This is a genomic window from Nonomuraea mangrovi (assembly GCF_042681425.1).
Lineage (GTDB): Bacteria > Actinomycetota > Actinomycetes > Streptosporangiales > Streptosporangiaceae > Nonomuraea > Nonomuraea mangrovi.
Window position 1 is genome coordinate 1 of sequence record NZ_JBHUFV010000041.1, and the last position, 56,964, is coordinate 56,964.

At 70.4% G+C, this 56,964-nt stretch carries 50 protein-coding genes (1 of these 50 only partly in view); 32 read left to right on the top strand and 18 right to left on the bottom strand.

Annotated features, from left to right (window positions below; genetic code table 11):
* Window positions 1–104: 104 nt before the first annotated feature.
* Complete coding sequence (locus ACFSKW_RS27215) at window positions 105–956, bottom strand: DUF72 domain-containing protein (protein ID WP_379575291.1); 852 nt, start codon at window positions 954–956, stop codon at window positions 105–107.
* Window positions 957–1,120: 164 nt separating this feature from the next.
* On the opposite strand from ACFSKW_RS27215, the gene ACFSKW_RS27220 reads away from it, so the two are divergent.
* A complete protein-coding gene (locus tag ACFSKW_RS27220; RefSeq protein ID WP_379575292.1) occupies window positions 1,121–2,203 on the top strand; it encodes a DUF6745 domain-containing protein in 1,083 nt (360 codons plus the stop codon).
* A 10-nt stretch (window positions 2,204–2,213) separates the two neighbouring features.
* Window positions 2,214–2,651 (top strand): hypothetical protein, encoded by a 438-nt coding sequence (locus tag ACFSKW_RS27225; protein ID WP_379575293.1) that lies wholly within the window; start codon window positions 2,214–2,216, stop codon window positions 2,649–2,651.
* Window positions 2,652–2,762: 111 nt separating this feature from the next.
* Here ACFSKW_RS27225 and ACFSKW_RS27230 read toward each other — a convergent pair whose 3' ends face one another.
* From ACFSKW_RS27230 to ACFSKW_RS27245, 4 genes are all read right to left on the bottom strand, one after another.
* Window positions 2,763–3,455 carry a gamma-glutamyl-gamma-aminobutyrate hydrolase family protein gene (locus tag ACFSKW_RS27230; protein WP_379575294.1) on the bottom strand — a complete coding sequence of 231 codons (693 nt, stop codon included), beginning with the start codon at window positions 3,453–3,455 and terminating at the stop codon, window positions 2,763–2,765.
* Between the two features lie 411 nt (window positions 3,456–3,866).
* Window positions 3,867–4,631, bottom strand: coding sequence for a 3-oxoacyl-ACP reductase (locus ACFSKW_RS27235; RefSeq protein ID WP_379575295.1), 765 nt, complete (start codon window positions 4,629–4,631; stop codon window positions 3,867–3,869).
* 41 nt (window positions 4,632–4,672) lie between these two features.
* Window positions 4,673–6,016: an aldehyde dehydrogenase family protein gene (locus ACFSKW_RS27240; protein WP_379575296.1), complete on the bottom strand. Its 1,344-nt coding sequence runs from the start codon at window positions 6,014–6,016 to the stop codon at window positions 4,673–4,675.
* Window positions 6,013–7,371 carry a glutamine synthetase family protein gene (locus tag ACFSKW_RS27245; protein WP_379575297.1) on the bottom strand — a complete coding sequence of 453 codons (1,359 nt, stop codon included), beginning with the start codon at window positions 7,369–7,371 and terminating at the stop codon, window positions 6,013–6,015. The genes ACFSKW_RS27240 and ACFSKW_RS27245 overlap by 4 nt, the downstream gene beginning before the upstream one ends.
* 74 nt (window positions 7,372–7,445) lie before the next feature.
* On the opposite strand from ACFSKW_RS27245, the gene ACFSKW_RS27250 reads away from it, so the two are divergent.
* Window positions 7,446–8,159, top strand: a complete 714-nt coding sequence (locus ACFSKW_RS27250; protein ID WP_379575298.1) for a FadR/GntR family transcriptional regulator — start codon at window positions 7,446–7,448, stop codon at window positions 8,157–8,159.
* Between the two features lie 41 nt (window positions 8,160–8,200).
* On the opposite strand, the gene ACFSKW_RS27255 is transcribed toward ACFSKW_RS27250, so the two are convergent.
* Complete coding sequence (locus ACFSKW_RS27255; protein ID WP_379575299.1) at window positions 8,201–10,012, bottom strand: DUF2264 domain-containing protein; 1,812 nt, start codon at window positions 10,010–10,012, stop codon at window positions 8,201–8,203.
* A 91-nt stretch (window positions 10,013–10,103) separates the two neighbouring features.
* Between ACFSKW_RS27255 and ACFSKW_RS27260 the strand changes: the two genes are divergently transcribed.
* The 14 genes from ACFSKW_RS27260 (at window position 10,104) to ACFSKW_RS27325 (ending at window position 26,435) form a co-directional block, all read left to right on the top strand.
* Window positions 10,104–11,141 carry a substrate-binding domain-containing protein gene (locus tag ACFSKW_RS27260; RefSeq protein ID WP_379575300.1) on the top strand — a complete coding sequence of 346 codons (1,038 nt, stop codon included), beginning with the start codon at window positions 10,104–10,106 and terminating at the stop codon, window positions 11,139–11,141.
* 96 nt (window positions 11,142–11,237) lie between these two features.
* Window positions 11,238–12,554, top strand: a complete 1,317-nt coding sequence (locus tag ACFSKW_RS27265) for an ABC transporter substrate-binding protein (protein WP_379575301.1) — start codon at window positions 11,238–11,240, stop codon at window positions 12,552–12,554.
* Window positions 12,555–12,639: 85 nt separating this feature from the next.
* Window positions 12,640–13,545: a carbohydrate ABC transporter permease gene (locus ACFSKW_RS27270; protein WP_379575302.1), complete on the top strand. Its 906-nt coding sequence runs from the start codon at window positions 12,640–12,642 to the stop codon at window positions 13,543–13,545.
* Window positions 13,542–14,375, top strand: a complete 834-nt coding sequence (locus ACFSKW_RS27275) for a carbohydrate ABC transporter permease (protein WP_379575303.1) — start codon at window positions 13,542–13,544, stop codon at window positions 14,373–14,375. The genes ACFSKW_RS27270 and ACFSKW_RS27275 overlap by 4 nt, the downstream gene beginning before the upstream one ends.
* Before the next feature lie 20 nt (window positions 14,376–14,395).
* Window positions 14,396–15,379 carry a hydroxyacid dehydrogenase gene (locus ACFSKW_RS27280; RefSeq protein ID WP_379575304.1) on the top strand — a complete coding sequence of 328 codons (984 nt, stop codon included), beginning with the start codon at window positions 14,396–14,398 and terminating at the stop codon, window positions 15,377–15,379.
* Between the two features lie 38 nt (window positions 15,380–15,417).
* Window positions 15,418–17,514, top strand: coding sequence for a right-handed parallel beta-helix repeat-containing protein (locus ACFSKW_RS27285; RefSeq protein ID WP_379575305.1), 2,097 nt, complete (start codon window positions 15,418–15,420; stop codon window positions 17,512–17,514).
* A 4-nt stretch (window positions 17,515–17,518) separates the two neighbouring features.
* Window positions 17,519–18,274 (top strand): hypothetical protein, encoded by a 756-nt coding sequence (locus tag ACFSKW_RS27290; protein ID WP_379575306.1) that lies wholly within the window; start codon window positions 17,519–17,521, stop codon window positions 18,272–18,274.
* 16 nt (window positions 18,275–18,290) lie between these two features.
* Window positions 18,291–19,028, top strand: coding sequence for a hypothetical protein (locus ACFSKW_RS27295; RefSeq protein WP_379575307.1), 738 nt, complete (start codon window positions 18,291–18,293; stop codon window positions 19,026–19,028).
* A gap of 15 nt (window positions 19,029–19,043) precedes the next feature.
* Window positions 19,044–19,736, top strand: coding sequence for a nucleotidyl transferase AbiEii/AbiGii toxin family protein (locus tag ACFSKW_RS27300; protein ID WP_379575308.1), 693 nt, complete (start codon window positions 19,044–19,046; stop codon window positions 19,734–19,736).
* 188 nt (window positions 19,737–19,924) lie between these two features.
* A complete protein-coding gene (locus ACFSKW_RS27305) occupies window positions 19,925–21,691 on the top strand; it encodes an ABC transporter ATP-binding protein (RefSeq protein ID WP_379575309.1) in 1,767 nt (588 codons plus the stop codon).
* A 649-nt stretch (window positions 21,692–22,340) separates the two neighbouring features.
* Complete coding sequence (locus ACFSKW_RS27310; RefSeq protein WP_379575310.1) at window positions 22,341–23,336, top strand: winged helix-turn-helix domain-containing protein; 996 nt, start codon at window positions 22,341–22,343, stop codon at window positions 23,334–23,336.
* A 46-nt stretch (window positions 23,337–23,382) separates the two neighbouring features.
* Window positions 23,383–23,670 carry a hypothetical protein gene (locus ACFSKW_RS27315; RefSeq protein ID WP_379575311.1) on the top strand — a complete coding sequence of 96 codons (288 nt, stop codon included), beginning with the start codon at window positions 23,383–23,385 and terminating at the stop codon, window positions 23,668–23,670.
* Between the two features lie 64 nt (window positions 23,671–23,734).
* Entirely contained in the window at window positions 23,735–25,384 is a 1,650-nt protein-coding gene (hutU, locus tag ACFSKW_RS27320) for a urocanate hydratase (RefSeq protein ID WP_379575312.1), read from the top strand.
* 232 nt (window positions 25,385–25,616) lie between these two features.
* Window positions 25,617–26,435 (top strand): MurR/RpiR family transcriptional regulator, encoded by an 819-nt coding sequence (locus ACFSKW_RS27325; protein WP_379575313.1) that lies wholly within the window; start codon window positions 25,617–25,619, stop codon window positions 26,433–26,435.
* Here the strand turns inward: ACFSKW_RS27325 and ACFSKW_RS27330 are convergent.
* Genes ACFSKW_RS27330 through ACFSKW_RS27340 form a run of 3 tightly spaced genes read right to left on the bottom strand, consistent with a single transcriptional unit; the run spans window position 26,415 to window position 28,644 of the window.
* On the bottom strand, window positions 26,415–27,164 hold the full coding sequence (locus ACFSKW_RS27330; RefSeq protein WP_379575314.1) for an ABC transporter permease: 750 nt from the start codon (window positions 27,162–27,164) through the stop codon (window positions 26,415–26,417). The two genes, ACFSKW_RS27325 and ACFSKW_RS27330, sit on opposite strands and share 21 nt — an antisense overlap.
* Window positions 27,161–28,114 (bottom strand): ATP-binding cassette domain-containing protein, encoded by a 954-nt coding sequence (locus tag ACFSKW_RS27335; RefSeq protein ID WP_379575315.1) that lies wholly within the window; start codon window positions 28,112–28,114, stop codon window positions 27,161–27,163. Before ACFSKW_RS27335 ends, ACFSKW_RS27330 begins: the two co-directional genes overlap by 4 nt.
* Window positions 28,114–28,644 carry a PadR family transcriptional regulator gene (locus ACFSKW_RS27340; RefSeq protein WP_379575316.1) on the bottom strand — a complete coding sequence of 177 codons (531 nt, stop codon included), beginning with the start codon at window positions 28,642–28,644 and terminating at the stop codon, window positions 28,114–28,116. Before ACFSKW_RS27340 ends, ACFSKW_RS27335 begins: the two co-directional genes overlap by 1 nt.
* Window positions 28,645–28,682: 38 nt before the next feature.
* Here ACFSKW_RS27340 and ACFSKW_RS27345 point away from each other — a divergent pair, with 38 nt between their 5' ends.
* From ACFSKW_RS27345 to ACFSKW_RS27370, 6 genes are all read left to right on the top strand, one after another.
* Window positions 28,683–29,021, top strand: coding sequence for a hypothetical protein (locus ACFSKW_RS27345; protein ID WP_379575317.1), 339 nt, complete (start codon window positions 28,683–28,685; stop codon window positions 29,019–29,021).
* On the top strand, window positions 29,018–29,695 hold the full coding sequence (locus tag ACFSKW_RS27350) for an SDR family oxidoreductase (RefSeq protein ID WP_379575318.1): 678 nt from the start codon (window positions 29,018–29,020) through the stop codon (window positions 29,693–29,695). The genes ACFSKW_RS27345 and ACFSKW_RS27350 overlap by 4 nt, the downstream gene beginning before the upstream one ends.
* 131 nt (window positions 29,696–29,826) lie before the next feature.
* Window positions 29,827–31,017 (top strand): allantoate amidohydrolase, encoded by a 1,191-nt coding sequence (locus ACFSKW_RS27355; RefSeq protein WP_379575319.1) that lies wholly within the window; start codon window positions 29,827–29,829, stop codon window positions 31,015–31,017.
* Entirely contained in the window at window positions 31,014–32,339 is a 1,326-nt protein-coding gene (locus ACFSKW_RS27360; protein ID WP_379575320.1) for a formimidoylglutamate deiminase, read from the top strand. The genes ACFSKW_RS27355 and ACFSKW_RS27360 overlap by 4 nt, the downstream gene beginning before the upstream one ends.
* Window positions 32,336–33,472, top strand: coding sequence for an imidazolonepropionase (hutI, locus tag ACFSKW_RS27365; RefSeq protein WP_379575321.1), 1,137 nt, complete (start codon window positions 32,336–32,338; stop codon window positions 33,470–33,472). The genes ACFSKW_RS27360 and hutI overlap by 4 nt, the downstream gene beginning before the upstream one ends.
* 227 nt (window positions 33,473–33,699) lie before the next feature.
* On the top strand, window positions 33,700–34,635 hold the full coding sequence (locus ACFSKW_RS27370) for a sigma-70 family RNA polymerase sigma factor (protein ID WP_379575322.1): 936 nt from the start codon (window positions 33,700–33,702) through the stop codon (window positions 34,633–34,635).
* Window positions 34,636–34,775: 140 nt separating this feature from the next.
* Here ACFSKW_RS27370 and ACFSKW_RS27375 read toward each other — a convergent pair whose 3' ends face one another.
* Window positions 34,776–35,441 carry a class I SAM-dependent methyltransferase gene (locus ACFSKW_RS27375; RefSeq protein WP_379575323.1) on the bottom strand — a complete coding sequence of 222 codons (666 nt, stop codon included), beginning with the start codon at window positions 35,439–35,441 and terminating at the stop codon, window positions 34,776–34,778.
* Window positions 35,442–35,515: 74 nt separating this feature from the next.
* Window positions 35,516–36,454, bottom strand: coding sequence for an ABC transporter substrate-binding protein (locus ACFSKW_RS27380; protein ID WP_379575324.1), 939 nt, complete (start codon window positions 36,452–36,454; stop codon window positions 35,516–35,518).
* A 218-nt stretch (window positions 36,455–36,672) separates the two neighbouring features.
* On the opposite strand from ACFSKW_RS27380, the gene ACFSKW_RS27385 reads away from it, so the two are divergent.
* The 7 genes from ACFSKW_RS27385 to ACFSKW_RS27415 all read left to right on the top strand — a co-directional run bounded on the left by ACFSKW_RS27385 (window position 36,673) and on the right by ACFSKW_RS27415 (window position 45,259).
* Window positions 36,673–38,016: an ammonium transporter gene (locus ACFSKW_RS27385; protein ID WP_379575325.1), complete on the top strand. Its 1,344-nt coding sequence runs from the start codon at window positions 36,673–36,675 to the stop codon at window positions 38,014–38,016.
* On the top strand, window positions 38,013–38,351 hold the full coding sequence (locus ACFSKW_RS27390) for a P-II family nitrogen regulator (protein ID WP_183648817.1): 339 nt from the start codon (window positions 38,013–38,015) through the stop codon (window positions 38,349–38,351). The genes ACFSKW_RS27385 and ACFSKW_RS27390 overlap by 4 nt, the downstream gene beginning before the upstream one ends.
* 46 nt (window positions 38,352–38,397) lie before the next feature.
* Entirely contained in the window at window positions 38,398–40,626 is a 2,229-nt protein-coding gene (locus ACFSKW_RS27395) for a [protein-PII] uridylyltransferase (RefSeq protein ID WP_379575326.1), read from the top strand.
* Between the two features lie 202 nt (window positions 40,627–40,828).
* A complete protein-coding gene (locus ACFSKW_RS27400) occupies window positions 40,829–43,828 on the top strand; it encodes a nitrate- and nitrite sensing domain-containing protein (RefSeq protein WP_379575327.1) in 3,000 nt (999 codons plus the stop codon).
* A 70-nt stretch (window positions 43,829–43,898) separates the two neighbouring features.
* Window positions 43,899–44,321 carry a roadblock/LC7 domain-containing protein gene (locus ACFSKW_RS27405; RefSeq protein ID WP_183648813.1) on the top strand — a complete coding sequence of 141 codons (423 nt, stop codon included), beginning with the start codon at window positions 43,899–43,901 and terminating at the stop codon, window positions 44,319–44,321.
* A 7-nt stretch (window positions 44,322–44,328) separates the two neighbouring features.
* Window positions 44,329–44,691 carry a DUF742 domain-containing protein gene (locus ACFSKW_RS27410; protein ID WP_431900289.1) on the top strand — a complete coding sequence of 121 codons (363 nt, stop codon included), beginning with the start codon at window positions 44,329–44,331 and terminating at the stop codon, window positions 44,689–44,691.
* Window positions 44,672–45,259, top strand: a complete 588-nt coding sequence (locus ACFSKW_RS27415) for a GTP-binding protein (protein ID WP_379575329.1) — start codon at window positions 44,672–44,674, stop codon at window positions 45,257–45,259. The genes ACFSKW_RS27410 and ACFSKW_RS27415 overlap by 20 nt, the downstream gene beginning before the upstream one ends.
* Window positions 45,260–45,486: 227 nt before the next feature.
* Here the strand turns inward: ACFSKW_RS27415 and ACFSKW_RS27420 are convergent, their stop codons facing one another.
* Window positions 45,487–46,680, bottom strand: a complete 1,194-nt coding sequence (locus ACFSKW_RS27420; RefSeq protein ID WP_379575330.1) for a nitroreductase/quinone reductase family protein — start codon at window positions 46,678–46,680, stop codon at window positions 45,487–45,489.
* Window positions 46,681–46,761: 81 nt separating this feature from the next.
* Between ACFSKW_RS27420 and ACFSKW_RS27425 the strand changes: the two genes are divergently transcribed.
* Window positions 46,762–47,211, top strand: coding sequence for a MarR family transcriptional regulator (locus tag ACFSKW_RS27425; protein ID WP_379575331.1), 450 nt, complete (start codon window positions 46,762–46,764; stop codon window positions 47,209–47,211).
* Window positions 47,212–47,508: 297 nt separating this feature from the next.
* Here ACFSKW_RS27425 and ACFSKW_RS27430 read toward each other — a convergent pair whose 3' ends face one another.
* The 6 genes from ACFSKW_RS27430 to ACFSKW_RS27455 form a co-directional block, all read right to left on the bottom strand.
* Window positions 47,509–48,270 carry a TetR/AcrR family transcriptional regulator gene (locus ACFSKW_RS27430; RefSeq protein ID WP_379575332.1) on the bottom strand — a complete coding sequence of 254 codons (762 nt, stop codon included), beginning with the start codon at window positions 48,268–48,270 and terminating at the stop codon, window positions 47,509–47,511.
* Window position 48,271: 1 nt separating this feature from the next.
* Window positions 48,272–48,886 (bottom strand): DUF998 domain-containing protein, encoded by a 615-nt coding sequence (locus ACFSKW_RS27435; protein ID WP_379575333.1) that lies wholly within the window; start codon window positions 48,884–48,886, stop codon window positions 48,272–48,274.
* A gap of 185 nt (window positions 48,887–49,071) precedes the next feature.
* Window positions 49,072–50,004, bottom strand: coding sequence for an ABC transporter substrate-binding protein (locus ACFSKW_RS27440; protein ID WP_379575334.1), 933 nt, complete (start codon window positions 50,002–50,004; stop codon window positions 49,072–49,074).
* 49 nt (window positions 50,005–50,053) lie between these two features.
* A complete protein-coding gene (locus ACFSKW_RS27445) occupies window positions 50,054–51,034 on the bottom strand; it encodes an ABC transporter substrate-binding protein (protein ID WP_379575335.1) in 981 nt (326 codons plus the stop codon).
* A gap of 7 nt (window positions 51,035–51,041) precedes the next feature.
* Window positions 51,042–52,946, bottom strand: coding sequence for an ABC transporter permease (locus tag ACFSKW_RS27450; protein ID WP_379575336.1), 1,905 nt, complete (start codon window positions 52,944–52,946; stop codon window positions 51,042–51,044).
* On the bottom strand, window positions 52,943–54,013 hold the full coding sequence (locus ACFSKW_RS27455; RefSeq protein WP_379575439.1) for a quaternary amine ABC transporter ATP-binding protein: 1,071 nt from the start codon (window positions 54,011–54,013) through the stop codon (window positions 52,943–52,945). Before ACFSKW_RS27455 ends, ACFSKW_RS27450 begins: the two co-directional genes overlap by 4 nt.
* Window positions 54,014–54,488: 475 nt before the next feature.
* Here ACFSKW_RS27455 and ACFSKW_RS27460 point away from each other — a divergent pair, with 475 nt between their 5' ends.
* On the top strand, window positions 54,489–56,964 hold the 5' portion of the coding sequence (locus ACFSKW_RS27460) for a sensor histidine kinase (RefSeq protein WP_379575337.1). It continues 461 nt past the right edge of the window; only the first 2,476 of its 2,937 coding nucleotides appear in the window; it begins with the start codon at window positions 54,489–54,491; its stop codon lies beyond the right edge, outside the window.

Sequence of the window (56,964 nt, forward strand, 5' to 3'; positions counted from 1 at the left end):
TTGGACAAGTACAAGGAGACGTCGCGGGGTGGTCTGGCGGTCAACGTCATCGAATGCTGACCGCGCGGACGTCGCGTCGTCCACGCCACCTCCGGGCCCGGTCGTCAGAAGAGCGTGAGCGGGTCGGCCGGCAGCGGCTCGGGTAGCGGCTCGAGTTCGGGCAGGCGGGTCCGCACGTCGTCGTGGAAGCGGCGGGCAAGCGTCAGCGCGTCGGCGTTGTCGGGAGTGTGGATGAACACGGTCGGTGAACGGCCCTCGCGCAGCCATTCGATGACCGTGCCGATCCACGGCTGCCAGCCCTCCACCGTGCGGGCCGTGGCGTCCCTGCCGAGGTAGCGGACGATCGGGCGGTCGGTGAGCGCGCGCGACCGGCGTGGCACGCGCGGCTTCTTCGTCCACGCGTCTCGTTCGGCGTCGCTGGTCGGCGGGCTCTGGAAGAGGGCGGTGGTGTCGAAGGGGATCCACTCGGCGCCGGTGGCCGCGAGCACGCGCTCGAGGAGCCGTTCGGATCGCGCGTCGTCGAAGAAGGCGCGGTGGCGGACTTCGACGGCGTACCTGTACGAGCGGGGCAGCCGGTGCAGAAAGCCCGCCAGAGTGCCGAGGTCGCTCGGAGCGAACGATCCCGGCAGTTGCACCCAGAGGGCGTGGGCTCTCGGTCCGAGCGGTTCGATCGCCTCCAGGAACGCGCGGAGTTCCTCGTCGATGCCGGTGAGGCGGCGCTCGTGCGTGATCGACTTGGGCAGCTTGACCACGAATCGGAAGTCGGGATCGGTCTGCCGTGCCCACGTCTCCACCGTGCTCCTGGCCGGTGTCGCGTAGAACGTCGTGTTGCCCTCCACCGCGTTGCACCAGTGCGCGTAGGCCCGCAGGCGCTCCCCGGGCGGGAGCGGGTGCGGCAGGAGCCGGCCCTGCCATGGCGCGTGCGCCCACATCGCGCATCCCACATGAAGCCGCATGAACTCGACGTTATCGAAGGTCCGCACGGGAAACGACCGCCCGGTAACCGTGCGCGGTGTTCGTGAGCGGCTCCCACCGCAGGGTGGGGCGGTGGACATGCGCTGCGTCGATCTGTCACTATTCCGGACATGATCGTTGGAAAGGACGACGCCACCTCCATCCGGTGAGCGTTCTGGTGCAGCGGGAAGCTGCCGCCATCCGTGAAGAATGGCTGGGCTGGGCGTTGTCGACGCTGCCCGCCGACCGTCCGGCCGCAGAGGCCGCCATCTCGGGGCTGTACCGCCTGATCGACCTTGCCCCGCCGCGTTTCCACTGGGTCTCCTCGCCGGTCGCGGCGCTGGTGACCGTCCCTCCCGGCATACGCCCGCGGCCTTCCGAGGCCGTCGAGCGCATGCCCGAATGGCCGCTGCCGGCACGCTTCGCCGCTCTGATGAGAGCGCTGTGCCGCGAACTCGACGGCCGGCTCCGATGGGTCCATCAGCCGATGGACCAGCTGATCCGCCTCAGGGTCCGCGGCTCGCTGTCGCGATCGGCCGACGGCACGGTCCGCAGGCCGCTCCGCCTGGCGGACGGCTCCGGGTCCCGCGCGAACAACCTCTGGTACGGCACGCAGTGCCCCTCCTGGGTCGCCCACTATGACGCCCTCCGCCGGGCGGCAGGCGTGGTCTTCACCCCCGAACAGACCCGGCATTTCGATCTGTGGGCGGCGGTGGCCCGGTCGTGCGGCTCGTGGTGGCCTCGTGAAGGCGTGTGCGTCGTGTCCGAGCGGCCGGTCAGCGTGCGCACGGAGGTGTGGGGCGTCGACGGCGAGGTGCGGCTGCACTGTCCGGACGGCCCCGCGATCCGGTACGCGGACGGATGGGACACGCACGCCTGGCACGGGACGACCGTGCCCTCCTGGGTGATCAAGGATCCGAGCGTCCAGCGGATCGCGGATGAGCCCAACGTCGAGGTCAGGCGGTGCGCCATCGAGCACATCGGCTGGGCCTCCTACATCGGCAGGGCCGGGCTGCGGCTGGTCGCCACCGCACCGGATCCCGGCAATCCTGGCGCGGACCTGCGGCTCTACGACCTGCGCGGGGAGACCAGGGTGCTCCTCGCGGTCAACGGGTCGGTCGAGCGCGACGGCCGCCGCCGTCAGTACGGGCTGACCGTGCCGGGATTCCTCGACGATCCGGTCGCCGCCGCGGCCTGGACCTACGGGCTGTCCGCCGAGCAGTACTCCCTTCTCGTCCGCCGAACCTGAGGTGATTCCCATGACCGTGACTCTCGCTTCGCTCTCCCAGCAGACCGGACTCGCCGTGCTCGACCACCTCGAGCGGTCGGTGAGCATCCCCGTCGTCGACGGGCTCCAGGCCCAGGGCGACCTCATCGTCATCCCGCTGTCCGTGATCGCGTCGTCCGTGAGGACATGGCCGAACGCCGAGTGGACGGACGTGCCCCCCGAGGGGGTCGAACTGCTTCGCGGCGGGGCAGGGGGCAACCCGCACACGCTCGTCGCCGACCCGGACACCTGCCGGTGGACGACCGACGTGTCGGACTCCGACGGGCTGGCGATCGGTGTCTTCGTGACCTCGGCCGTCGCCTACCTGCTGCATCCCGAGCACGGTGCCACGGGCTGTACGCCGGGTGCCTACGTCGTCAGGCGGCAGCGCGAGCGGGACGGCCGTAGGGCACGCCTGGTCGCGGACTGACGCCTGCGGCCTCTCCCATCAGGGTGTCGCCCGCGAGGGCGGCACCCTCCGCGCTCTCCGGGTCACTCGTCGGCCGTGAGCTCCTCGACCACGGAGCGGCGGGGTTCGTGCCTACTCGGCGGCCTCGACGAGCGCGCGGAAGAGCGAGCCGTCCTCCCCGGCCTCGGGATGCCACTGGACGCCCAGGACGAAGCGGTGGCCAGGCAGTTCGGCCGCCTCGATGGCGCCGTCGGCGGCGTGCGCGGTGGCGTGCAGCCCCGTGCCCAGGCGGCGGATCGACTGGTGATGGTAGTGGGGAACCGTCACGGTCTCCTCACCCACGATCCCGGCCAGGCGGCTGCCGGGAGTCACCGAGACCGGCATGTGCCCGAACTCGCCCGGTGCCGGGGCGTGCCCCGAATGCCCCACCACGTCGGGAAGATGCTGGTGCAGGCTGCCGCCGAGCGTGATGTTCAGCACCTGGAGCCCCCGGCAGATCCCCAGGAAGGGAAGCCCCGCCTTCAAGGCCGTGTCCGCCAGCGAGAACTCCGCCGAATCCCTGAACGTCCTGACGAATCCGGTGCGCTCGTGCGGCGTCTCGGCGTACCGCGTCGGGTCGATGTCACCACCGCCCGCCAGGATCACCCCGTCCAGCCTGCTCACGATCGACGCGGGATCACCGGCGGGAGGCAGGATCACCGGCTGCCCGCCCGCCCGCACCACCTGCTCCACGTACATGTACGGCAACAGCGCCGTCGTCATCTCCCACACCGTGAACTGCGCGGGCTCCACGTAGCAGGTAATGCCGATCAAGGGTCTGGTCATCAAAGCTCCTGCAGGCTCCTTCGTGCGGGAAGGGCCATCGTCCGGGGGTTCAGCTACCGTGCGGAGAGTGGCGCGAACAGTGAAGCGAGCCTACAAATATCGCTTCTCTCCCACTTCCTCAGGTAGACATCCTGTCGCGAACCTCCGGATGTGTGCGACTCGACCAGGACAGGGCACTCGATCTTCGTAGTACTTCCTCCTCCGCGCACGGCAGACGCATCTCCTACGCGGCGCGAGGAGCCGCGTTCCTTCGTCGGCCACGCTCGACCGGGATCTGTTCGTCCCGCGGAGCCCTGCGGGCGAGCATGCCGCTCGGCGTCCGGTCGTGGACGTGCTCCTGCGGCACGGTCCGCGACCGGGGCGTCAACGGGCGAAGGAAGGAGGCGCAGCCCCTCCTTCCTGGAGGGCAGGTCAGAGCGGGGTGACGTACGCTCCCGAGATGCCGCCGTCGACCAGGAACTCGGAGCCGGTGATGAACGACGCGTCGTCGGAGGCGAGGAAGGCGACCGCGGCGGCGATCTCTCCGGCCTCGGCGAAGCGGCCGAGGGGGATGTGGACCAGGCGGCGCTGGGCGCGCTCGGGATCCTTGGCGAACAGCTCCTGCAGCAGCGGGGTGTTCACCGGTCCTGGGCAGAGGGCGTTGACCCTGATGCCCTCGCGGGCGAACTGCACGCCGAGCTCCCTCGACATCGCCAGCACGCCGCCCTTGGAGGCGGTGTAGGAGATCTGGGAGGTCGCCGAGCCCATCACCGCGACGAACGAGGCGGTGTTGATGATCGAGCCCTTGCCCTGCCGCTGCATGTACGGGATGGCGTGCTTGCAGCAGAGGTAGACGCTCGTCAGGTTGACCTCCTGCACGCGCCGCCACGCCTCGATGCCTGTCTCCAGGATGGAGTCGTCGTCGGGCGGGGAGATGCCCGCGTTGTTGAAGGCGATGTCGACGCTGCCGTAGGTGTCGAACGCGGTCCGGTACATGGCGACCACGTCGTCCTCGTTGGTGACGTCGGCCCGCACGAACAGGCCGCCCACCTCGTCGGCGGCCTTCGCGCCCGTGGGCTCGTCGAGGTCGACGCAGACGACCTTGGCGCCCTCCTCGGCGAACCTTCGCGCGGTGGCCAGGCCGATTCCGCTGCCCGCGCCGGTGATGACGGCGACGCGGTCCTGCAAGCGCTGCATGTGTCCCTCTCTCGGTTGCTCTGTTTCGGTCCGTGGCCCGGTCAGTCGGTGGCGATGAAGACGTTCTTGGTCTCGGTGAAGGCGGCCAGGGCGTCGGGCCCGAGTTCCCTGCCGAGCCCCGACTCCTTGAAGCCGCCGAACGGCGTCCAGTACCGCACGCTGGAGTGCGAGTTCACGCTGAGGTTGCCGGCCTCCACCGCTCTGGCGACCCGCAGGGCCCTGCCGACGTCGCGGGTCCAGATCGAGCCGCTCAGGCCGTACCGGGTGTCGTTGGCGATCCGCACCGCCTCGGCCTCGTCCGCGAACGGCACGACCGACACCACGGGGCCGAAGATCTCCTCGGTGAACGCGCGGTCCGTCACGGACGGGGTGAGGACGGTCGGCGGGAACCAGAACCCCGGCCCGTCGGGGCAGGAGGCCTGCAGGTACGGCTCGCCGGAGACGAAGCCGCGCACCCGCTCCAGGTGCTCGGCGCTGATGAGCGGCCCCATCTCGGTGCTCTCGTCGAGCGGGTCGCCGACCTTGACGTTCATGACGGCCTGAGAGAGCCGTTCCATGAAGTCGTCGTAGACGGAGGCCTCGACGAGGATCCTGGACCTGGCGCAGCAGTCCTGGCCCGAGTTGTCGAAGACCGCGTAGGGGGCGCTGGCCGCGGCCTTGCCGAGGTCGGAGTCGGCGAAGACGATGTTGGCGGACTTGCCGCCCAGCTCCAGCGTGAGCCGCTTGACCTGGGTGGCGCACGTGGCGGCGATCTGCTTGCCGACCTCGGTCGAGCCGGTGAACACGATCTTGGCGACGTCCTGGTGCTCGACGAGGCGGGAACCGGCGACCGAGCCCGCGCCCGGCACCACTTGGAGCACGCCTTCGGGCAGGCCCGCCTCGAGGGCGAGCTCGGCCAGCCTGAGCGCGGTCAGCGGCGTGCACTCGGCGGGCTTGACGATCACCGTGTTGCCCGCGGCCAGCGCGGGGGCGACGCCCCACGTCATGATGACCATCGGGAAGTTCCACGGCACGATCACGCCGACCACGCCGAGCGGTTCGTGGAAGGTGACGTCCAGGCCGCCCGCCACGGGGATCTGCTGGCCGTGGTGGCGTTCGGGCGCCCCGGCGTAGAAGTGCAGCACGTCGCGGACGTTGCCCGCCTCCCAGCGAGCGTTGCCGACGGTGTGGCCGGCGCTGGCGATCTCCAGCTGGGCCAGCTCCTCGGCGTGCGCGTCGACCTGCTCGGCGAACCGCCTCAGCAGGCGGGCACGGTCGCCTGGGGAGACCTGCCGCCAGGTGTGGAAGGCGGACCTCGCCCGCTCCACCGCCCTGTCGATCTCCGCCGCGTCGGCCGGCTCGACCTCGGCGACGACGGCCTCGGTCGCCGGATTGATGATCTTCACAGTCTCTCGAATCCCCTGAACAGTTCCCAGTCGGTCACCGCCGCGTCGAAGGCGGCGAGTTCGACGCGGGCGTTGTTGGCGTAGTGGGCCACGACGTCCTCGCCGAAGCACTCGCGGGCCAGCTTCGACCCTTCCCACAGCGCGAGCGCGTCACGCAGTGTGTGCGGCACGGTTTCGGCGCCGCTGGCGTAGGCGTTGCCTGTGAACGGCTCCTCCAGCGGCAGTTCGTTGTCGATGCCGTGCAATCCCGCCGCGATGAGCGCGGCCACCGCGAGGTAGGGGTTCACGTCGCCGCCCGGCACCCGGTTCTCGACGCGCAGGGAGGGTCCGTGCCCCACGAGACGGAGCGAACACGTGCGGTTATCCACACCCCACTTTATTGCGGTCGGTGCAAAACTGCCCGGTACGTACCGCTTGTAGGAGTTGATGTTCGGCGCGTAGAGAAGGGTGAGTTCCCGCAGGCAGGCGAGCTGTCCCGCGATGAACCTGGCTCCCGTTTCCGACAGCCCGTACGGCTGGCTCCCGGCCATAACCGGTGAGTTGTCCACAGACCTCAGCGAGATGTGGATATGGCAGGAATTGCCCTCGCGCTGGTTCGGCTTGGCCATGAAGGTGATCGACTTGCCCTCCTGGGCGGCGATCTCCTTGGCGCCGTTCTTGTAGATCGAATGGTTGTCGCAGGTGCGCAACGCCTCGTCGTAGCGGAAGGCGATCTCGTGCTGGCCGAGGTTGCACTCGCCCTTGGCCGACTCGACGTACATGCCCGCGCCCTCCATGTCGCGCCTGATGCGGCGCAGGAGGGGTTCGATGCGGGCCGTACCGAGGAGCGAGTAGTCGACGTTGTAGAGGTTGGACGGCGTCAGGTCCCGGTAGGCGCGCCGCCACGCCTCCTCATAGCTGTCGTCGTAGACCACGAACTCCAGTTCGGTGCCCACGTAGGCGGCCAGGCCGCGCTCTTGGAGCCTGGCGAGCTGCCTGCGCAGGATCTGCCGGGGCGAGGCGACGACGTCGGAGCCGTCCTCCCAGGTGAGGTCGGCCATGAGCATGACCGTGCCCTCCTGCCATGGGACGCGCCGCAAGGTCGTCAGATCGGGCTTCATCACGAAATCGCCGTAACCGCGGTCCCACGACGACATCTCGTAGCCATTGACGGTATTCATGTCGACATCGACGGCTAGGAGGTAGTTGCACCCCTCGGAGCCGTGGTGTAGCACCTCGTCAAGGAAGAATCGTGCGGACAGGCGCTTGCCCTGCATCCTGCCCTGCATGTCGACCAGGGCCAGCAGGACGGTGTCGACCCGTCCCGCGGCCACCTCTTCGCGCAACTCATCCGGTGAAAGGAACCCAACCGCCACAGTCACCCTCCCTGTTATTGGGCTAGTGTTAGACCATTGATAAGCCGCAGTCAAGACCTCTGCCGAGGGGGGCCATGAACCCGTTGACGGTGTTGCGCCCGGTCAGGGCGGGCAATGCCTTCGAGGAGACCGTGGAACGCCTACTCCAGGCGATCAAACTGGGCATGGTCGCCCAGGGTGAAAAACTCCCTCCCGAACGGGAGCTCGCCGTACAGCTGGGGATCAGCAGGGTGACCCTGCGCGAGGCCATCCGCGCGCTCCAGGACGCGGGCTACCTCGACGTCCGGCGGGGCAGGTACGGCGGCGCCTTCGTCATCTACGCCCCGCCCAGGCCCGGCAGCACCGACCTGCGTCAGGCGGTCGCCGAGATGGGCACCGACTCGATCGCCGACGCGCTCACGTTCAGGATGGCCGTGGAGTGCGGGGCCGCCCAGGTGCTGGCCAGCACGCCGCTGTCGGAGCGGCAGCGCTCGGTGCTGCTCGGCCGCCTCACGGACCTGAACGCGGCGGGCCCCGAGGAGTACCGCAGGCTCGACACGGCCTTCCACCTGTCGATCGCCGAGCTGACCGGCTCCGGCCTCCTCGCGGCCACGTGCGCGGACGCGCGGCTGCGGGTGACCGACCTGCTGAACGCGATCCCGATGCTGCAGGTCAACATCGACCACGCGGCGACCCAGCACGAGGCCATCGTCGCCGCCATCCTCGACGGAGATCCCGAAGCGGCCCGCCGCGCCGTCGCCGAGCACCTGGAGGGCACCGCCGCCCTCCTGCGCGCCTTCCTCGCCTGAACCGTCGCGGGCGGTGTCCCGCTTCCGGCGCCCGGGCCGACCTAGACCAGGGTGAGGCCGCCTTCGGTGCCGATCTCGTGAACGGTGCCGTCGGGCCAGGTGAGGGTGGCTCGGGTGCCGTCCAGGCGGAACACCGGCGGCGCTTCGGCGACGGGCGCAGCGGAGAGCGTGACGAGGCAGGCGAACAGGGCCCCGCTCTCGAGGACGACGCCGTCCAGCGCGGGGACGAGCGCGTCGGGGCCGAGGACGGTGCCGCCGGACGCCTTCAGCTCCGTGGCGCCGGTGAAGCCGTGCAGGGGCAGCAGACCGCTGGTCAGCTCGCCCGTGACGGCCCAGCCCGTCTGGCGGACGGCGGTGCCCGAGGGCGCGGTGACGCGGTGGAGACGGACCTCGTGCGGGCCGTGGACCATGCTGACGGACTCGATCAGCGTCGTGGGCGTCGGGCGGCAGGAGGAGGCGGCCCAGCCCCGCCCCGCGCCCATCGGGGTGATGGGACCGCGCGGGGTGACCTCGCCGTCGATCACCAGGCCGACGTGGTTGTCGGCGGGCACGTCCTGGCCGGCCGCTGCAGATCCGCCGGGCGCGTTCCTACGGGTATCGGCGGCCGATCCGGCGGACCCGGGCGTGGTCGGGCCCGTGCGGGTGGAGTAGGCCATGCGCTGGTAGAGCGGATCGTCGGGCCCGCCTCCAGGCGGCTGGTGGTCGCTGCCGTGGTTGACCAGCCTGACCAGACCGTCGGCCGCCGTCGAGTGGATCAGCAGCCCGGGGCCGGGCAGGCCGATCGCCTGGTCGGCGCGCTCTGCGGGCCCGGGCTCCTCCACCGAGGTCCACGCCGGATGGTCGGGCGGCAGCAGGAGCCCGAGGAACCCCTTCGAGGCCCAGTACGGCGAGGCCGACCCCGAGTACGGCTGCAGCGAGGGCTCGTGCGGGCCGTACCAGCCGAGAGTCAGCAGCCCTTCGCGGGACAGCGCCCTGCCGTCCGACAGGAAGTGGCTCGCCGCGCCGCTGGCCAGCCGGCGGGCGGTGCCGGGGGAGTAGGGGGAGACGCCGAGCAGTTCGCCCGCCCACACCGGCGCGGCGGCCGCGAAGCGGTAGATGACCGATCTGCCGTGGTAGACGGGGGAGCCGTTGGCGTCGAAGGCGGCGCCGTAGTTGGTCAGGAACGCGCGCAGCCGCGAGGCGTACGGCTCGGCAGGGCCGCCGAGGTAGGCGTGAAGGGCCGGGTAGAGGTGCATGGCCCAGCCGTTGTAGTGGTCGAAGTTGCGCCCGACGCCGTCGCGGTACCAGCCGTCGCCCTCGTACCAGCCCTCGATCCTGGCGAGGCCGCGCTCGGTGGCGCCGAGGTCGTCGAGGCCGAGGTCGCGGAAGAGCCCCGCGACGGTGACGGGGAACAGGTGCCAGTTGTTGTCGGCGGTCTCGCGGGTCAGCGCGTCGCCCAGCCAGGCGAGGGTCCGTTCCTGGACGGAGGCGGGCAGCCCGTCCCACAGCCGGTCACGGGTCAGCCGCAGCCCGATGGCGATGGAGGCGGCCTCGACGATCGGCTGGCTCCTGTCGACGATCGGCTGCCACGACCCGAGCGGTCCCGTGGCCAGCCCCTCCGCGTACGGCTCCAGCAGCGCGGGGTCGCCGCCGCCCGCGACGCGGAAGGCGGCCAGCAGGAACGTCCTGGCGTATCCCTCGAGCCCGTCGCACCGGGACCAGCTGGCCCGCCCTGGCAAGTCGATCAACGAGCGATCATGGGAGCGGTACGGTTCGACGGCGGCGAGCAGGCCGTCGGCCGCGGCCTCCCAGTGGGCACGCGTCCATCCGGTGTAGGGGCTGAGCGATCGGTCGTCATCGGGAAGGGTCAGCACACGGTCTCCAGGTGATGATCGAACGAAAGAAACGTTCACGAACGAAAGTTACCTCGCTAGGATCGGACGCGTCGAGTGTTAGGAGTCTCCCTTGTTCGTCGAGCAACGCCATGAGTTCATCCTTCGCGAGGTGCGCGAGCGCGGCTCCGTACGGCTGGCCGACCTGGTCGAGCGGCTGGACGTGTCGATGGTCACGCTGCGCAGGGACGTCGAGCACCTGGCGGGCCAGGGGCTGGTCAACAGGGTCCACGGCGGCATCACCCTGCCCCAGGAGGTGGCCAGGCCGGTGAGCGAGCGGTCGCTCGCCATCGGGATGCTGGTCCCCTCGGCCACGTACTACTACCCGAGCGTGATCAAGGCCGCTCGCGACAGGGCCCGTGACCTGGGCGCGCGGCTGGTGCTCGGGGTCTCCCGCTACGACGACGAGGAGGACCGCAAGCAGGTCAACCAGCTGATCGGCGGAGGGGCGGAGGGGCTGCTGCTCACGCTCAGCAGGCAACCTGACGACTCGCACGTGGAGTGGCTCGCGGGGCTCGGCGTGCCCGCCGTCCTGGTGGAGAGGGTGGCGGAGCTGGGCGGTCCCGCGTCCTTCCTCGACGCGGCCGCCTCCCACCACGCCCATGGCGCCTTCCTCGGCACCAGGCACCTGGCCGAGCTGGGGCATCGCAGGGTGGCGATGGTGAGCCGCAGCAGCCCCACCGCGCCGAGGGTGCGCCTGGGGTTCCTGGCCGCGGTACGCGATCTGGGCCTGGACACGCCCGGCGAGCTCGGCATCGAGCAGGAGGGGCCGTCGGACGAGCAGGTCGCCCAGGTGGTGGCGGCCATCAGGTCAGGTGGGGTGACGGGCCTGCTGGTCCACAACGACGAGGACGCGCTGCTGCTGGTGCAGCACCTGCGGCTCGCCGGTGTGCGGATCCCGCACGACGTGTCGATCGTGGCCTACGACGACGAGGTCGCCGCGCTCAGCGATCCGCCGCTGACCGCCGTCGCCCCGCCCAAGGCGGCGGTCGGCCGCAACGCCGTCGACCTGCTGGTACGCCGGATCGAGCAGGGCTCCGTCATGCCTGGCCAGCACGTCGCGCTGCTGCCCGAACTGCGGGTGCGTGAATCGACGGCTCCGCGCGCCTGAGTGTTTCGCGTTCATTTCGTTACTGATCGATATCTAGACAAAGCTTCATTTGTGAGCGAATGATGCTCTAGCGATCGGAAACGATTAGGAGCAATCATGGAACGCAAGCGCGCCGCCGCCGGCATCGCCGGCCTGCTGGCCGGTATGACCCTCCTCGCGGCCTGTGGCGGCGGCAGCGGCGAATCCGCACCCGCGTCCGGCGAAGCGGGCAAGCCCGCCCAGGTCACCTTCTGGGGCTGGGCCAAGGGCACGCAGCAGGTCGTCGACGCCTTCAACAAGTCGCACAAGGACATCCAGATCACGTTCGAGGAGATCCCCTCCGGCAACGCCGGAGGCTACGCCAAGTTCTCCAACGCCGTGAAGGCGGGCAACGCGCCCGACGTGATGTCCATCGAGTACCCCCAGCTCCCCGACTTCGTGAACCAGGGCGCGCTCCAGGACCTCACCGCCGACGTCGCCGACGTGAAGGCCAAGTACCCCGCCAGCGTCTTCAGCCTCGTCGAGCTCGGCGGCAAGACCTGGTCGGTGCCGATGGACGCGGCTCCGCAGGTGTTCTTCTACCGCAAGGACCTGTTCGAGAAGAACAAGATCGAGGTCCCGAAGACCTGGGACGACTTCAAGGCCGCGGCCGAGAAGGTGAAGAAGGCCGACGACAAGGCGCGCATCGCCACGTTCTTCCCCGACGACCCCAGCGTCCTGGCCGCCCTCTCGTGGCAGGCGGGCGGAAAGTGGTTCGGCGCCGAGGGCGACGCGTGGAAGGTCTCCATCGACGACGAGGCCACCAGGAAGGTCGCCGACTACTGGCAGGGCATGGTCAAGGACGACCTCGTCAAGGTGCAGCCCTCCTTCAGCCAGGAGTGGAACGCCGCCTTCGAGGACGACACGCTGTGGGGCTACGTCGGCGCCAACTGGGGCGCGGGCGTCATGAAGGGCAACCACGCCGGCCAGTCGGGCAAGTGGGCCATCGCGCCCATCCCGCACTGGGGCACGCCCGCCAGCGGCATGCTCGGCGGCACCACCTTCGGCGTCGCCAAGAACAGCAAGAACACCAAGGCCGCCGTCGAGGTCATCAAGTGGCTGACCGGATCCCCCGAGGCCTGGACGGCCCGCCTGTCCTCCGGCACTTCCAGCGGCTTCCCCGCGATCGCCGACCTGGTCCCTGTGGCGGCCAAGAGCTTCGACGCCTCCTACTACGGCGGACAGGACATCTACGCGCTGTTCACCGAGGCGTACGGCACCATCCAGCCCGGCTGGACGTGGGGGCCGAGCATGGTGCAGACGCTGACCTCCTTCAAGGACGCGCTCGGCAAGGTGAGCACCGGCGGGACGACGATCCCCGACGTGCTGGCGACCGTCCAGGCCGCGACCGTCGGCGAGATCAAGGGCCGCGGGCTCAACGTCGCCCAGCAGTAGCCCGTACGGCGCGACCCCTCGCGCGTGGCGAGGGGTCCCCGGCGGGCGGGGGCCTGCCGTACCAGACAGCGAAGAAGAGGTGGAGATGACGACCGGCACACCAGAGACGCAGGCGCGGGGCCCGGGCGAGGCCTGGCGCAGGCGGGGGGCGATCCTACTCTTCGTCGGCCCGTTCTTCGCGCTGTTCGCCGCGGTCATCGTGGCCCCGCTGGCGTACGCGGTCTACCTGAGCCTGTTCAGCGAGAAGTCGTCCGGCCTGGGCTTCGGCGGGGCCGAGACGGTCTTCGTCGGGCTCGGCAACTACCTCGACACGCTCAAGGACCGGGCCTTCACCGACGGCTTCCTGGTGATCCTCGGATACTGCGTGCTCTACATCCCGCTGATGATCGGCGGCGCGCTCGCCCTCGCGCTGCTGCTCGACTCGGGCCTGGCGAGGGCGAGGAAGTTCTTCCAGCTCGCCCTGTTCATGCCGCACGTCGTGCCGGGCGTGATCGCGGGCCTGATCTGGCTCTACCTCTACCTTCCCGGCATCAGCCCCATCGTGGACCTGCTCGGCGGGGCCGGCTTCCTCGCCGGCGACAAGGTCCTCGGCTCGGTGGTCAACATCGCGCTGTGGGAATGGGTCGGCTACAACATGATCATCTATTTCGCCGCGCTCCAGGCCATCCCCGCCGAGGTGCTGGAGGCGGCCAGGATGGACGGCGCGGGCGCGGTCAGGACCGCCCTGTCGGTCAAGGTGCCGCTGATCCGCGGCGCGGTCATCACCACGGTGCTGTTCACGATCATCGGCTCGCTGCAGCTGTTCACCGAGCCCATGGTGCTCGACAACGTCAGCGACGGCATCGTCAGCACCTGGACCCCGAACATGTACGCCTACAACGAGGCTTTCGGCAACAACGACTACGGCCAGGCGGGGGCCGCCTCGATCATCCTCGCGCTGCTGGCCGCCGTGCTCTCCTACGTCGTCACCAGGTGGGGTAACCGTCGATGAAGTGGATGTCGCGCGCGACGGTCAACGCCCTCCTGATCGTCGCCACCCTCTACACGCTGCTGCCGCTGACGTGGCTCCTGTTCGCCTCGACCAAGTCCCTGTCGGACCTGTACTCGACGCCCGGCTTCGCCTTCGGCGACTTCAACCTGATCGCCAACATCCGGGCGGTCGGCGCCGAGAACGGCGGCATCTTCTTCCGCTGGTACCTCAACAGTGTCCTGTACGCGGGCATCGGCGCGGCGGTGAGCTCCTTCATCACCGTCATGTGCGGCTACGCCTTCGACAAGTACGAGTGGCTCGGCAAGGAGAAGCTGTTCGGCCTGGTGCTGCTCGGCGTGCTGGTGCCGACCACGGCCACGGCGCTGCCGCTGTACCTGCTGGCCTCCAGGGCCGGTGTGGTCAACACGTTCTGGGCGGTCTTCATCCCGGTGCTCGTCCACCCGTTCGGCGTCTATCTGGCGCGGGTGCTGTCGTCCGGCTACGTGCCCGGCGAGGTGCTGGAGGCGGCCAGGTCGGACGGCGCGGGCGAGATCAGGACCTTCGCGCGGGTCGCGCTGCCCATGCTGATGCCCGCCTACGTGACGATCTTCCTGTTCCAGTTCACCGCCATCTGGAACAACTTCTTCCTGCCCCTGGTGATGCTCAACGACCAGAACCTCTATCCGCTCAGCCTGGGCCTGTTCAGCTGGGAGAAGCAGGGCAACGCCTTCCCCGAGTTCCACAGCCTGGTGATCACCGGATCGCTGCTGTCGGTGGTGCCGCTGCTGCTGGTGTTCATGTCGCTGCAGCGTTTCTGGAAGGCCGGCATGACGGCGGGCAGCGTCAAGTGAACGACTTCTCGGGAGAGCACGTGACAAGGCCGAAGACCCTCGTCGCCATGAGCGCCGACGTCGCCGAACGCCTCATCGACGGCCAGGTCAGGAGCCGTCTCGCCATGATCGCCGATGTCGACGCCGACCTGGTCGTCCATGACTTCGCGCAGGTCGACCTGTCGCGGGTGGAGGTCCTCTACACCTCGTGGGGCTGCCCGCCGATCACCGCCGAGGTGCTGGCGAGGGCGCCCAGGCTGCGCGCCGTCGTGCACGCCGCGGGCTCGGTCAAGCACCACGTGACCGACGCGGTCTGGCAGCGCGGCATCGCCGTCTCCTCCGCCGCGGCGGCCAACGCCGAACCGGTCGCGGAGTTCACGCTCGCCGCCATCCTGTTCGCCAACAAGCGGGTCATCGACATCGCCCGCCGCTACCGGGGCAGCAGGAGCCACGACGACTGGGACGTCCGCTTCCCCGGGTTCGGCAACTACCGCAAGACCGTCGGCGTCATCGGCGCCTCCAGGATCGGCCGCAGGGTGATCGAGCTGCTGCGCCCGTTCGACCTGGAGGTGCTGGTCAGCGACCCCTACCTGACCGAGGACCTGGGCGTCGCGCACGTCGGGCTCGACGAGTTGGTCGGCCGCTCCGACGTGGTCAGCGTGCACGCGCCGGACCTGCCGGAGACCCGCCACATGATCGACAGGGCTCGCCTGGCGCGGATGCGCGACGGGGCGACCCTGATCAACACCGCGAGGGCGGCGCTCGTCGACCAGGACGCGCTCACCGCCGAGCTCGTCTCCGGACGGCTGTTCGCCGTCCTCGACCACACCGAACCCGAGTTCCTGCCCGCCTCCTCGCCCCTCTACGGCCTGGACAACGTCCTGGTCACTCCGCACATCGCCGGTTCGCTCGGCGGGGAGCTGGCCCGCATGGCCGACCTCGCGCTCGACGAGCTGGCCAGGTACGCCCGCGGCCTGCCGTTCGAGCACGCCGTGGAGCCCGCGAGCCTGTCCCGCTCCGCCTGACCGCTCACGCTGCACCGAACCCCCCAGAAAGGACCCGCATGCGCCTGTCCCTCAGATGGGCCGCGGCGACGGCACTGGCCGTCGCCGCGACCGGCCTCGCCGCCACCCCGGCGGCGGCCGCGCCGGCCCGCAACGTCTTCGTCGACTGCCAGGCCCCCGACGGCGGCTCGGGCGGGGACGCCGCCTCCGCGATCAACAACCTGGCCGCGATCAACGCGATGGAGCTCGGCCCCAAGACCACGATCAAATTCAGGGCCGGAACCGTATGCGTGGGCCGCCTGGAGCCGAAGGGCTCGGGAAGCGCCGCCCACCCGATCCTGTTCACCTCCTACGGCGAGGGCCCCAAGCCGATCATCCAGGGCGACGGCGGGGAGTGGGCCGTCCACCTGGTCGACAACAGCCACGTCACCATCGAGAAGCTGCACGTCACCAACCCCGCGCCCGTCACCGCCAAGCGGACCGGCATCCAGTACAACTCGACGACCCCCGAGCCCAAGGCCGGGCTCGTCCTGCGCGACCTGGAGATCTCCGACGTCGCGGGCTGGGGAAACAAGACGGGCGCCAACTCCGGCTGGTTCGCCTACTCCGCGGGCATCAGCGTCCAGGCGCTGCCCGAGGGTCAGGTCGGCTACCTCGACGGCATCACCGTCACCGGCAACTACATCCACGACACCGGTGGCGGCGGCATCAAGATCAGTCGCAAGGGCACGGACTACCACAAGAACGTCTACCTCGCCCGCAACACCATCCGCGCGGTCGGCGGCGACGGCATCGTCGTGCACGCCTCGGACCGGCCGCTGATCGAGCACAACCTGTTCGACGAGGGCGGCGCCGGCAAGTACCCCTACGTCGACGGCAACTTCGCCGGCATGTGGCCGATCAACTCGGTCGACCCCGTCTTCCAGTACAACGAGGTCACCAGGCAGCGCCCGACGATCTTCGACTCCACGGCTTGGGACTGCGACGGCGGCATCAAGGGCTCCTGCGTCTACCAGTACAACTACTCCCACGACAACGCGGGCGGGTTCTACCTGGGCTGCCAGAGCTGCACCGAGTTCCCCAACTACCGGGCGACCGCCATCCTGCGTTTCAACATCGCCCAGGACGACTGCAGGATCGCGGGCAACGCGGCGGGGGACAACGCCAGCCCGCTGTGGATCTACAACAACACCTTCTTCTGCGCCTCGCAGAAGGTGGACTGGGCGGTGCCGACCGGCAACTCCAGGATCGCCAACAACATCATCCACGCCCCCTCCGGCACCCTGCCGACGGCCGCGGGCATCACCTACGACGCCAACGTCTACCACGGAGGCGTGAGCGCGCCCGCCTCCGACGCCAGGGCGATCACCGCCGACCCGGGGCTCGCCGCTCCCGGCACCGCCACCGGCTACGGCGACGTGGACGGCTACAAGCTGCTCGCGGGCTCGCCCGCCCTCGGCTCGGGCTCCCTCGTCGAGGGAGTGGGCGGGCGCGACTACTTCGGCAACCCGATCGAGGGCGCCGTCTCGCGCGGCGCCTACAACGGTGCAGGCGTCCCGCCCGTGGTCCACGAGTCGATCGAGAGGGCCTACAACAACGTCGCCGTCAGCTCCGACCTCAACCCCAACACCGGCGGCTTCTCCACCAGCGGGCGCAGCTACTCGGGGCAGGGCCTGGAGAAGGCGGGGCTGGTCCCCGGCAGGACGGTCACCGTCCTCGGCGCGGACTTCGTCTGGCACCCCCGCCCGTACGGCTGGACCGACAACGTGAAGGCGGCGGGGCAGACGATCGCGCTCCACGGCCAGGGCGCCAGGCTCGTGCTCCTCGGGGCCGGGGCGTTCAAGGTGCGCGAGGGCGTCTTCAAGGTCGCCTACACCGACGGGACGGTGGAGGAGAAGACGGTGAGATTCGGCGACCAGTGGGACGCGACCGCGCCTGAGGGAGGCGTCGTCGTGGCCCGCGCGAGCTACCACAACAGGACCCAGACCAGCTACAAGAACCCGGCGACGGGACAGACCACCGAGTCGGGGGTGTCGGTGTTCGGCTACGCCGTGCCGCTCGACCCGGCCAGGACCGTCGCCACCGTGACGTTGCCCGCGGGCAGCCCGCTGGCCGACGCGGGCTTCCACGTCTTCGACATGAAGATCGCGAGCTGACGCCATGAGGAGCACCACGACAAGGGCCGCGCTCGTCCTGGCGGTCGCCGGAGTCGCCGCCCTGGTCGTGGTGCTCACCCGCGCCTGGTCCGCGGACGCCGCTCCGCCAGGCCCGCCCGCCTTCGCCGGGGTGTCCACTCCGCCGGGCCTGCCCGCCTCCGCCGGCGTTTCCGAGGTGCTCGGGATCCGGCCCGCGGACAGGGTCACGGTCGTCGAGGGCGAGCCGGTGGTGGGGGCCGAGGTGCTGAGGGCGGCCGACACCGTTCGCGCCGAGGTGATCTCCGAGTTCGCGCGGCACGGCCTGGCGCTCGGCCCCGGCTTCTGGGAACGGCCGCACGAGGGGGTCACGCCGCGTCGGGCGCTCAGGGAGAGGGCGGTGCGCGCCGCCGTGCTCGACAAGGTCAGGCGGGTATGGGCACGGGAGGCGGGCCTGCTCGGCGACGTCAGCGAGGAGGGCTTCCAACGCGAGCTGGCCGCCGAGAACCGGCGGCGTGCCCAGGCCGCCCGCGAGGGACGGCCGCTGCCCGGCGTGCCCTCCTACGACCAGTACACCTACGCGGGCGTGCGCGCGGCCGAGCTCGACTCCGCGCTCAGCAAGATCCACGCCGCCGGGCTCGACCTGTCGGACCGGCGGCTGCGCGAGCAGTACGGGCGGATGGCGGGCAAGGACGCGCCGCCGTTCGAGCGGGCCCGCGAAAACGTCCGCCGCGCCGTGGTCGTTCAGGAGTATCTCAAGGCGCTGCGGGCCCGCGCTGGGTAGCCTGATTTACAGGTACATGGGGGACTGGGTCAGGGAACGGATCGTCGACACAGGACGGCTGCCGCTGTTCTGTTTCTTCGTCGCGCTCATCGTCACCTTCGTCGCCACCCGCATCAACGTCAGGCTGATCCGGGCCAAGATCGGCTGGTTCCGCAACATCAGCGTCGGCGAGATGCACATCCACCACGTCGTGTTCGGCGTGGTGCTCATGCTGATCGGCGGGGTCAGCGGGCTCGTCACCGCGGCCTCCGCGGTGGCGGCCGCGGTCTTCGGCATCGGCGCGGCGCTCGTGCTCGACGAGTTCGCGCTCATCCTCCACCTGCACGACGTCTACTGGGAGGAGGAGGGGCGCGCCTCCGTCGACGCCGTCTTCGTCGCCATCGCGGTCACCGGGCTGCTGCTGATCGGGCTGCGCCCGCTGACCTGGGAATACGGCGGCGTCGCGCCCTGGTGGCTCCTGCTCGGCAACCTGGTGCTCGCGGTTATCACGCTGCTCAAGGGCAAGATCTGGACAGGGCTGGTGGGTCTGTTCGTGCCCCCGCTGCTGGTGGTCGGCGCGATACGGCTGGCCCGCCCCGCCTCGCCGTGGGCGCACTGGTTCTTCGCGGTCAAGTCGCCTCGCAAGATGGCCACGGCGATGCGCCGCGAGCAGCGCTGGCGCAGACCGGCGATCCAAGCCAAGATCGCGGTCCAGGAGTTCGTCTCGGGACGGCACGATCTTCCCTCGACCAGGAAGCGGCGTGGGCATAATTGAGGGCATGAGGTCCAGGTGAGACTTCCCGCCTTCCACGCGCGGCTGCTCGAGGCCACGCTGGACGCCCGCGAAGGCCACGGCCTGCTGCTGGCCGGCGGTCACGCGATGAACGCCCACGGGCTCACCGACCGGCCGAGCGACGACCTCGTACTGGTGACCGGCCACGGGGCCCCGGTGTCCGCGGTCGCCGAGGACCTGGCGGCCGAGCTGCGACGGCACGGTTTCTCCCTGACGGCCTTCGACGTGTCCGAGCGCGTGGCCCGGATGGTCGTGCGCGACGAGGTCAGTGGCGAGAGGTGCGCGGTCAGCCTGCTCAAGGAGGCGCTCAGGGACCGGCCGCTGACGCTGGAGCCGTACCGCCTGGTGGGGCAGGACGACGCCGTCGCGCTCAAGGTGCGGGCGCTGCACGGGCGGGGGCTGCCCAGGGACTTCATCGACGTCGCGGCGGCGGCCGAGCGCTACTCCTTCCGCGAGCTCGAACGCCTCGGCGCGGCGTACGAGGAGGACTGGCTGCTCGACGACCTGATCCAGCGGCTTGAGAGCGTCGACCTGCTGGCCGACGAGGCGTTCACCGCCTACGGCGTCGACGAGGAGCGGCTGCACGAGATCAGGCGGTTCGCCTACGCCTGGGCCGAGGAGATCAAGCTGCGCCGCGCCGACGACGGCGACGCCGAACACGACGTCCCTGACGTCCCCGAGGTCGACTGAGCCGAGCGTCAACTGTAGTTGACATACTTTGGTCGTCAATCTAAGTTGACGGGTGCGGAATCCATGCGCTCGCGCGTTGCATCCACCAGAGGCGCCAATCAGGGGAATGTGGGTGATTTCCCTGAGCGTGCGCCCAGGCGCGGCGACGCAGGATGTCAGTGGACTTGTCTGATCGGGACGGAGTGACGGTGAGCGGCGACAACCGCGAGACAGGGCAGGGCGCCGATGGGGAGAAGTCACCCGTCAGGCTCCTGCTGGCCTATATCAGGCCGCACAGGAAGATCTTAGTCGCAGGCGGGTTGCTCGGCCTGGTGGGCTCGGCCGCGGGACTGGCGATGCCACTGCTGGCCAAGTACGTCGTCGACGCCTTCGGCGCGGAGCGGTCGATGGCGGGCCCGCTGGTCGCGCTGACGATCGCCGTCGTCGTCGGCGCGGTCGTCTCCGCCGGCGGCACGTACCTGATGGAGCGCACGGGCGAGGGCATCGTGCTGAGCGCCAGGCGCAGGCTCGTCGCCAGGATGCTGCGGCTGAAGGTCGCCGACGTCGACCGGCTCAAGCCCGGCGACCTGCTGTCCAGGGTCACCGGCGACACCACTCTGCTGCGTTCGGTGCTCACCAACGGCATCGTCGACTCGATCGGCGCGGTCTTCATGCTGATCGGCGCGATCGTCATGATGGCGCTGATGGACGGCGTGCTCCTGCTGGTCACGCTGCTGGTCGTGGTCGTGATCGGCGGTATGACCGGGCTGATCATGCCGCGCATCCAGAAGGCGCAGCACCAGGCCCAGGAGGCCGTCGGCGAGATGGGCGCGGTGCTCGACAGGGCGCTGCAGGCCTATCGCACGGTCAAGGCGAGCGGCGCCGAGGAGCGTGAGGTCGAGGTCGTCGGCGCGGCGGCCGCGCAGGCGAGGGACCGAGGGCTGCAGGTCGCCGGATGGACCTCGCTGGCCGGGGTCTCGACGTGGATGGCGGTGCAGATCGCCTTCCTGTGCGTGCTGGCCGTGGGCGGCGCTCGGGTCGCCTCGGGCGCGCTGGAGGTCTCGGCGCTGATCGCCTTCCTGCTCTACCTGTTCTACCTCGTCGCTCCGATCGGCCAGCTGGTCGAGGGCGCGGTGCAGCTGCAGAACGGCCTGGCCGCGCTCAAGCGCATCCGCGAGATCGAGGACCTGCCGGGCGAGCCGGACGGCCAGGCCGTGGCGGTGGGGCAGGCCGGGGGCGACCCCGTGGGCCTGCGGTTCGAGGACGTGGTGTTCAGATACGGCGAGGATCGCGCTGCCGTCCACGACGGGGTGAGCTTCGAGGTGCCCCCGGGAGGGCTGACCGCGCTGGTCGGACCGTCGGGCGCGGGCAAGTCCACGGTGTTCGCGCTCATCGAGCGCTTCTATGAGCACCAGGAGGGCCTGATCACGGTAGGCGGCGTGGACATCCGCGACTGGCCGCTGGCCGACCTGCGGGCCGCGCTCGGCTACGTCGAGCAGGACGCGCCGGTGCTGGCGGGGACGCTGAGGGAGAACCTGCTGTTCGCCGCGCCCGAGGCCACCGAGGAGGACCTGCGGGGCGCGCTGACCCGCACCCGCCTCGACGATCTGGTGGCCAGGTTGCCCGAGGGGCTCGAGACGCCGGTGGGACACCGCGGCGTGCTGCTGTCCGGCGGCGAACGCCAGCGCGTGGCCATCGCGAGGGCGCTGCTGCGCAAGCCGCGGCTGCTGCTCCTGGACGAGGCCACCTCGCAGCTCGACGCGGTCAACGAGCTGCGGCTGCGCGAGGTGATCGCCGAGGTGGCGACGGAGACGACGGTGCTGGTGATCGCGCACCGGCTGTCCACCGTGACCAACGCCGACCGGATCGTGGTGATGGAGTCGGGCGGCGTGCGAGCCGTCGGCACGCATGCCGAGCTGGTCGGAAGCGACGACCTGTACCGCGAGCTCGCGGCCACCCAGTTCCTCGTTTCATGATCGTTGATCGTTAACGATCTGGGCGGGTTCCGGACATCCGGAACCCGTCTCCTGTTATGGAGGGAAACCGACGGTCGGGTCGGGCCCCGTCACGGTGTCCGGCAGGGGCCGCTGCATCCTCGTCCAGGCCAACGTCTCCGACAAGAACGCCAACTGGGCCAACTACACCAGCCCGGTCTTCCACTGCGGGTGATTTGCTACGTTCCTCCCCTTTGGGAGTGAAGCGATTGGCAAGGATCGGTATCGCGGGGTGCTGCTCGCCGGGTCGGCCGTGACGCTCACCGGCAGCCCCGCGATGGCCGCGAAGGGCCCCTGAAGCTCCATGGCAAGGGTCGACGCATCGCCACCTCGGCCGTCACCCAGCCCGGCAGCGACGAGGCCGTCAGGGCGACGCCTGGCTTCCACCGCTGATTCGTGTGTACGGCTCGCGCGGACCGTACGGCTCCTGGAGACTCCCCTGTATCGCCTCCAGAAACCGTTGTTGTGGACGAACCGAATGCCCCCTCAGGCGAGATCAAGTCCAGCACTCCGCGCGGCGAAGTGTCATGCAGTTTCAGTCTCACCCGAATAACCCAGCTATACCGGGATATATCGGGTCGACAATTTAATTTTCAGGCTTTTGCAAGCGCCCGCGGGAAGACTGCCACCCATGGCGGGCGGCATATTGCGGATCATTTTCACCGGTGACGATCTCGCACGCGTGCGGATCGCCGCCAGGGCCGACCCGCTGTGGGAGCTGGTGGCCAGCCTCCACCGCTTCCAGGCGGGCGACGGCGGCGCGGCCATGACCGAATGGCGGCGCAGGGCGCGGGCCGGCCTGGCCGAGGCAGGGCTGCTGCAGGACGTGCGCAGGCTGCTCGTGCCGCTCGCCCCTCGCGCGGCCTACTTCCCCGACTTCCTCACCCCGTTCGCGGCGCAACAGGGCCTCGAGGAGGGCATCCAAGCCATCATCGACACGCCGAGCGCCAGGGTGCGGCGCGAGCTCCACCTGCTCAAGACCGGGCACGGGCTGCCGTCGCACCTGGAGAGCCTCGCGAGCGACCGCGAGGCACTGCGCAGGGTGGCCACGGTCGCGGCCGGATACTTCCACACGGCGCTCGGCGAGCACTGGGGCGAGGTGGAAAGGGCCGTCGGCCAGGACCGCGGCACCAGGGTCAGGCACCTTGCCGAAGGCGGGGTCGAGGGCATGTTCAACCAGCTGTCGTCCTCGATTCGCTGGCGCGCCCCCGTGCTGGAGGTCGACTACCCGGCGGGCGACCGCGAGCTGCGCCTGCGCGGGCGGGGGCTGACGCTCATCCCCTCCTACTTCTGCAGGAACGCCCCCGTCACGCTGGCCGACCCCGGCCTGCCGCCCGTGCTCGTCTACCCCGTCCCGCGCACCGGCGTCAGCGAGCGGGGGACAGGAGGGGACGCGCTGGCCGAACTGCTGGGCAAGACGAGGGCGGAGGTACTGCGGTGCGTCGCGCTCGCGCCCGGCTGCAGCACCACCGAGCTGGCGCGTCGCGCGGGCGTGCCCGTCTCCAGCGCCAGCGAGCACGCCAGGGTCCTCCGACAGGCGGGACTGATCGCCAGCACCCGCCACGCGAACCTCATGCTGCACCAGACCACCGAGTCAGGCGACGCGCTGCTGCGCGGCACCCGCTGACATCCAGGCATTCTGAGCTCTGTCACTCTTGATCTCGGGAGGTCGTATGTCGCTGTGGAAGAAGATCGGCCTGGGCCTGGCGGCCGCCGTGGTGCTGTTCATCGTCGCCCTCGTGGTGGCGGTCCTCGTGCCGGGCGGGTGGAAGTTCTCCCTTGTCGTGCTGGGTGTGCCGGCGGTGGCGGGCTGGATCTGGTTCCAGGTGATCATGGAACACGACCCGTCATCCCGCCGTGAGGAGATGCCGCCTCCCGGCTCCCGCTGGGACGAGCGCACCGAACGGTGGCAGCCGCCGCATCCCCCTTACCGGCGACCAGGCGAGGGCGGGGGTCGGTGAGGGGGGCAGGCGATGTACTCTTCGAGTGACATAGATGAATATGTTCATTCAGGAGGGAAGAGGCATGAGCCGTACCGTGCGCGCGCCGCGAGGCACCACGCTCACCGCCAAGGGCTGGCCGCAGGAGGCCGCGCTCCGGATGCTCCAGAACAACCTGGACCCGGAAGTCGCCGAGCACCCCGAGCAGCTGGTCGTCTACGGAGGTTCGGGCAAGGCCGCGCGCGACTGGCCCTCGTTCGACGCCCTGACCCGCACGCTCACCACCCTCGAGGGTGACGAGACGCTGCTGGTGCAGTCGGGCAGGCCCGTCGGCGTGTTCCGCACGCACGAGTGGGCGCCGCGCGTGCTCATCGCCAACTCCAACCTCGTCCCCGACTGGGCCAACTGGGAGGAGTTCCGCCGCCTCGAGGCCGCGGGCCTGACCATGTACGGCCAGATGACGGCCGGCTCCTGGATCTACATCGGCACGCAGGGCATCCTGCAGGGCACCTACGAGACGTTCGCCGCCGTGGCGGACAAGAAGTTCGGCGGCTCGCTGGCCGGCACCATCACGCTGACCGCGGGGCTCGGCGGCATGGGCGGCGCCCAGCCGCTGGCCGTCACCATGAACGGCGGGGTCGCCATCTGCATCGACTGCGACCCGCGCAGCGTCACCCGCCGCATCGAGCACCGCTACCTCGACGTCGAGGCCGCCACGCTCGACGAGGCCCTGCGGCTGGCCTATGAGGCCCGCGACCAGCGCAGGCCGCTGTCCATCGGCGTCGTCGCCAACGCGGCGGAGGCCGTGCCCGAACTGCTGGCGCGCGGCGCCGAGATCGACATCGTGACCGACCAGACGTCGGCGCACGACCCGCTGATGTACCTGCCGCTCGGCGTCGCCTTCGACGACATGGCGGCCGAGCGCGACAAGGATCCTGCCGGGTTCACCGCCAAGGCGCGCGAGTCGATGGCCAGGCACGTCGAGGCCATGGTCGGGTTCAAGGACGCGGGTGCCGAGGTCTTCGACTACGGCAACTCCATCCGCGGCGAGGCGCAGCTGGCCGGCTACACCAGGGCCTTCGACTTCCCCGGCTTCGTGCCCGCCTACATCAGGCCGCTGTTCTGCGAGGGCAAGGGCCCGTTCCGCTGGGCGGCGCTCTCCGGCGACCCCGCCGACATCGCGGCGACCGACCGGGCGATCCTCGAGCTCTTCCCCGAGAACGAGGCGCTGGCCAGGTGGATCAGGATGGCGGGGGAGAAGGTCCACTTCCAGGGGCTGCCCGCCCGGATCTGCTGGCTCGGGTACGGCGAGCGGCACCTCGCGGGCGAGCGCTTCAACGACATGGTGGCCTCGGGCGAGCTCCAGGCGCCGATCGTCATCGGGCGCGACCACCTCGACTGCGGGTCCGTCGCGTCGCCGTACAGGGAGACGGAGGCGATGGCGGACGGGTCGGACGCGATCGCGGACTGGCCGCTGCTGAACGCCATGCTGAACACGGCGTCGGGCGCTGCGTGGGTGTCGATCCACCACGGCGGCGGGGTCGGCATCGGGCGCTCGATCCACGCGGGCCAGGTGACGGTCGCGGACGGGACCGCCCTGGCCGGGGAGAAGCTGAACAGGGTCCTCACGAACGACCCGGGGACGGGCGTCATGCGGCACGTGGACGCGGGCTACGACGAGGCGGCGGCGGTCGCCGACGAGCGCGGCGTCCGCATCCCGATGCGCGAGTCCTGACCTCCCTCCGGTCTCGCCCGGGCGCCGGAGCCCGGGCGAGACCGGCCCGGTCCGCGGACCCTGGAAGAGCGGCCCCCGGAAGAGCGGACCCTGGAAGACGGGTGCCGCCGGCGGGGCGCGGCGGCTCCAGGCCGCCGACAGGGCCGGTTTCCCGATCTCCGAGAGGGGCCGGAGGGGAAGGGGTTCCTGGCGGGCGGGAAGGGGTTGGACCGGTCAGCGTGTTGGAGGTGGCGTGAGGGACGGACTTGAAGGGCTCCTGGACGGCAGGCGTCTGTCGCCGGTGCAGCGGCGGATCGCGCACTACCTGTCCGACCATCTGGACGAGGCGATCTTCCTGTCCAGCGTGGAGCTGGCGGAGCGGGCGGGCGTGAGCCAGCCCTCGGTGACCAGGTTCGCGATGGTGCTGGGCTTCGGCGGCTATCCCGAGTTGAGGCAGGCGCTGCGGCCTCTCGTGCTCGGCGGCAGGCCGGAGGGCGGCAGCCTGCTCAAGGGCGCGATCGACGACGAGATCCGCAACCTCACCCTCATCCGCGAGCGCCTGGCGGGCCTGCCGCTGAAGGAGCTCGGCGAGTCGCTGGCCGCCACCGAGCCGCTGCCCGTGCTGGGACTGCGTGTCTCGTCCGGGCTCGCGACCACGTTCGCCTACTTCGCCAGGCGCGTCCACCCCGACGTCCGCCTGCTCGTCCACGGCGGCTCCGAGCTGGTCGACGGGTTGCACGCGGCGCGCAGGGCGGGCGCGGAATGGGTGGTGGCGGTGGTCCTGCCGAGGTATCCGGCGGAGGTCGTGCAGGCGCTGGAGTACGCGGGCAAGCTGGGCCTCAAGACCGCCGTGATCACCGACAGGCCCGGCTTCCCCGCCGACGTCGTGCTGGACGCGCCGGTGGGGGAGCGGCTGGTGTTCGACTCGCACGCGGCGCCGCTGGCTCTGGCCATGGCCCTGGTGGAGGCGATGGCGGACGCGGCGCCGCTGCGGACGCAGGCCAGGCTGGAGGAGTACGAGCGCATGACGGAGGAGACGGGGACCTTCCAGTCAGCCGGCGAGCCTGCGTAGGGAGCGGACGGACCAGGTGACGGTCAGCGCGGCGAGCGCGAGCATGACGCCGAACGCCAACGGGATGGACGCGTCGCCCAGCGAGCCGGCGAACAGTGCGCGACCGGCCTCGACGGGGTGGTAGAAGGGCGTGAACCAGGCGATCCTCTCCAGCCAGTCGGGTCCGAGCGCCATGGGCAGCAGCGCGCCCGACAGCAGCATCAGCGGCAGCGCGAAGAACTGCATGATCTGGCCCATCGCGTTCTCGTCGCGCAGGCCGAGTGCCAGGCCGTAGGCGACGCCGGAGGCGAACAGCCCGGTGACGCCGAGCAGAAGCAGCATGAGGATCAGGCCGAGGACGCCGATGCGCAGCCCCATCAGCAGCGCGATGAGGATCACCGCGAGCGACTGGATCATCAGCGCGACCACGTCGCGCAGCATCCTGCCGAGCACGATCGCGGGCCGCCACGTGGGACTGACCGCAATCCGCTCCAGCACGCCGCTGCGGATCTCGTAGATGGTGCCGTAGGCGACGCCCATCGAGCCGAACAGCGCGGTGATCACCAGCATGCCGGGGGCGAAGGAGGTCAGGGCCTTGCCGAGGTCGCCCTGGAAGGCCATGCCCGCGTAGAGCGGCGCGAACAGCAGCAGGTACATCACCGGCTGCATGATGCCGAACAGCGGCCAGATCGGGTTGCGCAGCGTGTTCCTGACCTCGTGGCCGAAGAACAGCGAGGTGTCGCGGATCATGCGGCGGCTCCGGTGTCGCGCAGGGACCGGCCGGTCTTGGCCAGGAAGACGTCGTCGAGCGTGGCCCGTTCGAGGGCGATGGAGCGCAGCGGGAGCCCTTCGGCCTCGAGCGTGCGCAGGAGCGGCGGCAGCGCGTGCTCGCCGTCGTCGACGTAGACGCGGAGCATGTCGTCGTCGACGCGGGTCTGCTTCGCCATCGGGCCGAGCACGGTCGCGGCCCGCTCCAGTTCGTCGAGCCTGAGCGTGACCACGTCGCCGGACACCGACCGTTTCAGCTCCGCCGGGGTGCCCTCGGCCACGACGACGCCGTGGTCGACGATCGCGAGCCGGTCGCAGAGCGCGTCGGCCTCCTCCAGGTAGTGCGTGGTCAGCAGGACGCTGGTGCCCTGCTCGCGCAGTTCCCTGATCCTGTCCCACAGGTTGGCGCGGTTCTGCGGGTCGAGGCCGGTGGTCGGCTCGTCGAGGAACAGCAGCGGCGGGGTGTGGACCAGGCCGAGGGCGATGGCGACGCGGCGCTTCTGACCTCCCGAGAGGGTACGGCCCGGCCGGTCGGCGATCTCGGAGAGGTCCATCTTCTTGAGGATGTCGTCGGCGGCCCGTGCTGGTTCGGGCACACCGTAGATCTTGGCCGCGAACACGACCTGCGCGCGGGGGGAGTTCTGCTCCTCCACCCCGCCCGCCTGGCTGACGTAGCCGAGCCTGCGCCTGATCTGGCCCGGCTCCTTGACCAGGTCGTACCCGGCGATCCTGGCGGTGCCCGCGTCAGGGGCGATGAGGGTGGCGAGCATTCTGATCGTGGTGGTCTTGCCGGCGCCGTTCGGGCCGAGCACGCCGTAGATCTCGCCGCTCTTGACGTCCAGGTCGACGCTCTTGACCGCCTCGACGGTCTGCGTGCCTTTCCTGCTCTTGGTGACGAAGGTCTTCTTTAAGCCTTGCGCACTGATGATCATCAGGGGAGGTCTCCTTCTTCGACCTTTTCGATGGCTTCCCGTACCCAGGTGAGCTGGGCGTTGAGCATGCCGATGTTCAGCCGCAGGTTCTCGTCGACGTGCCGGGGGGCGCCGAAGGCCTGCTTGCTGCCCAGCGCCCGGTTGAGCATGGCGATCGACCTGGTGAGCTCATCGGCTCTGGTCCGCAGCGCATCCTTGAGCATCGGCCTGTCGAGCCTGTCCATGAAGGTCATGGCCACCTGGAAGGGGTCGACGATCGGCCTGATCTCGTACCAGAGCGTCATGAGCAGGCGGTGGAACTCGAACCGGCCGTCGTCGGTGATCGCGTACACGGTCTTGCCGCCCTTGCCGCTCTCGACGACGTCGAGCAGTCCCTCGTCCGCCATCTTGCCGAGCCCGTGGTAGATCGAGCCGAAGGCGACGTTGGCCCACTGGTCGGTGCCCATCATCTCGAGGCGGCGCCGTACCTGGTAGCCGTTCATCGGCTCGTCCAGCAACGTGCCGAGGATCAGAACCCGCGTTGTCTGCACACTCAAATTTGAATACAAACTTGAGTATGGTGTCAACCATGAAGGAGATCGTGAGAGAGGACGACGGCGCCCTGCTCGGCTATGTCGGGCGGGTCGAGGGCGGCTGGCAGCCGATGACCGTCTTCGGCTACCCCCTGGGCCCGGCGGCCGGGCAGGACGCGGCCGAGGAACCCGTCAGGCGCGAAGGGCTCGACAGGCTCGCCGGCCGCTGGGAGTTCCGTTCCGGCGGCGAGTGGTACTCCTGCGTCCTGCAGGAGGCCGACCTCGCGCGGGTGCGCGTCAGGCCGACCGATCCCGGCTATCCGGGCCACGAGCACTCGCTCGAGCTGTCCAGGCCGGGGACGGGCGAGCTGCGGCCCCTAGGCTGGCGGCCATGAGAACCGCACTGATCACAGGGGCTTCGAGGGGTGTGGGCGAGGCGATCGCCAGGGCGTTGGCGCCCACCCACCGGCTGATCCTGGGCGGCCGCGACAGGGCCGCGCTGGACGAGGTGGCCGCCGGCCTGCCCGACGCCCGGGTATGGCCGGTGGAGCTCGCCGAGGTCACCGAGCGCGACGTTGAGGGCATCGACCGGCTCGACGTGCTCGTGCACAGCGCGGGCGTGGTCACGCTCGGGCGCGTCGAGGACACCCCCGCCGAGGTGTGGCGGCGGACGATGGACGTCAACGTGATCGCCGTCGCCGAGCTGACCAGGCTGCTGCTTCCAGCCCTGCGGGCGGCGGGCGGACACGTGGTGCTGATCAACTCGGGTGCCGGCCTGCGGGCGAACCCGGGATGGGTGTCGTACGCGGCCAGCAAGTTCGCGCTGCGCGCCTTCGCCGACGGTCTGCGCCTCGAAGAGCCCGCGCTGCGGGTCACGAGCGTCTATCCCGGGCGCGTCGCCACCGACATGCAGCGTGGCGTGCGGGCGCAGGAGGGCGGCGCGTTCGAGCCCGAGAAGTACCTGGAGCCCGAGACCGTGGCCAGGGCCGTGGTGGCGGCGATCGACGCGGGAGCCGACGCCCACCTGACCGAGCTCACCCTGCGCCCCAGCGAGGGCCCGGTCTCCTGACGCGCCGACCGCGGAGGGTCCGTGGATCCGCTCGGGAGCGAAGCCCGCCCAGGGAAGCCGGCGCGCGGCGGATCCGCGGATGACCCGGGGTGTCGGAGTGGGTGAATGGATTCATTCACTAGAGTGAAGGCATGCTGGATGAACTCTCGCGTATCGGACGGGATCCCGCGACCAACGGCTACGTGCGGGACGCGTGGTCGCCCGCTGACATGGAGTTGCGGGAGTGGTTCCGGCAGGAGGCCGCCAACCGCGGCCTCGGCCTGCACGACGACCGCAACGGCAACCTGTGGGCCTGGTGGGGTGATCCGGACCGCGAACCCGGCGTGGTCACGGGCAGCCACCTCGACTCCGTACGGCAGGGCGGCGCGTTCGACGGCCCCCTCGGGGTCGTGTCCGCCTTCCGCGCCCTCGACCTGCTGATGGCCAGGGGCTTCACCCCGTCGAAACCGGTCGGCGTCGCCTGCTTCACCGATGAGGAGGGCGCCAGGTTCGGTGTGCCGTGCATGGGTTCGCGGCTGCTGACCGGCGTGCTCGACCCCGGGAGGGCCAGAGGCCTGACCGACGACGACGGCGCCTCCATGGCCGAGGTGCTGCGCGCGGCCGGCCGGACGCCGGAGGACCTGGGCAGGGACGACGAGACCAGGGCCAGGATCGGCGTGTTCGTCGAACTGCACGTGGAACAGGGACGCGGGCTCGCCGACCTCGACGAGCCCGTCGGGGTGGCGAGCGCGATCTGGCCCCACGGCAGGTGGCGGTTCGACTTCCACGGCGAGGCCAACCACGCCGGGACGACGCGACTCGAGGACAGGCACGACCCGATGCTCGACTACGCCCGCGCCGTCCTGCAGGCGCGCGAGGCGGCGGAGAAGCACGGGATCGTGGCGACGTTCGGCAAGGTGCGGGTGTCGCCGAACAACGCCAACGCCGTCCCCGGGCTGGTCTCCGCGTGGCTGGACGCCAGGGGCGGCGCCGAACCGGCTGTCAGAGCCCTGGTGGAGGAACTGTCCGACGGCAGGAACGTGAGCGAGGAGTCGTGGACGCCCGTCGTCGACTTCGAGGTGCCGCTGCGCGACCGGCTGGCCGCCGCCGTCGGCTCCGCCCTCGCTGACGTGCGGTCGGCGGGGCGGCGTCCCGCCCCCGTGCTGCCGACAGGCGCGGGCCACGACGCGGGCATCCTCGCGGCGGCGGGAGTCCCCGCGGCGATGCTGTTCGTGCGCAACCCCACGGGCGTCTCCCACTCGCCGAAGGAGCACGCCGAGGCCGACGACTGCGCCCACGGGGTCACCGCCCTCGCGGGCGTGCTGGAGGAACTGGCGCGATGACCGTTTACTGGTGCGAACTCGCCCTGCTCCCCGAGGGCGTCGCCGACAGCGTGCTGATCGAGGTCGAAGGCGATCGGATCGTCGCGGTGGGCAGGGACGTCCGGCAGGGGGTCGTCCTCGAAGGGCTGACCATCCCCGGCATGGCCAACGCCCACTCCCACGCCTTCCACCGGGCGCTGCGGGGCGCCACCCAGACGGGCAAGGGCGACTTCTGGACGTGGCGCGAGCAGATGTACGAGGTGGCGGGCGCGCTCGACCCCGACTCCTACCTGAGGCTCGCCAGGGCGGCCTACGCCGAGATGGCCATGGCGGGGATCACCAGCGTGGGCGAGTTCCACTACCTGCACCACGGGCCGGACGGCGTGCCGTACGACGATCCGAACGAGATGGGGCACGCGCTGATCCAGGCCGCGCGAGAGGCGGGCCTGCGCATCGCGCTGCTGGACACCTGTTACCTGACCGGCGGGGTCGGCACCGCGCTCCAGGGGGCGCAGCGGCGCTTCGCCGACGGCACCAGCGACGCGTGGGCGGTCAGGGCCGAGGGCCTGGCGGCCGCCTACGAGGGGCGGCACGACGTCGAGATCGGCGCGGCCATCCACTCCGTCAGGGCCGTGCCGCCGGAGCAGATGCCGACGGTCGCCGAGTTCTCCCACAAGCACGCGGCCCCCCTGCACGCGCACGTCTCCGAGCAGCGCGCGGAGAACGCGGCCTGCGTCGAGCGTTACGCCGCCACGCCGGTCCAGGTGCTGCACGAGCACGGCGCGCTCGGCCCCCGCTCCACCGCCGTCCACGCCACCCACCTGGCCGAGGTCGACCTCGAACTGCTCGGCCACTCGGGCACCCACGTCTGCATGTGCCCGACGACCGAGCGCGACCTCGCCGACGGCATCGGTCCCGCCCGCGCGCTGTTCGACAGGGGTTCGCCGATCACGCTCGGCTCCGACAGCCACGCCGTCGTCGACCTGTTCGAGGAGGCCCGCGCGGTCGAGCTGAACGAGCGCCTCGCCAGCGAGCGGCGCGGCCACTGGCGCGCCTCCGAGCTGCTGACCGCCGCCACCTCCGCCGGTCACGCGTCGCTGGGCTTCCCCGACGCGGGAAGCCTCGTCCCCGGCGCGTGGGCCGACCTGGTCTCCGTGCGCCTCGACTCGGTCCGTACGGCGGGTGCGACACGCGAGAGCGCCGTGGAGACGATCGTGTTCGCGGCGACGGCCGCGGACGTGCACAGTGTGATCTCGGGCGGTCGGAGGATCGTCACCGACGGCCGGCACGAGCTGGGAGACGTCGGGCGGATGCTGAACGAGGCGATCGGAGCGATCAGGTGAGTACCCTCATCGACGGGATCGGCATGCTCTTCGACGGGCATGTCGAGCACCTCGACGCCGCGGTGGTCGTCGAGGGCGAGCGGATCGCCTGGGTGGGCCCCTCCAGCGAGGCGCCCGCGTGCGACGAGCGCCACGACGTCGGCAGGAGATGCGTCATCCCCGGCTTCGTCGACAGCCACGCGCACCTGGTCTTCGCCGGTGACCGCACGTTCGAGTTCAACGCCCGCATGTCGGGCCAGAGCTACACCGCGGGCGGCATCCGCACGACGGTCGAGGCGACCAGGTCGGCGGGCGAGGCGGAGCTGGCCACGCGGGCGGCGTCGCTGGTCGAGGAGATGACCGCCCAGGGCACGACCACCGTGGAGATCAAGAGCGGTTACGGGCTGACGGTCGAGGACGAGCGGCGCTCGCTGGAGATCGCCACCTCGCTGACCGACGAGACGACCTATCTGGGCGCGCACGTGGTGCCGGCCGGCGCCGACGCCGACGAGTACGTCAGGACCGTGACGGGTGAGATGCTGCGGGCCTGCGCGCCATACGCCAAGTGGGTGGACGTCTTCTGCGAGCGGGGCGCGTTCGACGGCGACCAGACGCGCGAGATCCTCCAGGCGGGGATCAAGGCGGGGCTGCTGCCGCGCGTGCACGCCAACCAGCTCACCGAGGGTCCCGGCGTGCGGATCGCGGTCGAGCTGGACGCGGCCTCCGCCGATCACTGCACGCACCTGACGGACGCCGACGTCGACGCGCTGGCCTCCTCCAACACGGTGGCCACGCTGCTGCCGGGAGCGGAGTTCTCCACGCGTTCGCCCTATCCCGACGCGCGCCGGCTCATCGACGCGGGCGTCACCGTGGCGATCGCCACCGACTGCAACCCCGGGTCGTCGTTCACCTCGTCGATGCCGTTCTGCGTGGCGCTGGCCGTACGGGAGATGGGGATGACGCCGATGGAGGCGGTCAGGGCCGCGACCTACGGAGGGGCGAGGGCGCTGCGCCGCGACGACATCGGGCTGGTGCGCGCGGGCGCGCGGGCCGATCTCGTCGTCCTGGACGCGCCGTCGTTCGTGCACCTGGCCTACCGGCCGGGAGTGCCCCTCGTGCGGCAGGTGTGGCGGGCGGGGGAGCGGGTGCGTTAGGCCTGCGATTCATCCTGTGGTTGGAGCCGCCGTACCTGGCTCGACCTGCGGCGGGGACGGCGGATCGGCGCCGGCCCCGCCGCTTTTCGCTGGGCGGGCCAGGCGTTTCTCATCCCTGAGGAGGAGCTGCAGAACCGTCCTCTGGTCGTAGTTCTTTTGGGAATCTTTGCTTCGGGTCGGACGTTGCCGGGATATAGAACGCAGCTGCGGGAACGAGGTGCCTGGGGATGGCAAGGCCTACGGGGAATCGCACGCAGGAGGTCGCCGATCGCGACCTGCTCGGGACCTATCTGGCGGAGATAGGCAGGGTCCCGCTGCTCACCGCCGAGGAGGAGGTCGAGCTCGCCAAGCGGATCGAGGCGGGGCTGTTCGCCGAGCAGCTGCTCGACAGCGGGGGCTCGGAGCCGCGGATCGGGGACGCGGCCGACGAGGAGCTCGAGCGACTGGCGATCTCGGGACAGCGTGCGAAGGACGAGTTCATCCAGGCCAACCTGCGACTGGTGGTCGCGGTGGCTCGGAAGTACTCGGGGCGGGGGATGCCGCTGATCGACCTGGTCCAGGAGGGGAACCTGGGGCTGGTGCGTGCGGTGGAGAAGTTCGACTACCGGCGGGGGTACAAGTTCTCGACCTACGCCACCTGGTGGATCAGGCAGTCCGTGGGGCGCGCCATCCACGAGCAGGCCCGCCCTGTGCGGCTGCCCACCCACGCGGGTGAGCAGATGACGAGGCTGATGCGGGTACGGCGCGACATGCTGGCGGAGTTCGACGCCGAGCCGACCGACGACGACCTCGCGAAGGTGCTCGACCTGCCGATCGAGCGGGTGCGCGAGCTGCGCCGCTGGGCCTCCGACCCGGTCTCGCTGCAGCTCGGCGTGGGCGACGAGGACGAGACCGAGCTGGGCGACATGATCGCCGACGAGACGTGGGCGGACCCGGAGCAGCAGGCGATCGACATCCTGGAGCGCGAGCGCCTGGACGAGTGGCTGACCGGGCTCGAGGGCCACACCAGCGAGATGCTGCGCTGGCGCTACGGCCTGCTCGACGGCCGCGAGCACACGCTGACCGAGGTCGGCGAGCGCTACGGCATCGGGCGCGACCGCGCCCGCCGGATCGAGCGCGACGCTCTGGCCAGGCTCCGCAAGATGGCCACCGCCGCCGCCTGAGACCGCCTTCCACCGGCCCGCGCTTTCACGGGCCGCAGGCTCGGCAGACCCCGGCCGCCGACCGCCCGCACGGTTCGAACCGCGGGCGCGCGGCCGGGGTCTTTCGCGTTCGAGCGCCGCCGGCTCCCGGCGCCGCGCGGCTAGCCCGTGAGGGGACGGCCCGCGTAGCGCAGTCCCGTGGCCTGGATCAGGCCGGCGTCGATCGCGTCCCGCTCCTCGCCGCCCCCGCGGTCGGTGAAGAAGTACGGCCCGCGTTCCATCGCCACGGGCTCGAACCAGCGGCCCAGAGCCGCCTCCTGGTCGGCTCCCGTGTGCAGGCCTTCACCAGAGGCCCAGCCGCCGACATAGGCCGCCCACGGCAGCCCTGAGGCCTGCCAGCGGTCCCTGTGCGAACTCAGCCAACCGTGTTCGTTCTCGTTCTCGGGCGAGGGCGCCCGCAGCCGCTCGAAACACCAGCGCGCGGTCGCCTCGTCGAACAGCTCCCGCGCCCACTCGACGACGACGAACGCGCCGCCGGGCCGCAGCGCGCCCGCGACCCTGCCGAACACCTCGTCCAGGTCCTCGACGTGGTGCAGCGAGGCGCAGGCGACGACGGCGTCCACCCGCCGGGCAGGCTCGTACTGCTCGAACAGCGTCCGGTGGTACGGCGGGCCCTCGGGCGCCTCGGGGTCGACGCCCGCCGCGCCGTACCCGAGGGACAGCAGGCGGGGCACGAAACCGCCGGAAGGGCCGCAGCCGATCTCCACCACGTGGGCGGGCGCGGGCGGCAGGTGGTCACGGTAGAAGGACCAGTGGTAGTCGTTCACACCTGCGAGCATCGGGCGGGCACGCCATGAGGACAACTGCGGGTCGGACAGACCGGCCATGCATGGGGCGCATGTCAGGTCAGCGGCGTCAGGTACTTGTCCAGGTCGTCGAGGATCTTCCCGGCCGCCGTGACGCCGATGCCGAGCATCCACACCTCGTCGTCCACGTTGTGCGCGTTGCCGGATGTGACCGCGCCGAGGTTCTTCCACAGCGGGCCGCCGGTCACCTCGGCCTGGCTCTTGGCCGCGGCGTCGCCGTACGCGCTGTAGAAGAGGGCGTCGCCGTCGGCCTTCGCGATGTTCTCCTGGCTCAGCTTGCCGAACCGCTTGTCGTCCTGGTCGGCGAGCAGCTGCGCCTCGGGACGCTGGACGCCCGCGTCGCCGAGCACGATGCCGCTGAAGGACTCGGGGCCGTACATCCTGATCTCGGTGGGCATGAAGCGCACGAGGCTCACCTTCAGCTTGGTGAACTTCGCGCCGACCTGCTTGGCGCGCTCCTCGTAGGCCGACATCAGCTTCTCCGCCTCGGCCTTCCTGCCCAGCGCGTCGGCGTCGAGGAGGAAGTTGTCCTTCCAGGTGATGCCGACCTTCTCGGTGTACACCGTGGGAGCGATCCTGCTGAGCTTGTCGTAGAAGGCGGCCTGGCGGAACTTGGTGCCGAGGATGAGGTCGGGCTTGAGCGCCGTGATCGCCTCCAGGTTCGGCTGCTGGAGGGTGCCGACGGACTTGGTGGCCGCCAGGGCGGAGCCCAGGTAGGCGGGCCACTTCTGGCTCTCGCCCGCCTGTGCGGCGCCGACGGGGGTGAGGCCGAGCGACACCATGGTGTCGAGCTTGTCGGTGTCGAGGACGACGACCCGCTTGGGCGCCTCGGGGACCTTCGTCTCGCCCATCGCGTGCTTGATCGTCCGGGTCGGTCCTGTGGCCGCCCCTTCGGGGGTGGAGGCGCCGCACGCGGTGAGCGCGAGGGCGGACAGCAGGGCGGCGGCCGTGAGCCCGGCCAGACGGAACGTCATCACTGGTTTCCTTGATCGCTTAGGTAAGGCAACCCTAAGTGTAGTACTGGCCCGTCCGAAACACTCGCGAAACACCAGAGTGCGGAGTTTCACGCATGCGAAACATGTGAGGTAAAGCCACGAAACGGCAGAAGAAGACGCTGTGGCCACACGTCAGTGCGCTGCTGGGGGCATCCACTGCGACACGTACAGGCCGAAAGTGAAGGAGGGTCGCGTCGATGATCGATAGCGGCACTACCGCCTGGATGCTGGTATGCACCGCCCTGGTGCTGCTGATGACTCCGGGCCTCGCGTTCTTCTATGGGGGTATGACCAGGGCGAAGAGCGTCCTCAACATGATGATGATGTCGTTCGTCAGCATCATCGTGGTGACGGTCGCCTGGGTCCTCTACGGGTACTCGCTGGCGTTCGACGCCTCGGGCAGCGACACGCTGAACTTCGTCGTCGGCGGCCTGGACAATCTCGGCCTGAGCGGTGTCTTCAACGCCGTCTACGAGGGCCTGATCGTCCAGGGCGGCCAGGTCACGGCGGAGGCGGCCGCGGCCGACAACTTCCCGATGATGGTCTTCTCCGCCTTCCAGCTCACCTTCGCGATCATTACGGTCGCCCTGATCAGCGGCGCCATCGCCGACCGCGCCAAGTTCGGCGCCTGGGTCGTCTTCTCCCTGGTGTGGGCGACGGTCGTGTACTTCCCCGTGGCCCACTGGGTCTGGGGCGGCGGCTGGCTCGGCCAGCTCGGCATCGAGGACTTCGCCGGCGGCACCGTGGTCCACATCAACGCGGGAGCCGCGGCCCTCGCGCTCGCCCTCGTGCTCGGCAAGCGCCACGGCTGGGGCAAGGAGCCGATGCGCCCGCACAACCTGACGCTGGTCCTGCTCGGCACCGGCCTGCTGTGGTTCGGCTGGTTCGGCTTCAACGCCGGCTCCGAGCTCGCCCCCGACCAGACCGCGGGGCTGGCCTTCATGAACACCCAGATCGCCACCGCCGTCGCGGCGGGCGCCTGGCTCGTGGTGGAGAAGCTGCGCGACGGCCACGCCACCACCCTCGGCGTGGCGTCAGGCGCGGTCGCCGGTCTGGTCGCGATCACCCCCGCGTGCGGCTTCGTCGACCCGTGGGCGGCCATCGTCATCGGCCTGCTCGCCGGTGTGGCCTGCGCCTACGCGGTCGGCCTGAAGTACCGCCTCGGCTTCGACGACTCCCTCGACGTGGTCGGCGTGCACCTGGTCGGCGGCGTCATCGGCGCCGTCTCCCTGGGCTTCCTCGCCGCCTACCCCTTCCTCCCGCAGCAGAACGAGGGCCTGCTCTACGGCGGCCCGATCAGCCAGCTCGGACTCCAGATCCTCGGCCCGATCGCGGTCGGCGGCTACTCGTTCGCGGTGTCGTGGGTCGCGGCCAAGGTGATCGACAAGACAATGGGCTTCAGGATCGACGCCGACAAGGAGCTCGCGGGCGTCGACATCACCACGCACGCCGAGACCGGCTACGACCTGGGAACCGTGCACGCCTCGGGCGTGTCCGCGTCCTCGGCGCTCGCCACGACCCCGAAGAAGGTGGACGCATGAGGCTCATCACCGCCGTCATCAAGCCGTTCAAGCTGGACGACGTGAAGGCCGCGCTGGAGCAGTTCGGCATCAAGGGCATGACGGTCAGTGAGGCCAGCGGCTACGGCCGCCAGCGCGGGCACACCGAGGTGTACCGCGGCGCCGAGTACCAGGTCGACCTCGTGCCCAAGGTGCGCCTCGAGGTGCTCGCGGAGGAGGACGACGCCGAGGAGGTCATCGACGTCATCGTCAAGGCCGCCCAGACGGGCAAGATCGGCGACGGCAAGGTGTGGTCCGTCCCCGTCGACACCGTGATCCGGGTGCGCACCGGAGAGCGCGGTCCCGAAGCGCTGTGATGGGACGCAGGCCGGAGGCCCGGGCAGAACCCGGCCGGAGGACGCGGTGAGAGCGGACGCCCGATCGTTCGCCGCGGCCCGCAAGGAGCGGGCCGCGGACACCGACCGCTGGCTGAAGGACCTGCTGCGGACGGCGAACCCCGGCGGCGACGGCGTCGCGCTCGTCGCCGTCGGCTCCCTCGGCAGGGGAGAGCTGGCCCCCGGCAGCGATCTCGACCTGGTCATGCTGCACGAGGGTGGCGAGGACGTCGCCAGGCTCGCCGACCGGATCTGGTACCCGATCTGGGACTCCGGTGTCGGCCTCGACCATTCGGTCCGCACGGTGGACGAGGCCGTGAAGGTCGCCCGCGAGGACCTGAAGGTCGTGCTCGGCCTCATCCAGGCCAGGCACGTCGCGGGCGACCCCGAACTGACCAGGAGGGCGAGAGAGTCCGTGCTCGCCGAATGGCGGGCCGACTCCCGCCGCAGGCTCGCGGAGCTGCGAGAGGCGGCCGACAAGCGGGCCGAGACCAGCGGGGAGGTGGCCTTCCTCCTCGAACCCGATCTCAAGGACGGCCGCGGAGGGCTGCGCGACGTCCAGGCGATGCAGGCCGTGGCCGCCGCCTGGGTGGCCTCCGCTCCAGGCCCGCGCGTCCGCGAGGCGTACGAGCTCATCCTCGACGTACGGCACGCGCTCCACGTCGTCACCGCCCGCGGCGCCGACCGGCTGGTCCTGCAGGAGCAGGACGCGGTGGCGGGCACGCTGGGCCTGCTCGACGCCGAGGCGCTCATGCGCAGGCTCGCCGAGGCGGGCAGGACGGTCTCCCACGCCTTCGACACCACCTGGCGCACCGTCGACCGGCTGCTGTCGGGGCCCGTCCCCCGCGGTCGCAGGCCGCTCGCCGACGGCGTGGTCGAGCACGCCGGCGAGGTGGTGCTCGCCCGCGGCGTCACCCCGCGCACCGACCCCGTGCTGGTGCTGCGCGCCGCCGCCGCGGCCGCCGAGTCGGGGTTGCCGCTGGCGCCCGCCACCGTCTCGGTGCTGGCCGGTCAGTCGGCGCCGATGCCGGTGCCGTGGCCCGACGAGGCGCGCGACGCGCTCGTGGCGCTGCTCGGCGCCGGGCGCGCCGCCGTCCCCGTCTGGGAGGAGCTCGACCAGGCGGGCATCCTGGTGAAGCTGCTGCCCGACTGGGAGCGCGTACGGCACCGCCCCCAGCGCAACCCCATCCACCGCTTCACCGTCGACCGTCACCTCATCGAGGCCGCGGCCAACGCCGCCGCCTACACCCGCGAGGTCGCCCGCCCCGACCTGCTGCTGATCGGGGCCCTCCTGCATGACATCGGCAAGGGCTGGCCCGGCGACCACTCGGTCACAGGAGTGGTGGTCGTGCGCGACATCGGCGCGCGTCTCGGGCTGCCGCCGCAGGACGTCGAGATCCTCGCCACCGTCGTCCGCCACCACCTGCTGCTGCCGGAGACCGCGACCAGGCGGGACCTCGACGACCCCGTGACGATCGAGAAGGTCGCCGGCGCGGTCGGCTCGCGCGAGGTGCTGGACCTGCTCGCCGCGCTGGCCCGCGCCGACGGCAACGCCACGGGACCGGCCGCGTGGAACGCGTGGAAGGCCTCGCTCGTCGACGATCTCGTGCGCAGGGTGCGCAGCGCGCTCTCGGGTTCACCGCTGCCTCCCGCCCCCGCCCTCTCGCCCTCCCAGGCGACGCTCGCCAGGCATGGCGGCGGCGCGATCAGGGTGAATGGGACAAACGTCACAGTCGTCGCTCCGGATCGCCCCGGACTGCTCTGGCGGGCGGCCGGTGTCATGGCCGCGCACAGGCTGGTCGTCCGCTCGGCTTCGGCCGCTTCCGCGAGCTCCACGGCCGTGATCGAATTCTCCGTCATCCCCGAGTACGGCACGCCGCCCGACCCCGCGACTCTCGAGGCTGACCTGCGCCTTGTCCTGGCCGGACGGCTGGACATCGAGCAGCGGCTGGCACGCCGTACGCGATCGGTGCGACCCGCCAGGGTGCCGGTCGCCCCGCCCCGCGTCACCTTGATCGACGACGCCTCCACGACGGCGACCGTCGTGGAGGTCAGAGCCCATGACCGTCCGGGCCTCCTGTGGCGTATCGGCAGAGCTTTCGGGGAATGCGGGCTTGACGTGAAAGCCGCTCGCGTGGAGACTCTCGGCGCGGAGGCGGTTGACGTCTTCTACGTAGTGGACCGCGCCGGACGCCCCCTCAGCGACGACGCGCAGCGGACCCAAGTCCGCGATCACGTGCTCGCTGCACTCCGATAAACATCGCAACGGTCTGCGGTCACATTTGTAACGATTGTGTCCGTTTTGCCTGGTACGCGAGTTGTGGCGGATACGTTGTGGGGCGAATTACGGTCTTTATGATTCCTGTTGCGGAACAGGGTGTTGAGGGGTAACGACGGCTGTGACGACGGTGACATCCGGCGGCGGACGCACCGCCAGGCGGGACCGCGGGAAGCGGTCGATGCCACGAATCGGACTGCGCAACTGGCGCGTGAGATCTCGACTCACCGCCCTGATCCTGGTGCCCACCATCGCGGGTGTCGTGCTGGGCGGGGCGAGGGTCGTGTCCTCCGTGGACAGCATCGGGGTCTACGACCGCACGGTCGTCGTGGCCCAGCAGGCCACCGACATCCGCGACCTGGTCCAGGCGCTCGGCATGGAGCGTGACACTGGCGGCTGGTTCTACGCGACCAGGCAGCGCAAGCAGCTCAAGCAGCCCTACGAGGAGAGCAAGGACGTCGTCGACAAGCAGGTCAAGGCCGTCCTGGCCGACCTGGGCGCGATGGACGCCTCCTACGGCCCCCGAGTCGAGCAGGCCGCCAAGCTCGCCGCCGCCCAGCTGAGGTCGCTGTCGGCGATCAGGGCCCAGCAGCGCGCCAGGCCCGACTCCGGCGCCTACCGCTACCTCGTCGAGCAGCTCGTCCGCGTCCACGAGGAGCTGAGCCTCCTCAACAGCGACCCGCAGATCCTCGGTGACTTCCGCGCGCTGACCGTGCTGGTGAAGGCCAAGGAGGAGGTCTCCAAGCAGCGGATCATGCTGCTGGAGTCCTACTACGGCTCCTCCAAGGTCGACGCGCAGCGGGTGACCGACTTCATCGCCGCGGGCTCCCAGCAGTGGCAGCTGGTCAACAGCTTCGCCGCCGACGCAGGCGCCACCAGGGCCACCGCCCTCGCGACGGGACTGCGCAACGACAGCGACGTGGTCCGCGCCGAGCTGACCAAGGCCCGCGCCATCCGCCTGACCAACGACGGCCCCGCCTTCCAGGCCAGGGCGCTGCTCGTCGACCCCACCCAGTGGTTCGAGGACAACGCCAAGGCCATCGCGGTCATGCAGAAGATCGAGAGCAACCCCGACCCGAAGAACCCGGGGCTCGCCCAGGCCGTGACCAGCCGCGCCGAGGAGCTCAGGAGCGCCGAGCTGCGCACCGCCCTCCTCATCGGCGGCGGCATCCTGCTCGTGCTCCTGCTGGTGCTGCTGTTCACCGTCCTCATCGCCCGCTCGATGGTCACCCCGCTGCGCCGCCTGCGCAGCGAGGCGCTCGACATCGCCGGATCCAGGCTGCCGGACGTCGTGCGCAACCTGCGCGTCTCCGGCAACCCCACCGTCCCCGAGATCGAGCCGATCGACGTCGAGGGCAAGGACGAGATCGGTGAAGTGGCGCAGGCCTTCGACGAGGTCCACCGCCAGGCCGTACGGCTCGCGGCCGAGGAGTCCGAGCTGCGCAGCAACATCAGCGCGATGTTCGTCAACCTCTCCCGCCGCACGCAGACGCTGGTGGAGCGGCAGATCTCGCTGATCGACGGTCTGGAGAAGGGCGAGCAGGACGGCAGCCGTCTCGCCGACCTGTTCAGCCTCGACCACCTGGCCACCCGCATGCGCCGCAACTCCGAGAACCTCCTGGTCCTCGCCGGCCACGAGCCGACCCGCAGGCGCAGCCAGCCGGCCAAGCTCGTCGACGTCGTCCGCGCCGCCCTGTCCGAGGTCGAGGACTACGAGCGCGTCCAGGTCAAGGTGCACCGCGCGACCGCGGTCGTCGGCAGCGCCGCCAACGACCTGGTCCACCTGGTGGCCGAGCTGGTCGAGAACGCCATCCAGTTCTCGCCCAAGAACAGCCAGGTCATCGTCTCCAGCAGCATCATCGAAGGCGGAGGCGCGCTCCTGTCGGTGAGCGACATGGGCATCTCCATGAACGAGGCCGAGCTCGCCGAGGCCAACAGGCGTCTGGCCGAGCCGCCCGTCGTGGACGTGTCGGTCTCCCGCCGCATGGGCCTGTTCGTGGTCGGCCGCCTGGCCCTGCGCCACGGCATCCGGGTGCAGCTGCGCAAGGGCGAGGGCTCCGGCCTCATCGCGATGGTGCTGCTGCCGCCGACGCTGCTGCCCGACGCCAACCAGCCGCCGCCCCCGCAGCGGCCCGCCTTCGGCGGCAGCGCCTCCACCGCGCCGGCCTCTCCCTCGCCAGCCTTCGGCGCGCCCGCGCAGAACGGGGCGTTCGCCGCCTTCGAGTCCTTCGACTCCAACGGGTACGGGCAGGCCTCCCGCCAGGGCTTCGGCGCCTTCACCGCCGACACGGGCGGCGACAGCGGCGGCTTCTTCCGCCAGCAGCCGCCCTCGCAGCAGCAGGGCGGCCGGCACCCGTCGTTCCCGAGCATCGACCTGAGCGCGATGCCGAACCTCGACCAGACGGCCCAGCACCCCGGCGGCTCGCACCCGTCCTTCCCCAGCGTGGACCCGAACGGGCAGCACCCGTCCTTCCCGAGCACGGACGCGAACGGCCGGCACCCGTCCTTCCCCAGCGTCGACAGCGGGCTGCCGCGCCGCGCCCCCAGGCCCGACAACGGCAACACGGGCGCGTTCCCGACGCCGCCGCCCCCGGCGCAGGCGCCGTCCTACCCGTCGGCCGAGCAGTTCGCGCCGTGGGAGGAGCACACCGCCTCCATGCCCGCGGTCGACAGCTCGCCGCTGGAGCCCGAGCAGGAGGAGTTCCTGCCGATCTTCGCGTCGGTGGAGTCCGCCTGGTTCAGGCGTCCCGAGGAGGCCGCGCCACCGCCCGCCTCCTCCGCCGGTCCAGCCGGGCCCGCAGCGGGGCCGTCCACCGGGCCCGCGGCCTCGCCGAGGCGTGAGCCCAAGTACCACATGCCAGAGGCGCAGCAGCCCGCACAGGCCGTACCCTCTGATGGTGACCTGTGGCGGACCCCCGCCGACGCAGGGTGGCGGGCAGCGGCCGCGGCCAGTGACCCCAGCCTCGGCGGCATCACCGCCGCCGGTCTCCCCAAGCGCACCCCCAAGGCGAACCTGGTCCCCGGTACGGCGGGTCAGGCGCCCCAGCAGATGACCCCGATGCCGCCGGTCTCGGCGGATCGGATCAGAAACCGGATGTCCAGCTTCCAGCAGGGCGTCCGCAGGGGACGCGCGGAACTGAACGACGAGTCCGCCCCTAACGGGTTGGATAAGGAGGACTAGGCGTGAGCGAGCGTCGCGAGCGAACCAGTGGACACACCACGTTCGTCACGCTTCCGACGAAGGAGGAAGCGTGACGACCTTGAGCCACGAGGCCCACAGGTTCGACTGGCTGATCACTGACTTCGTCAGGAACACCCCCGGAGTGGCCCACGCTGTCGTCGTGTCGGCCGACGGCCTCTGCCTGGCCAGCTCCGAGGGCTTCCCGCCGGACAGGGCCGACCAGTTGGCAGCCGTGTCCGCGGGCCTGCTCAGCCTCACCGTGGGCGCCTCGCGCGTCTTCGAAGGCGGACCTGTGACCCAGACGGTCGTGGAGATGCAGCGGGGCCTGCTCCTGGTGATGGCCATCAGCGACGGCTCCGTCCTGACCGTCCTGGCCTCGCCGGACTGCGACATGGGTCTGGTGGCCTACCAGATGACCCTGCTGGTGGATCGCGCCGGCCAGGCGCTGACCCCGGCTCTCCGCGCGGAACTCCAGGCTGCCAGGACCCGGTGATGTGATGGTGTACGGGAGCGACGGGACAGGGGACGACGAACCCCTGTTCCGTCCGTACGCAGTCACCGGCGGCAGGTCGGAACCCCGCTACCACATGGCAATGGAGACGCTGATCTCCTCGATGTCTATCCCGGATGACGAGATGGCCCTGCTCACCCCCGAGCAGGAGGCCATCATGACGCTGTGCAGGTCGTTCCGGTCCGTCGCCGAGATCTCCGCCTTGCTGCGGGTCCCGCTCGGCGTGGCCAGGGTCGTCGTCGCCGACATGGCCGACGAAGGTCTCGTGCGCCTGCACCAGCCGCGTCTCGACCAGGGACAGCCAGACATGAACATGCTCGAAAGGGTGCTCAGTGGACTTCGCAGGCTCTAGCGGCGGCGGGCTCACCTCGACGAAGATCGTCGTCGCGGGCGGGTTCGGCGTCGGCAAGACGACGTTCGTGGGTGCGGTGTCCGAGATCCTCCCGCTGACCACGGAAGCGGTCATGACCGATGCCTCGGCGGGCATCGACGACCTCGGCCTGACCCCGAACAAGCAGACCACGACCGTGGCCATGGACTTCGGCAGGCTCTCGCTGGACAGGGACCTCATCCTGTACCTGTTCGGCACGCCGGGTCAGCACCGGTTCTGGTTCATGTGGGACGACCTGGTGCGTGGCGCGATCGGCGCGGTCGTGCTGCTCGACACCCGCAGGCTGGCCGACTCCTTCCCCGCGATCGACTACTTCGAAGAGGCCAAGCTGCCCTTTGTGGTGGGCATCAACGGATGGGAGGGCCAGTTCCCGCACTCGGAGAACGAGGTGCGGGAGGCGCTGGCGCTCGCGCCGCACATCCCGATCGTGCGGACCGACGCCCGCAACAGGGACTCGGTCAAGGCGACGCTGATCTCCCTGGTGGAGCACGTCGTCAGGGTGCGCGCCGCCTACGGCGCGCCCGCGTAACGCCGCAACGGAAGGCCGCCGGTTCGCGCCGGCGGCCTTCCGCGTTCCTGTCTTCTTTCTGCCTCCGCTTCCGTCTCCGCGCGCGTTCTGCCTCCGATTCCGTCTCCGCGCGTCGTGCGCGTCCGCACGGTCGTCTCCGTACGGCAAGCCCCGCTCCAGCCCACCCTGGGCGCGGGGCGGGCGTCCGTCCAGGGAGACGGTCATCGGGCGCGCGGGGCCGGCCGCCGTTACGCGACCCCTCCCGGCGCCCCCCACGGCACGGAGGTGAGCCTGTTGAGCACGGGAACCAGCTGCTCCTCCTCGTAGTCGAAGTGCGCCTCCAGCGCGGCCGCCAGCCGCTCGATCGCGTCACCGACATCGCCACCCCGCTCGGCCGTGCCACTGACCGCGCTGCCTCGCTCGGCTGTGTCATTGACGTCGCTGTCCCGCTCGGCCGTGCCACTGACATAGCCGCCCCGCTCGGCCGCGTCTCCCACGTCGTCCCGGTCGAGGAGCGCCCGCAGCTCCCCGGTCAGCCTCGCGACCACCACGTGCTCCCTCCTCAGCCGGTCGAGCGCCTGGGCGAGCTCGGGGTGCGTCTCCTCCAGATAGGGGAAGGCGACGCCGTCCTCGGCGCCGTGATGGAAGTGCAGCGCCTCGCAGAAGGTCAGGCAATGCGCGCGCAACTCCTCACCCAGCCCGCGTCCCCCGCCCGCGCCCTTCCGCACCTTCGCCAGCTCCGCACGCAACCATCCGTGCACCCGCACCAGTTCGTCCCCGAACGCCCGCACCCGCTCCCCAACCGCCCCGGTCATCTCGATCCCGCTCTCCTCGGTCTGGGTCTTCTCGGTCCAGGTCTCCTCGGTCCCGGTCTTCTCGGTCCCGGTCTCCTCGGTCCCGGTCTCCTCGGTCCCGGTCTCCTCGGTCCCGGTCTCCTCGGTCCCGGTCTCCTCGGTCCCGGTCTCCTCGGTCCCGGTCTCCTCGGTCCCGGTCTCCTCGGTCCCGGTCTCCCCGGTCCCGGTCTTCCCGGGTTCCGTGGAGCGGTGGAGTGCGACGACCGGGATGACTCGCGACGTGCCCGCCTGGTAGGCGGCGAACGCGGGGTCGAGGGAGGCCTGCCGCTCGTACATCCGGTCCCGTTCCCCGCCCGTCAACGGCACCGCGTGCGCGCCGAACCGCTCCGCCCCGAGCTCCACCACGACCTCCGGGTTGGCCACGAGGTTGTGGTACCAGGCGGGGTGCCTGTCCTGCCCCGCGTTGGAGCCGAACACCAGGATCCGCTCGCCGTCCCGCAGGTAGACGGCGGGGTTGGTCTTCGCGACGCCGCTCCTGGCGCCCACCGTGGTCAGCAGCACCAGCGGAGCGCCCTCGAACATGCCCCCGACCCGGCCCTCGTTCGCCCTGAACTCCTGGATGATCTGCTCATTGAAGTCCTCGGCCATTCGATATCCTTAGGTCATCAAGCTGATTTGCTTTGCAAGCAAAGCTAATTTCAAGTGCAAGGTATTTGGGGGCGTGGTCCGATGTCAACAGACGGCCTGAGCGTCGACGACGGCATCCGCACGTTGCTGCTGCTGATGCCGCGGATGGTCGGCAGGGTGAAGCGGATCAGGATCCCGGACGAGCTGCAGTCGCTGTCGCTGGCTCCGCGTCACCTGTCATTGCTGGCCTATCTGCTGTTCGACGGGCCGACGACGGTGAACGAGTTGGCCACGCGGCTGGAGGTGGCGCCCGCGACCGTGAGCCTGATGGTGGGCGACCTCAGCAGGAAGGGCGTGCTGGAGCGCCGGGAGGACGACGCCGACCGCCGCCGCACGATCGTCAGCATCGCGGGAGCGCACCAGGCCTCGATCGAGGAGTGGCTGGGGCAGGGGGCGGGGGCATGGCGGAAGGCGTTGGAGCCGCTCACGCCCGAGCAGCGCAGGATGTTCGTGGACACCCTCCTGACCTACGAACGCGAGGTCGGCGCCTGACCCGGTGCCGGGGCCCGGGAGGACCTCGGCGACTGTGGAGATGCGAGACCGCCCCAGCAGTCCGCGCGTGAGCCGGCGGATGAGGGAGACCACCCCGGCGGTCGACAGGCGTGTCGGCGGAGGCGCGGGGGTCCGGTGGTCGTCGGGCGGCCGGCGGACGGCGGAGGCGCGGGGGTCCGGTGGTCGTCGGGCGGTCGTGGAGGCGCGATGGCGGGCCGGCGGTCACCAGGTGGACAGGTCGGTCGACGGGCGGGGCTGTGGAGGCGCTAAGGCGGCGCGCGGTGGTCTAGCCGGAGGTCAGGAGCGCGTGTCCATCAGGAGGGAGATGCCGTCGAGCAGGCGTTGGAGGCCGAACTCGAAGGTGTGCTCGGGGCTGTGCGCGGAGCCGTACACCTCGGCGGCGGCCTCGCCGACGCGGGAGGCGACGGGGAAGCGGCTCACGTCGGCGATCCTGTGCAGGAACGGCGCGTGCGCCGCCCACCACTGCTCGTCGGTCATCCCCGTGTGCTTCTCCGCCTCCAGTGCCTCCACCGCGCCCCGGGCCGCGCCGTGCACGAACCCGGTGACGAGCGTGATGACCGAGTCCATCTCGACGTCGGTGAGGCCGATGCCGTCGATGGCGCGCAGCTCGTACTCGTACTTGGCCGTGGTGTTGGGGCCGAGTACGGGGCGGCTGGTCGCGACCTGGAGCAGCCAGGGGTGACGCAGGTAGAGCGCCCAGTTCTCCCTGGCGATCTGCTCCAGGCGGGCGCGCCAGCCGCCGGGCAGGTCGGCGGGCCGGGCGGTCTCGCCGTAGACGGTGTCGAGCATGACGTCGAGCAGTTCGGGCTTGCCGGGCACGTAGGTGTAGAGCGACATGGTGCCGACGCCGAGTCGTTCGGCGACCCTGCGCATGGACAGCGCCGACAGCCCTTCGGCGTCGGCGACCTCGATGGCGGCGCGGACGATGCGGTCGACACTCAGCTCGGGCTTGCCCTTGCGGCTCGGGCGTTCGCTGGTGCGCCACAGCAGCGCGAGGCTGCGGGCGGGGTCGCCCTTGCCGGTGTACTCGACGGTCACATTACGTACGGTACACCGTACGGACTCCGCTGCCGAGCAGGGCCACCCATGTCAGGCCGATGACGAGCGTGAGCCGCTGGAGCAGGCCCGCGATGCCCGAGAGGCCGTCCGCGCCGGAGAATCCCGCCCCTGTGATCAGGAAGCCGGCGATGAAGAGGACGCCAGTGGCGATCGAGTACGCCGCCCAGCCCGGCCTGCCCCAGCCGGCGAAGCGCCTGCCGTACACGAAGCAGGCGGCGGGCAGCCCCGCGAAGACGAGCAGCGAGAACAGGTCGTGCAGGGTGCCCGCGGTGGTGGAGGTCGCGGGCGCCCCCTGCGGGTAGCCGTTCACCGGGTCGGTGACGAAGAGCCCCGCCCCGACCAGGCCGACGGCGAAGGCGGTCATGAGCGCGAAGCCCCAGCGGGAGGTGCCGCGCAGGCTGATCGCGAAGGCCAGCATGAGCAGGCCTGTCAGGAGGAAGTTCGCGGTCTGGGTCCAGCCCTGGGCACCGATGGCGAGCGAGCTGACGGGATGCCTGAGCGGATCGTAGCCGTCGCCGCGCGTGGCGCCCTCGACGAGGAAGGCGAGCACGAACAGCACCGCGCCGGCCACGCCGCACGCCCGCATCACTCTCATCGCCGGTCCCTTCACCGAGCGTGCTCCACGAACCTGCCGAGCCCGTCGTCCCCTGCCGGCCCGTCGCCCGCCTTGCCGGGCCGTCCGTCGCCCCACTCCGCAGGCGGGGACGGACCCGCGCCCGGCGTGCCGGACCCCTGCCACCCCCGGCGGGTCCGCCGCAGGTCATGGCAGGGCCCGCCGCGTCATCGGGGCAACCAGTCCTTCCATACGATCTTGTTCGCGTCGACCCACTTCTTGGCGGCCAGCTCGGCGGACATGCCGCCGTCGGTCATGTCGCTGGCGACCGCGTTCTGGTGGTCGTTCGTCCACGAGAAGTTGCGGACGAGCTCGTAGGCCCTGCCACCGGTGTCGGCGAACTTCTTGCTGACGATCTTGTCCAGCAGGTAGGGCGGGTAGTCGCACGTCACCTTCGCCGCCACGGCGTCGCAACCGATCGCGTAGGAGGGGAGGTTGATCTTGGCCATCTTGACCTGCGTGAACAGCCACTGGGGCTGATAGAAGTACATCAGCAGCGGCCGCCTGTTCCTGGTGGCCGACTTCATGGCCTTGATCAGCGCGTCCTCGCTGCCCGCGTAGACGACCTTGTACTTCAGCTTCAGGTTGCGGACCAGGTCCTCGTCGGCGGTGACGAAGGTGGGGTCGCCGTCGAGCACCTGCCCGAGCTCACCGGACTTGTCGGTCTTGAAGAGATCGGCGTACTTGTTCAGGTTGCGCCAGTTGGTGATGTCGGGGTACTCCTCGACCATCCACTGCGGCACGTACCAGCCGATGACGCCCTTGTTGCCGTTCAGTCCCGCCGAGACGGCGACCTTCTTGTCCTGGATGAACTCTTTCTTTTCCTTGTCCCTGCCCCAGTTCTCGACGATGACGTCGACGTCACCGCTCTCGAAGCCCTTCCACGACTCCTCCTCCGACAGCTTCTTGGTCTCGACCTTGTAGCCGAGTTCGTGCTCCAGGAGGTAGGCGAGCACCGCGGCGCTCGCCTCGTAGCCGACCCAGGGGTTGACGGCCAGCCGTACGGTGCCGGTGGCCTTGGGGGCCTGGGGTTCTTCGGTGGTGCAGCCGGTGAGGATCAGGCCGAGGGTGAGAGCCGCGGCCAGCAGTTTGGTTCTCATGTGCGGTCTCCGGCGTGTGCCCCCGCCAGCGACGGGGGCACACGATCGTTTACTTCGGGAGCCAGGCCTGCCACTTGGCCTGGTTGGCGTCGACCCACTTCTTGGCGGCGGCCTCGGCGGACATCCCGTTGTTCTGGATGTCGTTGGCGACCGCGTTCTGGTCCTCGTTGGTCCAGTTGAAGCTCTTGACCAGCTCGTAGGCCTTGCCGCCGGTGTCGGCGAACTTCTTGCTGACGATCTTGTCGAGGTCGAGCTCGGAGTAGTCGCAGGCGACCTTCTTCGGGTCGGCGTCGCAGCCCGCGGTGTACGCCGGCAGGCTCACCCTGGCCAGCTTGACCTTGTCGAAGAGCCAGTGCGGGGTCCAGAAGTAGAACAGCAGCGCCTTCTGCTGCTCCTGGGCCTGCACCGCCGACTCCAGCAGCGCCGCCTCGCTGCCGCCCGTCACGACCTTGAAGTCCAGCTTCAGGTTCTTGACCAGCGCCTCGTCGTTGGTGACGTAGGAGGGGTCGCCGTCGAGGAGCTGGCCCTTGCCGCCGGACTCGGAGGTCTTGAACAGGTCGGCGTACTTGTTGAGGTTCTTGTAGTCGGTGATGTCGGGGTACTTGTCGGCCATCCACTGCGGGACGTACCAGCCGATGACGCCCTTGTTGCCGGTCGAGCCCGCGGCGACGGCGACCTTCTTCTCGTCGATGTACTTCTTCTTGAGGTCGTCGTGGCCCCAGTTCTCGACGATGACGTCCACCTCGCCGGTCTCGAAGCCGGCCCAGGCGACCTCCTCCTTGAGCTCCTTCTTCTCCACCGTGTAGCCGAGCTCGTTCTGCAGCAGGTGCGCGATGACGGCCGCGCTGGCCTCGTACCCGACCCAGGGGTTGATGGCCAGCTTGACGGTCCCTGCGGCCGAGGCGCTCGCCGAGCCGCTGGGCTGAGCGGCGGCCGTCGACGTGGTGCCGCCGTCGACCCTGGCGCCGCCGCCGCACCCTGCGACGGCCAGGCCGAGGGCGACGACCCCGGCCATGAGGCGAATCTTCATCCGGTGATCATCCTCTTATGTGGGGGGAAGAGCGCCTGTCGGCGCCCTGCGTGATGCGGTCGAGCATGATTCCCAGCAGCACCGTGGCGACTCCTGCGACGAAACCCATGCCGAAGTCGGAGTGCTGGGAGAAACCTGTGACGACGTCGTAGCCGAGGCCGCCCGCGCCGACCATGCCGCCGACGACGACCATGGCGAGCGTCATCACGATGCCCTGGTTGGCGGCCAGCAGGATGGCCCCTCGGGCCATCGGCAGCTGCACCTTCCACAGCAGTTGCCGCCGCGTGGAGCCGGCCGACAGCGCCGCCTCGACGGAGGTGGGGGAGACGCCTCGGATGCCGTCCTCGACCAGACGCACGACGGGCGGCACCGCGTAGATCACCGAGGCGAAGATCGCGGTGAACCTGGTCGGTCCGAACAACGCGAGCGCCGGCAGCAGGTAGACCACGGACGGCATCGTCTGGGCGGCGTCCAGCAGCGGGCGCTGCACGGCCGAGTAGGCGCGGGAGCGGGCGGCGGCCACGCCGAGGACGAGGCCGAGCAGCAGGGCGGCGGCGGCCGCGACCAGGACGGTGGTGAGCGTGGCCATGCTGTGCTCCCACAGCCCGAGCAACGCCAGTGCGAGCAGGCAGGCCAGCGCGACGAGCGCGGGCCTGAGCCCGCTGGACCACCAGGCCAGCGTCAGTACGGCGGCGGCCACCAACCACCACGGGGTGGAGGTCAGCACGTCCTGCAGCGGGTTCAGCAGGACCGTGGAGGTGACGTTCTTGATCGCCTCGGTGACGTCGTACCAGCTGAACTTGGCCCACTCCACCGCGTCGTTGACGGGCTCGCCGATGGGCAGCACCCACTCCTCGGGAAAGGCGGAGGGCAGGACGAAGGACAGCGCCACGCCGCCCACGGCGAGGGCGGCCGCGACCACGTACCTGACCGGCCCGGTGACCGTCTGGCGGGCGGCCGCCATCGTGGCCCTGTCGAGCACGATCGCCATGACCACGATCGCGACGCCGGCAGGCAGCATGAAGCCGACGTTGGCCCGCGACAGGCCGCGGATGATGTCGGAGCCGAGCCCCGGCGCCGAGATCAGGGCGGCGATCACGACCATCGACAGCGCCATCATGATCGTCTGGTTGATCGCCAGCGCGACGGTCTCGCGGGCCATCGGCAGCTGCACCTTGCGCAACGTCTGCCAGCGGGTCGCGCCGATCGAGTCGGAGGCCTCGATCGCGGTGCGGGAGACCTGCTCGATGCCCAGCGCGGTGATCTTGATGGCTACCGGCATCGCGTAGATGAGGGTGGCGACGGTCGCGGAGGAGGGGCCGATGCCGAAGAAGAGCACCATCGGCGTCAGGTAGGCGAACGTCGGCATGATCTGCATGACGTCGAGCACGGGCGAGACGATCCTGCGCAGCCGTGCCGACCGGCCGGCCCAGACGCCGAGCGGCAGGCCGATCAGCAGGGCGACCAGGACGGAGGCGAGGACGAGCGCGAGTGTGCGGACACCGGCCTCCCAGACGCCGAGCACGCCGAAGGAGGCGAAGCCCGCCACGCCGAGCAGCGCGATCCGCCAGCCGCCCGCCAGCCAGCCGAGGCCGCCGATCACGCCGATGAGCCCTGGCCAGCCCAGCGCGAACAGCGCGGTCTCCAGGAAGGTGTAGAGCTGGCCCAGGTAGATGCGGACGTAGTTGATGAAGTAGAGGAACAGCGGGTTGTCGTTCCTGTTGGCGTCGACCCAGTCGCGCGCGTCGTTGACGGCGAGGAACGTTGCCGCCTCGTCGTCGTGCGGGAGCGTGGCGGTGCCGTTCAGCGTGAGGTAGCCGGCCACGAGCGCTGCGACGACGGCCGCTGGGACGATCCAGCGGGGCGGGCGGCGGATCCCCGTCGCGCCCGCAACCGCGACGGCGCCGCTCACGAGCGCGCCTGCGAGACGGGCCCGGCGTCCTCGCCCTGGTCCGCGCGCGGGAGAGCGGTCTCCTCGGGCGACGTCGCAGGCTCGGGAACGTGGATCCTCCCCTCCGGTACGGCAGGCGCGTGCGCCATGGCCGACAGGATGTCCACGCGGTCGACCACGCCCACCAGCTCGTCGCCGTCCATCACCCTGATGGGCCTGGCAGAGCCCGTCACCGCGGGGATGGCGTCCCTGATGACCGTGTCGGCGGGCAGGACGGGCCCGTCGAGGTGCTCGTCGGACTCCGGCGTCCTGCAGATCCAGCGCAGCGACAGCACGTGGCTGCGCGGCACCTCGCGCACGAAGTCGGCCACGTAGTCGTCGGCGGGCGCGCCCACGACCTCCTCCGGCGTTCCGAGCTGGACGATCGACCCGGCCCGCATGATCGCGATGCGCTGACCCAGCTTGAGCGCCTCCGACAGGTCATGGGTGATGAAGACCATCGTCTTGCCCACCTCGCGGTGCAGCCTGATGACCTCGGCCTGCATGTCGCGGCGGATCAGCGGGTCGAGCGCGCTGAAGGGCTCGTCGAACAGCATCACCTGAGGGTCGACGGCCAGCGCCCTGGCCAGCCCGACGCGCTGCTGCATGCCGCCCGACAGCTGGTCGGGGTAGGAGTCGGCGTGACCGTCGAGGCCGACCAGGGAGAGGATCTCCCGCGCGCGCTCGTGCCTGCGCTGCCGGGGCGAGCCCTGGATCTCCAGCCCGTAGGCGACGTTGTCGATGACGCGACGGTGCGGCAGCAGGCCGAAGTGCTGGAACACCATGCTCACGTGGTGGCGGCGCAGTTCGCGCAGGTCCGCGGGTGAGGCGGCGCCTACGTCCCGGCCGCCGACGGCGATCCTTCCCGCGGTCGGCTCGATGAGGCGGGTCAGGCAGCGCACCAGGGTGGATTTGCCGCTTCCCGACAGGCCCATGACCACGAACATCTCGCCGGGCCTGACATCGAACGTGACGTCTCTGACGGCAATGGTGCAGCCGGTCTTCTCGCGGAGTCGGGCCGGGTCGAGATCTTTGTCAGGGCCTTTCATCACGCGGTTCGCCCGTGGGCCGAAGACCTTCCACAGCCCACTGACCTCGATGGCCGCACTGTCCTGCCCGGCTGCCACTTTCTGCCTCCAGAAGCTTGCCGGCCCCGCGGTTGGCCCGGTCCGAGTTGTTGAGGGTAGGCGCGACGGGGCTCAACATAGGGCCTAAATAACGCAAATCACAACGTCGTGACCATCCAGAGACTCGGGTGTTACGGAGTGGATCTACAACTGGAACGGGCCAACCACCCACAAGCGGACAGACTCTGATATATGGTGATTTTCTAAGACTCAAGATCCATTAAAGGCCGACCGAAATCGGGGGCTCCAGGTTATCTGCGGTTGTGTCACTCTGGACAAGATTTGTCGCGTTATGTTCGTTTGGTCGTTCTCATAGTGATGTGCTGGAATAACCCCCACTTGCTGGATTTTCCCAGGAGTCTCATAGAGGCTCTCCCCCCAACTGAGGTTGCGTTCGGTGAGTAGAAGAACCAGTGCCAAAGCCGCCGATCACGGCGGATGGCGGCTGCGCAACTGGCGGGTGCGCGCGCGATTAGTCGCGCTCATCCTCGTCCCGACCGCCGCGGCCGTCCTTCTCGGCGGCTTCCAGGTCGTCGCCTCCACCAGCGCGGCAGCCGACTACGCCCGCGCCAACCAACTGGCCAAGCTCGCCGAGAACGTCGGCGGACTCACCCACGAACTCGGCGCCGAACGCGCCCGCACCGCCTGGTACATCGTCCTCGGCCGTCCCGAGCGCGGCCTCGCCGACGTCCGCGCCCAGATGGGCAGGGTCGACGCGGAGGCGCAGAAGGTACGGCAGAGCGCCGCCGCTCTCGGCTCCGACGTCACGGGCCGCACGGGCGACGAGGTCGCCACCGTACTGACCCGCCTGGAAGACCTCGCCGCGCTGCGCGACCAGGCTTTCGACTCCGACCTCCTGCCCGGCGCCGCTCTCGACGCCTACACCACCGTCATCTCCGACCTGCTCGCGCTCAACGACGAGCTCGGCAAGAACGGCGAGGACGAGGATCTGACGCGCCAGTCGGTGACGCTGGACGCGCTCGCCCGCGCCAAGGAGAGCGTCTCCCTGCAGCAGGCCCTGCTCACCGTCGTCCTGGTGGTGGGCAGGTTCGAGCAGGACCAGCTCAAGACCCTTCTCGGCGAGCGGTCCCGCGAGGCCAGCGAGCGCAAGGCCTTCGCCGCCGAGGCCACCGCCGCCGAACGCCGGCTGTTCGACGAGAAGGTCAACGGCCGCGAGGCGGACAGGGCACGCTTCCTGCTCGAACTGGTCCTCAACAGGGCCGACACGGGAGCCCCTCTCAAGGGGCTCGACCTCAGCAAGCGCGACGACGCGCGCGAGTGGTTCGAGGCCTCCACCGTCATCGTCGACTCCATGCGCTCGGTGGAGGAGCGGCACGCGGCGGCGATCGTGCTGCGCAGCAGCGAACTGGCCGCGGCCGAGACGCAGCGCGCCTACCTGGTGGCCGGCGCCGTCGCGGCCCTGCTGCTGGCCGTGCTCCTCATCACGACCGGGGTGGCGCGCTCGCTCGTCCGCCCGCTGCGCAGGCTGCGCAGCGAGGCGCTCGACATCGCGGGAGAGCGGCTTCCAGGCTTCGTCCAGCGGCTGCGCGAGTCGCGTGACGGCGGCGTCACCGCGGAGGTCGCGCCCATCGGGGTGTTCTCGCGGGACGAGGTCGGTGAGGTGGCGCGCGCCTTCGACGAGGTCCACCGCGAGGCCGTACGGCTGGCGGGCGACGAGGCCAAGCTGCGCGCCAACGTCAACGCCATGTTCGTCAACCTCTCCCGGCGCAGCCAGACCCTCGTCGAGCGCCAGCTCACGCTGATCGAGCGCCTCGAGCGCGGCGAGCGGGACGACACCCGCCTCGGCGACCTGTTCAGGCTCGACCACCTGGCCACCCGCATGCGCCGCAACAGCGAGAACCTCCTGGTCCTCGCCGGCCAGGACGCCGCACGCAAGTGGACCCAGCCCGTCGAGCTGATGGACATCGTGCGCGCCGCCCTCGGCGAGGTCGAGAGCTACGACAGGGTGGTCATGCAGGCGGCCTCCGAGGTCGCCATCGCGGGCCAGGCCGTCAGCGACACCGTCCACCTGCTCGCCGAGCTGGTGGAGAACGCGGTGTCCTTCTCCTCCAGCGACACCAAGGTGACGATCTCGAGCAGCCGCATCGACGGCGGCGGCGTCATGGTCGCGGTGACCGACCACGGCATCGGGATGACCCAGGAGGAGCTCGCCCAGGCCAACTGGCGGCTGGCCAACCCGCCGGTCGTGGACGTGTCGGTGTCGCGGCGGATGGGCCTGTTCGTGGTCGGCCGCCTGGCGCTCAGGCACAACATCCGCGTGCAGCTGCGCAGGCAGGACATCGGCGGCCTCACGGCGATGGTGCTCATCCCCGAGGCCCTGCTGACCGCCATCCCCGGCCAGCCGCCCGGGCACGGCCCCGCCTCCCAGCACGGCATGCCGCCCCTGCACACCATGCCGCCCGAGCCGCAGCAGCCGATGGTCCCGCCCCCGTCGATGGTGCCCCCGCAGGCGGGGCCGATGTCGTACGAGAGTCCCCCGCTCGACGACCTGAGGCCGTCGCCCATGGGCGCGCCGGTGCTCGACTCGCCGCCTGTCGACTGGTTCGGCACCAACGACGCGCCCTCGGCGGACCTGTCCGACTTCACCTCCAACGGGCTTCCCAAGCGAGGAGGACGCCCCTCGGACGGCGGCCGGCCGCCGGGCTTCCGCGAGATGCCCGGCCTGGGCGGCTCTCAGGGCCCCGACTCGTACGGCACGCTCGACCGGCGCCCGCACGACTCCTTCGACGTGCCGGGCAGGCACGAGTACCCCGACGCGACAAGGCCGCTGCCCCGGGTGGAGACCTCCTCGCTCGACACCGGCGACGAGGAGTACCTGCCGATCTTCGCGGCGGTGGAGTCGAGCTGGTTCA

Excerpts from the sequence above, each read along its gene's own strand:
- ACFSKW_RS27330 (WP_379575314.1), bottom strand. The coding sequence starts at position 27,164 with ATGATCCGCGACACCTCGCTGTTCTTCGGCCACGAGGTCAGGAACACG.
- ACFSKW_RS27420 (WP_379575330.1), bottom strand. The coding sequence starts at position 46,680 with ATGGCCGAGGACTTCAATGAGCAGATCATCCAGGAGTTCAGGGCGAAC.
- ACFSKW_RS27315 (WP_379575311.1), top strand. The coding sequence starts at position 23,383 with ATGTCGCTGTGGAAGAAGATCGGCCTGGGCCTGGCGGCCGCCGTGGTG.
- ACFSKW_RS27265 (WP_379575301.1), top strand. The coding sequence starts at position 11,238 with ATGGAACGCAAGCGCGCCGCCGCCGGCATCGCCGGCCTGCTGGCCGGT.
- ACFSKW_RS27345 (WP_379575317.1), top strand. The coding sequence starts at position 28,683 with ATGAAGGAGATCGTGAGAGAGGACGACGGCGCCCTGCTCGGCTATGTC.
- ACFSKW_RS27225 (WP_379575293.1), top strand. The coding sequence starts at position 2,214 with ATGACCGTGACTCTCGCTTCGCTCTCCCAGCAGACCGGACTCGCCGTG.
- ACFSKW_RS27285 (WP_379575305.1), top strand. The coding sequence starts at position 15,418 with ATGCGCCTGTCCCTCAGATGGGCCGCGGCGACGGCACTGGCCGTCGCC.
- ACFSKW_RS27355 (WP_379575319.1), top strand. The coding sequence starts at position 29,827 with ATGCTGGATGAACTCTCGCGTATCGGACGGGATCCCGCGACCAACGGC.
- ACFSKW_RS27390 (WP_183648817.1), top strand. The coding sequence starts at position 38,013 with ATGAGGCTCATCACCGCCGTCATCAAGCCGTTCAAGCTGGACGACGTG.
- ACFSKW_RS27310 (WP_379575310.1), top strand. The coding sequence starts at position 22,341 with ATGGCGGGCGGCATATTGCGGATCATTTTCACCGGTGACGATCTCGCA.
- ACFSKW_RS27350 (WP_379575318.1), top strand. The coding sequence starts at position 29,018 with ATGAGAACCGCACTGATCACAGGGGCTTCGAGGGGTGTGGGCGAGGCG.
- ACFSKW_RS27230 (WP_379575294.1), bottom strand. The coding sequence starts at position 3,455 with ATGACCAGACCCTTGATCGGCATTACCTGCTACGTGGAGCCCGCGCAG.
- ACFSKW_RS27455 (WP_379575439.1), bottom strand. The coding sequence starts at position 54,013 with ATGAAAGGCCCTGACAAAGATCTCGACCCGGCCCGACTCCGCGAGAAG.
- ACFSKW_RS27290 (WP_379575306.1), top strand. The coding sequence starts at position 17,519 with ATGAGGAGCACCACGACAAGGGCCGCGCTCGTCCTGGCGGTCGCCGGA.
- ACFSKW_RS27385 (WP_379575325.1), top strand. The coding sequence starts at position 36,673 with ATGATCGATAGCGGCACTACCGCCTGGATGCTGGTATGCACCGCCCTG.
- ACFSKW_RS27295 (WP_379575307.1), top strand. The coding sequence starts at position 18,291 with ATGGGGGACTGGGTCAGGGAACGGATCGTCGACACAGGACGGCTGCCG.
- ACFSKW_RS27250 (WP_379575298.1), top strand. The coding sequence starts at position 7,446 with ATGAACCCGTTGACGGTGTTGCGCCCGGTCAGGGCGGGCAATGCCTTC.
- ACFSKW_RS27215 (WP_379575291.1), bottom strand. The coding sequence starts at position 956 with ATGCGGCTTCATGTGGGATGCGCGATGTGGGCGCACGCGCCATGGCAG.
- ACFSKW_RS27445 (WP_379575335.1), bottom strand. The coding sequence starts at position 51,034 with ATGAAGATTCGCCTCATGGCCGGGGTCGTCGCCCTCGGCCTGGCCGTC.
- ACFSKW_RS27370 (WP_379575322.1), top strand. The coding sequence starts at position 33,700 with ATGGCAAGGCCTACGGGGAATCGCACGCAGGAGGTCGCCGATCGCGAC.
- ACFSKW_RS27275 (WP_379575303.1), top strand. The coding sequence starts at position 13,542 with ATGAAGTGGATGTCGCGCGCGACGGTCAACGCCCTCCTGATCGTCGCC.
- ACFSKW_RS27335 (WP_379575315.1), bottom strand. The coding sequence starts at position 28,114 with ATGATCATCAGTGCGCAAGGCTTAAAGAAGACCTTCGTCACCAAGAGC.
- ACFSKW_RS27380 (WP_379575324.1), bottom strand. The coding sequence starts at position 36,454 with ATGACGTTCCGTCTGGCCGGGCTCACGGCCGCCGCCCTGCTGTCCGCC.
- hutU (WP_379575312.1), top strand. The coding sequence starts at position 23,735 with ATGAGCCGTACCGTGCGCGCGCCGCGAGGCACCACGCTCACCGCCAAG.
- ACFSKW_RS27400 (WP_379575327.1), top strand. The coding sequence starts at position 40,829 with ATGCCACGAATCGGACTGCGCAACTGGCGCGTGAGATCTCGACTCACC.
- ACFSKW_RS27270 (WP_379575302.1), top strand. The coding sequence starts at position 12,640 with ATGACGACCGGCACACCAGAGACGCAGGCGCGGGGCCCGGGCGAGGCC.
- ACFSKW_RS27425 (WP_379575331.1), top strand. The coding sequence starts at position 46,762 with ATGTCAACAGACGGCCTGAGCGTCGACGACGGCATCCGCACGTTGCTG.
- ACFSKW_RS27435 (WP_379575333.1), bottom strand. The coding sequence starts at position 48,886 with ATGAGAGTGATGCGGGCGTGCGGCGTGGCCGGCGCGGTGCTGTTCGTG.
- ACFSKW_RS27360 (WP_379575320.1), top strand. The coding sequence starts at position 31,014 with ATGACCGTTTACTGGTGCGAACTCGCCCTGCTCCCCGAGGGCGTCGCC.
- ACFSKW_RS27440 (WP_379575334.1), bottom strand. The coding sequence starts at position 50,004 with ATGAGAACCAAACTGCTGGCCGCGGCTCTCACCCTCGGCCTGATCCTC.
- ACFSKW_RS27235 (WP_379575295.1), bottom strand. The coding sequence starts at position 4,631 with ATGCAGCGCTTGCAGGACCGCGTCGCCGTCATCACCGGCGCGGGCAGC.